This is a genomic window from Chryseobacterium sp. UYP7 (assembly GCF_056279225.1).
On the sequence record NZ_JBWBQW010000011.1, the window covers coordinates 1 to 56,960 of the forward strand.

Here is a 56,960-nt window from a genome sequence, read left to right on the forward strand (position 1 = left end):
TCGTTTTTACCACAAAAAAGAGGTGGTCAATTTAAACCGAATTTACATGGTCACTTTAAACCGAATCTAGGTGGTCAATTAAACCGAACTTTGCACCATCAATAGTTTTCTGTTTCACTCCGTTTTTTAGAACATCAAAAGCGTTTTCATCTCTCTTATTTTTGACCATTTTGTATCCGCTTCTCTCGAGTAAAGTTTCCAGTTGGTTAAGAGAACTGATCTTGTATTTCAATAATTTGTTTAATTTTTCATCCTCATTGAGTCCGTATATTTTTTCCATCACTTGAGCCAACGCTTTTTGTGATTTTAGCTTTTCATAGCTATCATTAATCTTCTTCCCGGTTGTTTTGTCTACTCTTGTAGTAACCAGATGCACATGGTTATTATCGGTATCATTATGAAAAACTACTGTAAATGGCTGTTTTCCGTAACCTATTTCATCCATGAAATTCTCTGCAATCTTCACCAACTCCTCTTTCGAATGTTCCTCAAACTTTGTCGAGATCATCGCATGAAACTGAGGTTTTAATACTTTTTTATTTCCAACTGAAATCGCTCTCAAATAATCTCTGACTTACTCTTTCTTACTGGACTCATTAATGAATGATGGGAAATTTTTCATCAGCATTAATTCTCCTTTTCCTTTATCAATTTTCTTATCGTTGTAATTGACTCCGGGAAAACTCGAACCCGCCGCAGCCATAACCTTAACAATCATTTTGCAAGCAAAGAGTAAATTTTTTCAAACATTTCATTTTGCTGTTTTTTAAGAATTGCTATTTCTTATAACTTTTCTGAAAATTTCTTTAATTCTATTTCACTTATAAATTTTTGTCCATTCACGATTTTTGCAACCTGATTAATGTTGATTTCAATTTTTGCAAATAGGTTATCCTGCTTTTCAATGAACACTATTATTTTTCTTCTTTCGTCGTCCAGAATTCTACCTTCTACTGAATTGATGATTAAGCTCGTCAGAGAAATATTTCTTTTCGCACAGTGTTTTTGCCAATCTTCTTTTTTAGAATTCTGAATTCGTAGAATTATCAGTTTTTCTTTCACCATCTTATTTTTAAATATTCCCGAATATTCTTCTGAATAATAAGACCAATAATATTTTTAATTTAAGGTAAATAGGGTTTGGTCCAATTGGAGTACCCTTGAATTTCTCCGTAGGTATAGTAGGTCTTAGATATTGCTTCTAAAGAACTTTTCGGAATTTGTATCGCAAAATTTTCAAGTAGTGCGGGAAAAAATTGGGTAGTTGAAGAACAAGATTTTTTCGATAGCCTATCACCCGTGATTCGTGGTGGAATAATTTCATCATAATCATTCTCATCATGCGGTTTTCCTACCACGTCTAATGTAGCCTCTGGAGTTTGGGTATTGATACCAACTTGTCCCTCAACGGATATTGCTATTAGCAATACTAAAAAATAAATCAATTTTCTCATCTGTATTTTGATTAAAAACTTCGAGACAAAATTGAGGGTTAAAACCGTCTAAAACAATAGCAACCAAAGCGTTTGGGCTAATTAAGAACAATCTGGATTCATCTGGATTTTGAAAAGATTAAAAAGGAATACATTGGGTTAATTTGGAATATTGCTTTAAAAACTCTAATAAAATAGAAAAACGAGTCCCGAAGTTTTTTCCCCTTTTTGCAAAAAAAGCAAGATCGTCTTTGGATATAAAACTTGCGAAAGTTTGTATATACAAAGACACATCTTGCTATCAAAACCACCCCATTTTAGGAGAGTTCTAAAAATAGATGTTTATTACTGTAAAGTGTTTGATTATCAATAAATAAAGAGCAATTGATTATGAAAAGAGAAAAGAATTTCTGCTGGTATTATTTTACGCAGGTGGATGCTTTATCTCTATTCAATTTACGCAGGTGTTATATGTATTTTACCCAGGTTTCGGAAATGACCTGTAATTATTTTGCGCCGGTTGCTGAATCTTTTTTACGCAGGGGCCTGAAAAATCTGTTATTATTTTATGCAGGTTTTCGAAGTTACATTGTAATATTCTAAGCAGGCCAATGTTTTATAATTATACAGATTTTAGTAGAGCCTTGAATAAATTTGGATAGGTAATTTAAATTCGCTTTACAACTTTCTAATCAGATCCCCTAGCAAAAATGTGATGATCATTTAATAATCTGCATCAAAATTTTGCGAAAAACTATAAATCAAAGCTATCCAATACATCTTTCGATTTTTCACAATAATTGTTGCAACTACAAAATATTTTTTTCTAAATCACTAAGCCGGATTACTTCTCATATTGGGAAATTTTCTGAACATAAATTTGTATCAAATAGAAACAATGAGATCAAAAACTGAAAATTATTCTATCGATGAATTTTACATTTATCCTGAAAAGCAGATGAAACAATTAACTTTTAGAATAAATTAGCAAAATTTCTTTAACCAGAAAAATAAATTATTTCAGATCTAGCGAATTACTACATCAGGTTTTTTCTTTTTATTCTTCTATGTAGTTAATTCCAAGACACTTTTAGATCCCTAAATTCTATATTTGATTTGATACTTTCAAATAAGTTCCTTTCAGGTTGAGATTTTGTTTGAAATCTTAAGAGCTTTATAAATAAAGGCTCATTTTGTATGTCTTTAAATGAGAAATTAAGTTTAATAGGAACATTTAATACTAAATCTGGATATGGTCTACTAGACTTAAAATAATCCATATTGTACTCGTTTCCCTCAATATCAATAACAGAGATATCTTCAATTGTCATTTTTTTATTTTCATCCTTTTCTTCGACAAGAAAAGAAATTGTTAAGCTCTTATCACTTTTATTACCAACGACTTTAGTTATTTTGAATGAGGAATTTTCTTTTTCTATTTCCAGAATTGGTTTATTTATATCCAATACTTTTCTTAAATATTCATTTTCAGAAGTCAAAGCTTTATTCGAAGACTGAAGAGTTTCATTTTCTTTTTTGAGAGGTTCACAGTTGGATTGTCCGTATCCCAATGTGACAATTAAGATTAGAATTAATAGAAGTGATTTTTTCATTCGTTTGCTTAAAAATTATTTGCATATTTTTTCAATGTTCAATACCTAATGATTATTAAACGTAAAAATAATAAAAAATTTAAGATTTGGTTTGCATGGAAGATCCAACATTCATTTAGTATTTTACAAAATATTTAATTATTAGAAATCAATTTCTCTGCTATGGTCTGTAATTGAATTTGATTTTGTTGTATATAATTTAAACCTGCCTGAATCAATGCCTTAATATTTTTTTCAGAAGCATCATCCATGTCAGAAGACGCTGACATTAAGCCAAGATTAATTCTATAATAATGGCTTCTATTTCTGGTTCCTAAGGTATTAAACATTTGTTGACATTGATAATCAACAGTTTCAACGTTTGCTGATAATAAAATATCTATTAGGGGTGTGATCCATCCGATTTTTCCTGCATTTTTCATCTTTGCAAAAGAATAGGGTTTAATAACATCACCAGTTCCAACTGAGACAATAATCATTTCGTTGGCAGAAGGGTAATCTGGTTTACTATCGTCATTCAATATTTTTGAAAAATTAATTTTCCGTGCCTCCGCATATGCACATAAAGCCGGATTATTTGCATAAACGCCGCCATCAATCAAATCATATTCGTTACCATAAAAAGATTTGATTTTAGCCGGTTCAAAAATAAGTAGGTGCAGCTGCTGTTGCTCTGCAGATGTCTCGCACAAGAAAATTTCCAATTGGTTCGTTCCCATCTAACGTGTTAAATAATTTTGCCCGGCGATTATAAATATCGTAAGATGTGATTAAACTTGGTTTAATAAGTTCTTTAAGTTCAAGATCTCCGAAAAAATCTAATAATTGCTTTTCAAAAGAATCAATGGATATTTCCTCATTTAATAATCCGAAAGGATTTATTAGCTTTTTCCAAGTTGAAACTTTAAAAATATCACCTCCCTTTTCTGCGTAAAGTTTTAATGCGGTATCAATTGAATATTTCGCTTTTTTAGAATTTTTTTTATCGGGAACTAATAGTACACAAGCAATTAATCCACCTGTGCTGGTACCCGATACTAAATCAAAATAATCACCTAATTTAGCGTCTGGATGTTTTTGTTGTATTAACTCTTCAATATATTTTAAAATAACGCAGGTAATAATACCTCGAATACCACCACCATCAAGACTTAATATTCTTATTTTTTTTTGATTTTTTCTTTTTTCCTCCATGCTAACTAAAAATGTAAATAAAATCGTTAATTCATAAAGATATTTATTTTCTAATCGTAATTAATTTTTGATTCGAATAAATTTAACAATTTATATTTTTCAAAAACAAAGAGTGTGTCGTCAATATAGTAATAATAATCACTTTCATAATTTTGATTTAAATAAAGGTCATTCATTTTTTCTTTGTATTCTTCGCTTTCGTCTTGTAAACCTTCTAAAGCTTTATCGTTTTCTAATACTGACACTATTACATCTGCTTAAATTACAACTTGCAAAATATTGTAATCATCTTCATTTAATTCATTTGTTGCTCTACAACTATTAAGTATGGAAAAAACAAAGAAGCTAATTATTAAAAATTTTATTATTTTAAATTTCATTTTCTCTTAAAATTTTTTAATCGTTCTATTAGTGGTTTTAATTCGCTGTCTTCAAATGGTTTTGGATCAAAGTCTGGTGGAGCAGCAAAAGTGCTCCATAAAGTCATTAAATTTTCGCCATCTTTGAAAGCCGAAAAATTTCCTTTTGTAATTTGTGTTGCTAATCCTTTGAGATCTTTTGTTCCATATATAAAAGAAAGATAATTATAACCTTGCAAAAATTTTATGCATGCATCACTGCTTTCCAATGCTCTTTTTATAGGCGGACTGCTTATGAAATTTGCCGAAATTGGTGCAAATAGGGCAATCCCGCCTTCTACAATTTTATACCATTTTGCTCCTATTTGTACTAACTCTATCAATTTTATATATGGGACAATAATGCCTATAATTTCTACAAATTTATTAATGACATCCAAAATTGTAATCTCATCGGAGATTCCTTTATGAAATGCTTTTAAAGCAAAGGCGGGCATCGGTATTATCCTGCCTTGCGCCAATCCTAATTCTTCGTTCTCGAACCAAATATAAACTTTCAACATTTCATCATAAGGATATTCTTTAAAAAGACCCAAAACACTAAAAGGATTGGGGTTAGAATCTGTAAAATTTAATATAGTTCCATCTCCAACCTCAAAATGGATATCTTTCAGAAACATTGTAGTATCTTTCAATTCAAATAGAATTTGGTCCCATATACTGAACCGAATGTACTACGCTTTCATTTCCCTTATAGGAATAGTATGTGATTCCGGTATTGTAATAAGATAATCTTCTAATCGTTTTTCTCCTCGTTCTCTTAGTTTTTATTTTATCTCATCTTAATTAGAAGCAATACAAATTTGAGATTTCCTTGATTATGAAACTTTCCATCTATTTTTTTAAAAAGTTTTAAAATTACAAATCAATTTCTGCTTCCCCAATTTTAAAGGGAATTAAGTAGCTATTATATAGCATCCAGCCATCCCCATCTTTTTTATAAAAACGAATCACACGATCAAGACCATTTAATATAATAATTATAGCAGCCTTATTTCCATCATAAATTATCCTCGATAACTTTGCTTCCCCTAAATATCTCTCTGATTTTCTTAATGGTGAATTTTCGTCAATACGGATTAAATGCTTTTTTGTTTTGATTTTTGAAAAATCAATTTTAAGAGGAATACTATTTTTTGTATTTCCATCAAAATCATTTTCGTTAAATAATTTTTCTAAATAAAAATTATTTTTAAAAACAAAAAGAGAATCTTCTAAACAATAATAATAATCACTCTCATAGTTTTGATTGTTATACAAATCACTTAATTTCTGTTGGTATTGGCGCGTACCAGAATTTAAATTTTGCATTGCCAAATCTTTTTCTAATAAAGAAGAATCATCTACCAAAATTATTTTTTGAATAATTAATTCCATTATTTTATAATCATTTTCAGTTAAAAAATTTTTATTTGATCTGCAACCCAATAAAAAAAAAATGGAAATATAGATTACTATGTGTGTTGAATTTTTCATATTATATTATTTTACTCTATTGATTTCTTGTTGAAGCTTTTGCATCCTTTTAGATATTATTTCTGATTCTGTGCTATTAATTGCATCATATATTGCTTTATTCACCTCATAATAATCATCCCATAATGTCATTAGATTTTCGCCATCTGATAATGCCAATTTATTCCCATTTTTTATATTAGATATAAGTTCTGGAATACCTTTGTTTATTATATCTTTATTGCTATACATAAAACTGATATAATTATACGCCCGAAGAAATATAGCACCTGTTGGAGTAGCTTTCAATTTTTCGTCTAAAAATGAACTTATATATTGCCCAGTGAAAGCATTTCCTAAACTAATAGAAGTTCCTGCCACTTCACCAAACAAATAAACTCCCTCAGATAAAAGATATGTTAATTTTAAAAAAGGTAATATAATGCCCATAGTTTCAGTAAATTTTTTGATAACATCTGTTATTGTAACATCTTCTGATATACCTTCGCTAAATCCTTTTAAAGCAAATGCTGGAATTGGAATTATTCTGCCATCCGCTAGACCAAAATCTTTATGTTCATTTACTATAAATATGTTAATCATTTCCTCATAAGGAAAATCTTTATATAAATATGAAAAAGGGCTTTCTCCTTGAATAATATACAATCCTGCCCAATAATCAATAGTCGTTATATGTATATGGTCGTTCAATAATTCCACAATTGGTTGTGGTCCATATTGATAAATTCCATCTTTTTTTATTTTTCTTATAGGAATTGTATAATGTGCAGGAATTACAGTAATATAATCTTCTAATCCTGTCTGCCCTTCCGTTAATAACACGTAATTATATCTTATTCTCATTAAAATTATAACAAATCTGAGATTTCCCTGATTGTCGAATTTTTCATCTAACCTCCTGAAAAGATCTGCATTGTTTCCAAAAACATCATTATAAAACAAAGAAGCATCATCATCAGATATATTCTCTAATAGTTTTAATATAAAATCCTGTTCACTAAGCCCATCAAAATCTAATATTCCCCAATATTCTTGATATGCAATCTTTTTTATTAATGCTTTTCTATTTGTATAGGATAATGCGTGTACAAAAATTTCAGGATGATATTTTTGTAAAAAATCAAAAGTCCCGCCACTTCCCAATGCTACACTTACTGCTGATTGAAATTTGTTATTCCATCCATCTAAGCTTAATGTCAGAAAATTATCAAAATCTGTAAAGTCTATTCCTGTTCCGCTTTCATCTTTAATCATAATTAACAATGAATAGGGATAAAATGCATAGGAATGGTTACTTTCAAAAAAATCCTTGGTTCCATATTTTGCAGATATTTTAGTTTTGAAGCCAGCATCCAGTTTTCTATAGTATTCCGAATAAAATATACAGCATTTTCTTTCTATTCCAAGGTGATCATATTTAAAAATTAAATCAGGAAGTAGAGCTCCATAAGTTCCTATTTTTAGATTGAATTCCAAGCTGGGCGTTTTACTTAGATCCGTAAGTGTTACTTCACCTGAATTGGAAAAATTATACATCTCATAGCAAAATTGTAATTTTTCCACAAAAAAATTAAAATGTTCGGGACTCATTATTTTTTCATCCACAATTCTCAAATCCCTTGGAATAGGTCCTGAAAATTTCATTGTAAAATATTGTTTCCTGTTTGTATCTTCGGATTCTGGGTTATAATAAGAAGAAAAGAATTTTATAAATTCTAAAAGAGCTATACTATTGTTGTCCATCTTTTTTCATTTTCTAAAGTTATTGGATACTCATATTCAACAAAACCCGAAGAGGCTAACAAAAAAATCCCTTCGCCGTAGACAAAAACTTTTTCATTCGGAAACAAAATTTGCAGTGTTCCATTTTCGTCCTCATAATTAATTCCCAATGAATATTTAAAATAATATCTGTGCGTTTCATCATCCAGCAAAGGGTTCTGCTCTTCTTCATCCAAATATAATTTTACATTGGATGCACCTGCTGGAATAATCTCCATCAATTTCTCATACTCTTCTTTCAAGATTCCTACGGAAAAATAGGTGGTATCAGTTTCTTCGTTGAGTTTTAGCTTTAATAGTTTAATTGTCTTTGAATTATCTTTTATTTCGTTGTAATAATAACGGTAACTTCTGTCTCCATATAATTTCAACATTAAAAAATTGGCTTCATCATTCGTCGGAACATTAGTAATCATGGAACTTCTTGTCCCGAAAATCAAATCCCTATTATTAGTGAGGTTACTATCTATCGTATCTTCTTTTTTGGCAAGGAATAAAACTTTTTCTTTATACAAGAAATCATCTTCTTCTTGTTTTTTCCCTTTATAAAAAAAGATACTGTTATTAATCACCGACATTGATTGTAATTCAGAAAAAGAATTTAAATTGATAAAGGATTTTTTATTAAAAGAAATACTGGCGAGATTTCCCTCCAAATCCAAAAAAGATTTAACATTAATTAAAGGATAAAGTTCCCTTACAACATTGTGGTGCTTATCTAGAAAATAAGGTTCGGTTGTCAAATAAGGTTCATCTATATTCTCCCCAATGTACAACAGTTTGATAATACCTGATGTTTTATTTATTTTGAAATTTACAGCCTCTAAATAATCTCTTTCTTTATCCGAAATATTTTTCAGCTCTTTTAAAAATAATACATCTTTATTTTCTTCCTGTGGATTTCCAATATCTATATAGAATATTTTATCAAAATAATTTTTATTATGGATCAAACTGACCAGAAGTGTCTCTGAAGTTGAAATATTATATAAAACTTCTACAGGCCAACCTTCTGTCCCAAATTGTTTTTCAACAATATTATCTTCATCAGTTCCGATTTTTATATTATTAAGATTAGAATCTGAAAACTTATAATTTCCATAGAAATTATAGGATCTTTGTCTATTACTTTTTATGTAGAGATAAATGGTATTGGCGGTTTTAAAATTTTTAATGAGATTGTAAATTTCATCGGCAGTTTTCAACGGATCATGTTGGGAACTTACATATACCTTCCCATTTCCATGCGTGTGAAGCCCGTAAAAAGAGGCAATATCTATAAATCGAGTGGCAGATTCTCTGATTAATTTCTTTTCAAAATCAGAATCTATAAGGGTAGGATCGAGCATATATTCCGCAGACCGTACAAATTCCAGATTTAATTTAAAGGGATTAGGATCATTCTCTATTGTAAAATCACCTTCATTCAAAATTATGTCTATGCCTAAAGTTTCCTCTGCGTTACCGAGCAAAGTTCCGGCAGGTACAATGGGCAAATCAAAAGGCTTACTTTCAGTTTCATCATTTTCATCAATAAATTTTGCGATCTTAAAGAAATATTCATCAATAAGATCTTGAGTATTTTGTGGATTAATTTCCGTTGGAAACCCCACAAATCCTGCTTTGAAATCGGGAACAGGTTGCTGGATGAGATTATAAAAATCTTTGAATTCTCTTTGAATATGATTAATGTAGCCTGTCGCATTTTCCGATTCTGGCTTCATAAATTCACCATTGAAAAAATCACTCTTTTTTAATCCCCGATAAATGATATATTTAATTGCAAGTCCGTTGATTGGTTGCCTAAAGGGTTTTAAAACCAAATTAATTTTTTCTACACTCGAAGTATTGGGCTGCAAGAGAATTTGACCAGTACAGATTGAGAAGACCTTTGTATTCCCCGAAAAAGAAATTTTTGAAGTCGTTCGAAAAACAGAATTTTCGCCCGTTCCCACGACACCAAATTTATTTTCAAGAGCTTGGGAAAAAACTTTATCTTTCTCCAAAAAAAAATAAGAATCTGCGTATAATTCAGGTCGAATATTTCTTCCTATGCTGTCGGAGGTTGTTCCTATAGGGTTGGTGGTTGTAACGGGCATATCGATACTTTTTTTAGTTAGCGTGTTTTATTCTTTGCTCAATCATACAATTAATTTTAAAAATCCAAATAATTGTTTTTCACCCATTTTGCATCAATACTTATTTTTGACCAGTCGTTTTCCTGATTGTAAACAAAAACTTCCATTCCTTTAGTGAGATTGCTTAATTTTGGGAATCGGATTCCCGCACCGGATCTTACATTCAGAATATCTGCATTGACCAACGCTCTTTTTACTTCTTTGGTGTACATTGCAGAAACCCATTGTTCAGAATCTGAAGAGATTTTGTACCAATTATTTCTTTCTGCATACACCCTCAACACTGCACCAAATAGCGCAGGTTCACGGTCTTTTACTTTCGACTTAGACGAAGTAGGTCCAGTTCTTATATTTAGTGTATCGGCCGTTACAAAAACATATTTTTTAAGCGTTACTTGTTGAGTGTTATACGATTTAATTTTTTCAATCACTAAAGAAATAAAATTCTTTTTACAGTCTTCTACTTTATTTCCTCCGAAGAAATTGCTTCCAGGACAGGATTTGTTGTTTCCGTTTCCGTTATTTCTTACCCCAGTTGAAAGGTTAAACCAATGGTGATAAACAATTTTATTGGTGTCAGGAATAAGATTGAATTTTTTGCAAAGTGCAGCAGTTACTTCTATAATGGCATTTTTTTGTTCGCTCGTCATTGTATCGGCTCCTTTGTCGAAGTTTCCAATATTTTCTATACAAAAAGCATTGGCATTATTTCCATAGATACATGCTGGAGACTTTTCGAAGCTTCGTCCTGTGACTATCGAACCATCTGGAAAAATGGAAATATGTTGCCCAATATCTGCCCATCCATTCTGGTTGATATGGGTGTTTTTCATTCCTTTCTGTAATTCAAAATGGTTATTCCCAATGAAATGAATATAAGATGGAATATAAGTGTGGTGCTGCTGAATTGTTAGCACCGTACGAGCAATTTTTAAATTTGAAAGATAGGTTTCAAATTCTTTTAAAGTCATTTTTTTAAAGCCATATTTTGTTTCCATAATTTGTAAACTAACAATTTATTTTATATAACTCCCCCTATAATAAAATTTTGCTATTTAATTGAACTAATTTTTGAGAAAAATTCATTCCTAATGTTTTGTTGCGCCGCAGACCTCAATTATCATTTCTTTTAATATTGGTATAAATACATTTTTATTTAATTATGGAATAATCTCACCTGAATCTGCAGGTAAAATGAAGTTCTCCTCCATCTCATCATAGACTCGAATCTCTATCGGTAGATTGTAAAAGAGAGGAGTATCTGATACTGGAACGGGAACGGTTGTTCCATCACCATAATCTAATTTCATATTAAAAATTAAATCAATGTATATATCATTAGTATCATCAGATTCAATAATACTATCAAAGTTGTAATCTGCTCTTAAATTACCAACCGATAAAAATCTCCGTTCAAAAGGAAATAAACCTTCAATGGTTAAATCATTCTCTATTCTGATTTTTTTATCACGTGTAAAATTAATATTAAGATCACCTATAGTATTTGGCTCCAGCAAACTATAATTTACAACATAATCTGGATTATTAAAGTCTACTCCAATATTATCTACTCGTAACAATGCTGAAAAAACCTTATACGTTTTATTCGGAACCTCAGGAATCTCTGAAACAAGAGCCATATTGTCTATAAGATTTGCAAAATTGGATTGTGTTGGGCGTTTCCCTGTTTGAAAATAACTTTTGAGTGTGTCTCTTATTGCCATAATTGTAATTTTTATTTAATGATAAATGTTTTTTCTATAATCATTCCGTTGCTAGTTCCATTGGAAGATATTCCTTGTAAATTATCCCAAACTTCATCGGTGAACAAAGTGAGAATATTTTCCTTTGTACTGAACATATTGGAAGTATTTTCTGCAATTGCTTTGAAATGGTAATATTTCCTATTCCCATCTTCATCGAAAAGCAAAAATTGGTTATATGCGGAGTTAAGGAAAGTTGCAGGAACGGAGATTTTATTTTCAATAATGTCCAGTATTTCTTTATTTTCCCAAACATTGCCATCCGCAGCAATTCCATTATATACTTGAAGTTGCACTTTATCATTATTTTGATTCACGATAAATCTTGCAATCTCGTTCCACTTGCCTTGATAAGTCATATGGTATAAATGATAAATGCCTCGGTAACAATTTCTGTCCCATGCGAATTTTACATTAGTCACAAAATCTTCATCTACTTGTCTTGCACCAGAGCCTTCAAGAACGGGAGCATCTGGATTAGTATTTTCTGTGAGCATCAGCACCAATATTTTTGAAGCTTGCGATGGGACATAATCTGCAACAATAATGGATGTACCATCACTATTAATAAGAGGATCTGCGTACTGAATTTCTTGTTCTACAGTAACTCGGTAAAACAAGGTATCACCAAATGGAATCTGAATAAAATCTTCCAAACTATCATTAATGGTCCATGTACCCCTTTCAGAAATTTCAATATCGGAAATTTCTAATTGCTGAACCTGTTTCATTGAAAGAATAGATTCAGCATCTAACCTATTTTCTGCTCGATAAAGATTAATTTTCTTTACGCTGGCAATTTCAGGATATGACTGAACTTCGATTTTAATCTTGGGCTGAATTCCTAAAACTTTATTTTCCAAAACTGGCAGTCCACTTAAAATTTTAGGTGCTTCAGCAGGATTAGAATCAACTAATTTCACGGGACCAAGAATAGGACTTAAGTCACTCATAGTCATTTGTGATCCTATTTCTCGGGAAGCATAAAAGTAAAGATTGTTTGTCGTACCATTCAATGTGAAATCACTGAAAAGCGTTAAGTTCTCAGCTTTATCCATAATAGTCATCATTGGAGCCATATCAAAAACAGAATCTTGGTTTGGATCTAAACCAGGTTTTAGTAGATAACCTGCTTCGTCGCGAACCCTTTGTTTCTTATTTAGTGGCAAATAGGAAAGATTCTGTTGTGGATGTTGGTACGTTTTAACATGTTGATATATTATAGGAATTTCTGTTAGAGGAACAAAAGTATATTCAACAACTTCCCTAACAAAATCGATAAGTAGAGTTTCATCTCCATCCACTTGTGCGATGATTGATGTATTCAGTTTCATTGTTCCGAGAGGGGTTTCCTCAAAATCTATCAAATCATCATCTGTTCCAAAGGCATCATTGTGAGATTTTATAAATTTGTTAATTCCCTCAAAAAATTCTTTTTTGTCAGGAAGAGGAAATGCATAAGGGAGAATCGGAGATGGGTTATCCTCATCCGAAACTACTTCAGGATAAGGTTTAAATAATCCAGGCATAGAACCATCTTCATGATTAAATGCTCCCAAATATTTATAATCAAAGAAATTATTCCAACGATTGTTAAGAAACTCATCATTATTTCCGCCAAAAGCTGCTAGCTGTTTATAGATCTCTATGACGGTTTCCGTATCATACAAAGCATGAAGTAAGGCATTATTATCCGTTCTACAAAATTGCACACTATACGGTTTATGACTGAACTTTGTTTTAAAACTATAAGTAGCTTTACCATAAAAATCCGGTCGTGTGGCGTATAAACTTCCAATTGGTTGCTCTGGCGGTTGAGGATCAATAATTTTTTGACCTAGAATAATACTTGGAGCAGAAAATTTAGATTTATAGGGAATGCCGTTCGTGTCCGTATTATTTTCATCCACAGAACGAAAACCAAATATAGACTGTTTGACAAGATGATCACCAGTAGGTAATACTGAATCCTTTGTTAAATCATGCAATTCATTTTTATACAGGTAAAGAAAATAGGACGGATAATAATTTATACTTATACCACTTCCTGTTTGGATTTGCTCATTTGGTAAATTATTTACAGGATTACCATTCTCATCAAACTTAAATTCGCTATCATAAACATATAATATATAGGACCTTTTTCCCAAGCGTTGTGTTCCTATTACTTTAAAAACATCTCGCGATTTTATAAAAGTATTTCCAAAAACATTTTTATTTCTGAAAGCTCTTACATAACCATTATTCAATTCGTAAAATCCTTGATCTGTAATGCCTAAAGACTCTCCAAATCCAAAATTCCTAATTATAATTTCATACATTCCCATATGAACGCCGCTTTCGGGATATTGTCTAATTTCAGCTTCCGTCCAAAAACCTCTGGATTTTTCCAGATACTTTTGCACACTTCCATTTTCCGAAGTTGAAGTAATAATTTCTCTATTAATGATCGGAAAATTCAAAGGAACGGTAAATAAATTTGGATATTTATTGCCCCAAACTATAGTTGACTGCATGTTTTCCATCACTACAAACAGATCATTTCCTGAAGTTGTGGGCATTGTTAATGAAGTGAAATTTACTGGAATGGTTCCACCTGATAGAATTGCTTGGCTTACTTCTTCTTTGTACACCGTAAACTTTAATCCAGTAGTGTCATATTCTACATTTTTGATTACATAGGTTTTATTATTTACTAAATAAATTGAGCCAATAAAATTTTCGAATGTCGTACCCAGAGGAAGGATAGAAAGAAGATCTTCATTCGTGCTTGCCAAATGATACTTCATGGTTTTGAAAACTGCACATAGTTTGTCCTTAGGGTCTGCTTTTACATCAAATAATCGTGCATAAATACTCTTGGGAGTTTCTTTCCTATAATACGTTTCAATATAATCTGCAAACAAGTCATATTTATCAAGGAAATATGTTTCTGTATCCCTAATATAATCCGCATCTTCAATTCCAGAATCCGAAGGAATTGAATGTGTCACCAAATCCTGATAAGCATTATAATCGAAGTTGATTCTCACAAAGGTTTTGTCATCCCCTTCAATTTCTGCATATTTTCCTTGTTCAAATTCAGAAGTAAACATTAAAGGTTTTTCTGGTAAAATAAGCCAAGTTTTTATTTCTGAAGGCGGAAGCAATGTATTTTTAGGCTTTATTGTGGTGCTAATATTACTGCTGAAATTACTAGACCTTGCTCTTGAGAATATATTAATACTATAAGTCGAATAATAATAATCCCCAGTCATTGTTTGCCGATGCACGTACAAAGGATCCCCAAAATTTTCAGGTAGCATAATCGGTACAGTTTCAAAATTAGATAGTTGTCCGTCTGCTCTAACATTTTTATAAGCTATATCGTGTGAAAGTTCAGGTTTTTTCCAAGTGAGCAAACTATTACCAACACTTCCTATTTTATATTCTAAACCTGCGTATATAGGAAGCGAATAAAGTGATGCATCCCAAGAACTCGCACTTGAAAAAAACGAAGGATTTATTTCTGCTGACGGTAGAGCTTTACTGATGATACTAATCATCCTATTTTTACCGTCAAAAGTATACCCTTCATCATCATAAAACACCGGAATATCTTCATTAGGTTTATTAGGAATACCTTTATAAAGTTCGGCTATTTCTATAGGTATTGGTAAACGCTCTGTATCGCAAGATGTTGGCAATGACATCGAAAGAAGTTGAGATGGTTTTGGTTGGTTTTCGTTTAAAGGATCTTTTAAAGTTTTATATTCAGTTAAATAAATAAAATCATCTGCAGAATTTACCTCTTCAATAATATCCAAAATACCCAAACCAAGTAATCTCGCAATGTGATAATCCAATGCAGCTATCTGAAGTAAATCCAAATAAGAAATCTTGGTGGTACCATTTTCCTCATTCGGATCTGTAGTTTCTGTAATTATTTCACCATTAGGAGCCGAAAAATTTATATCCAAATAATCTTCAGCTCTTGGATTATCTGCAAAAGTACTTAAAGAAAGATATTTTTCAATCAGTTCCCGTATTCCTCTTTTGGGATCACTCACACTACGAGAAGTATAATTCCACTTATCAACATAGTTTTGCTTTCTAACAAATTCTCCCTCATTATAGCGAAGCCATTTTCCGTTAATATTGCCTAAAATAAGATTAAGTGTCTTAATGTTAGTTGTTGTTGTAAGCGCATAATTCCCATAATCCTGCCATGCATTCCAATACGAAGCAGATGCTATAAAATCACTATAAAATTCAAAATCAAATTGATAAATTTTAGTTCCCTGTTTTTTAAATCGAATACTTCTTCCATTTTCTACCAAAATTTTTGCTCCCCGAACTTCCGCAGGAGTCATTTTTTTTCGGTACGATAAAAATTTAGAAACAATAGGTTTGTTTTCTTCCACAGAAAGAACCTCTAAATATAAATCACCAGTAAATAATTTATTGGTAAGAGGAGAAACCCTAAAAAACAAGTCATTTTTACTTTCGATTTCAATAATATTTTCACCATAAGCTTCTATAAATCCAAAAGGATCTCTAAAAGGGTCTATCGTTGCTGTTACATCATTGTATCTAAATTTATTTCTGAAATACACATAAATATTTTTTTCATTTACTACAAACTTCGCCGAAGTATCATCATTGTTTGAAATAGGAACATCTAATTTGTATAGCCAATAATAACCAGAATTATTTACCAAATGGGGCTTTTCAGTTAAATCTAAGTGCAATCTTACTCTTACGTTATCTGTATACGGAACTCTGTAAGCATTTACATAATCATTAGGTTTATTAAAATTATATTCGTTTGTAGCCATATCACCTTTCGGTAAATGTTTGTTTCCTAAATTACCGCCAAACAACCAGCGTAATTGAATTCCTTTTGGACTGTCTATCCCTTTTGAGCCAACCGCTTGTAAAGAAAAACTTGGAGATTGCAATGAAGTATTATCATTTACATCTACTTGAACGCCATTATTAAATACTTCAAAATCTAAAAGGAAAGGAACTGTGTTTTTTACATCAGCTATATTAATGTAATGGTAAAAATGACCAAAATCCGTAGGTACCGAAGATAAAGGGTTTAATTCAATTTCAATTGTTTCACTCATTCCTGGCTCAATGGAAATGTCATTTACCGTCTGAAAAATAAGTCCAGCAATATTATCCACATCATTGTGAATTATTGTATGTGCCTCTAATATAAATGGTTTGACTAAGCTGTTGTTTTGAATGGTAATCACACCCCTAATCCTGTCACTTACCAAAGTGTCTTTGATGAAGCGAGGGAATCGAAACTCTGAATTGGTAAGTTCGACATCTAGCACATCTTCAATCACCGTAAAAGGAATATTGTAAGTATTTGGTGTAATTTCAGGTGTTAGATCGATTGGGCATGTAAAATTTCCTACAGCTTCGGCGGCTTTAGTTACAACTATTTCAACTTCTTTTTCTTCACCAGGTTTTAGTGTAATGGAAGGTCTAGTTTTAAATTGTAATCCATCAATATCAGGATCTAAAATTGTACTGTCAAGAGTAAATTCCAGTGTTTGTGTGAAATTTTTTATTTTCATTTTCCCTATTGACCGCGGAAATTGGCGAGGGTAATTATATCCTAGAATGAAAATAAGGGGTTGTAGCATACCAAGTTCTGTGATACGGATATCAACTGGTTCGTTTATTACATGAAAAACTATTTCATAATTATTGGGATTAATGATATTATATTGCTGATTTGACAGAGCGATTTTATGTTTGAAATCGCCAACTTCTTGAGGAATAATAAAAGAAACGCTAACCGCGACAATTGAGTTTCCACTTGCCGGGATACTTACTGATGCAGATGTTCTAAATTCAAATTTGTTACTTATCTCTTGATAAAGAATAGTTCCGGCGGGAATTATTAATTCTCGAAGTGAATCATTATTTTTAACAGTGAAACTACCATAAGAATCAGGATTTGGAGTAGCAGGTAATCCTTTGATATAAGTTTTTTCGAATAATGATGAGGATATAATTTCTCCATTAATAGTATCTTCATTGACCACGAAAGGAATCCTTATACTATTTAATAAGTTATCAACAAAAGGAGATGATATTTCTACTAGAGGTGAAAAAAAACCTGATTCGATTGGCGTTCCTGATATGAATATTTTAATTATCGCAGAACCATTTGCTGGAATTTCCGTATTAACATTCTCGGTTTTGAAAGTAACACCTTTTTCTGTGGCAATCACAGTTTTTGCGAATAATGTAGCCTCAGAAGTACCAGAATTCGAGATTATTATATCTCTTACATATGCTTCAGAAATAGGACGATTACGGATTAATGGATTAACGTAAATAGTAGAGGATTCTAATTTGAGGTTGTAATTATAAGTTGGAGGGCAAGCGTCTGTTTGAAAAGTATTTAAGATATTAATTATTGCAGGAGATGATGCAGAATAATTAGGTGTATTATTATTAATTGTAGCAATTAAATTTTCATTATTTATTGAAAAGCTTGACAAATAAAAATTATAATTACTACCTTCAATTGTTTTGCAGTTAATAAAATTATGATCATTTTTTATAAAATAATTATTCAACTGAAAACTGTTACCTGAATAATTAATCCTTTCTTGAAAACTAACATAAATTGTCGAATCACTAATTAAATATGAAGTAAAAGATTCCATCAATAATTCTCTGCTTACAACAGAAAAATCAACTTTTTTAAGTTTGAAGTAAATACCGCTGACAAAAAAGAATAAATAATTGACATCCTGATAAATCCTTGAAAAATGCTGGGTGCGCCCAACTATATCTATATTAGACTTGTAAAATTTTAATATCTGATTCCTGAAAAAGTCATATTCGAGAATACAAATTTGAAAATTTTGAGTTCCTGTTCCAAAATATATTATTATATAACCCTTATCGTCAATTATATTACTTACACTTACAATACTGGAGTGTATAATGGGAGGGTCATTCGAAATACTATATTTTATATGATGAGTATTATTGAAATTTTCATCAAACCTCAAGATCGATGAGAATAAGTTGTTGTCACCTGTCTTAAAGATTATAATTGAATTTAGATATGATACAATCGCTAATGGAGAAATATTTTGAGTATCAGTTTTTTTTGTATGTAGAACGTCTCCATTTATATAATCAATTTTATAAAAGTTTAAAAAATATTTCTGGCGATATTGTGCATTATTAATAACATATCTATTACATTCATTTATTGTCAAAATTATATTGCTATTTTCTAATTCATTTATATAACAACTACTGGCCAAACTTTGATTATATATTTCGTTTGGTATAAAGTAAGTTGAATCATAATATTTTCTTTCCCAAATTTTTTCGCCCGACTTTGTAATATTTATCAGCCACACTTGATTTACACTTATTGTCACTAATAAAATTGACTTATTTCTTAAGACAAGAACGTCAGAAAAAGATGAATCAATAATAAAATCAAACGCTTTCTCCCATAAAATATTCCCGCTAGTATCTCTGCAACATATATATGGCGTAGCTTTTGAACCAACTGTAATCGATCCCACAGCATATGTTTTGGAATCTATCTCGACTACCTTATGAATAAATGGTATACTAGAGGTTGGGTTATTATATCTTTTTACAAAATTTGACATTTGTATTAATTTTTATTTATTAATAATTATTGGTTCAGTAAACACGGTATTTAATCTCTCATCTTCATTGGGAATTCCCGTTTCGTCTTTCACTACGTATTCTCGTTTATTTCCATCCCAAGTCTTATAAACGAATTGGAATTGGAGTTCTTTCGCAGTGATATTTTTTGTTTCATGCATAACAATAGCTTGTGAATAATCTTTGTTCCAAAGCACTTTATATTTTGCCCCGGCTCCTTTTGCACCAAGAACTATCAAGGTATTGGCAATGTCTTGTAAAAGAATTCGCGGATCATTGAAAGGCTCTGGATTTCTTACCAGTATTGCCACAACATTATTGTTGGTGCTATTTACAACTTTCACAAAATCTGTATTTATTGGTGGGTCTAGTGGACTTATTTTTAAAATTCCTTCCATCGCTCTGTCAAATTCATGAATGTATTTTTCTCTCAATAGGTCGGTTTCATTATTTGGAGTTTTACCGACCAAAGCATATAAATTATTAACCTGACTGGTGGTTAAATCTAATCTCACCTCGTATACTGCCTGCTTGCTCTGAATAAAGTTTCCGTTTTCATCCCTTTCGTTCAACTGGTAACTCCAGACCTGTTTTCTGAAGTTTTCGTATCGTGATGTTCTGAAAGCAAATTCATGAACCTTCTGGCTTTCTTCATAAATAATTTTTTCACCGACTATCTGGTTTCTAATTTCGCCATTGCCATTAGCATCATAAGAACTGTAAACAATTGCCGTATATAGTTTTTCAGGTTTTAGATTAGTAAGAGCGACTGTTCTCATTTTTACTGATGGAGAAATTGGAAATCCAAGTTCTACCGTACATTCAACGGTGCCTTGGCTTTCCTGCGCCTCCTGAAGAAAATCTAAATAAGTCTGCACGCTAATAGGAAGTTTTGGAGGTGCTTCGTCTTCCCAATTATAATCGGCACCCGGAACGTCTTCTTCATTCCATTCTATTGGAATTGGAAAGGGTATTATTGCTTCAGAAACCGGGTCTTTAATGATTATAGGCATTTCCATTTTTATGGCACTACGTCCTTTGTAATCAATCCAATCGCTGAACATATGGGAAACATAAGCTTTATCAAAGAACATGTCGATTTTACACTGTTCATCGCCAAAAAACAGCGGTTTTGACCCCAAAATATTGCCGTCAGGATTAGGATATGATCGTTGATAGTCTATATAAGAACGCAATGAGGTTAAAGCAGATTCATCGTCCTTTCTAGTTTTGGTCTCATACGTTCCCGTATTTTCATTGTATTCTTTATACTTTAAATATTCGTCATTCTGTTTATGAAAATGACCAACAGGTCCCATCGTTTTAAATCCGTAGAAATAATCAAAAACTTTGGAATCAGTACTTCCTCCATCTACTTCATCTTTTAATCTGAAATGCAACATGAATGTTGTGTCGGGTCTCCAAATTGGCTGAACAGTTTTATTCATAGCTTTAATGGTTTCTTCCATGTCTTCAGTTACTGCCGGCTGACCTGGAATGGTTTGTTCATATTCAAATTCTGTCATTGTCCTCCAACTGACCTCCTGAACAGAAGTGGTGCAAATAGAAGTAAAAGGTTCAGAACCGTCATTACATCCGCAATCTGCATACGTTTCTTCTATTGGCTTCACCTGCATTTTTTCCACTTGAATAATGGAGTATTTATATTTTCCTAAGTTTCCATTAGCATCTGATTTTCCGGTTTCTCCCGGATCTCCTGGACCATGACCACCGCCATCTCTACTTTCTTCAAACTCACTCAAACACAAATAATCTCCTTTATCTACAATTTTTTTAATACCATTTGTTACAAAGCCATAATCCGCAATATCTAATGACAGATTTAAAATGAGAACACTATTTTTATTGAAATCAACATTAATGTTATTGGAATATCCAATTGTAGTAAGAACATTTAATAGAGTATTTTCATCATTGATAAAAGATTCTGGTTCCTGAAATACAACATCTACATAATGATTTGCCAAAATACTAAAAACAATACTTTTACAATTAACTTCGGAACAAGCAGCACTTCTTAAGAGTGCTAACTCGTCATTTAGCGTATCTATTTGAGAAGATTGGGAGGGATTAAGGATAACCATATTACCTTCTCCTGCATTTGCTTCAGCTTCCAACCAAATCGCAGCAATTTCTTGATGAATAGCACTAATTCTATCCTTGTCATTGGTAGCCGGGATAATTTCTATTCTTGAAAAGATTTGTGGTGTCACACCATTCTCAAGATCACGTTCAGGATTTCCTATTTCTATCTGATGAGCTAATTGTTGTTGTGTAAAAGGAATTTCATCTACTTGAATATATTTTGGCTTGATGGCATAGCCTTTTACCCTCTCATACACTTTGATAATAATGCCTCTGGCATAGGTTGTTAAATTCATTTTCACTTGAGCCGAATCTTCTGGAAAAGTAATGATAAGATTATCTCCATTACTGAACTCTAATGAATGATCATAATTAAATGGATTAGAAGAATTTTTTACAACCATCTTTGCATCAGATGTAATCTGAATAGTATTACCTTCTTCATCTACTTCAATAGTTTGGGCGTAAGTTCCTTCAATATTGTAATAAGCACCACAAATATGATATGAATTGTAACCTGCTGGTGGAGTATATTCTGTTCCTAAAGGAATATTTAAGAAATTAGAAATATGCCATTGCGTTATAAGATGGGTACAGAACAATGATGAAGGCGTAATGCCATATTGCTCAGGAATCACCCAGCCAGGTTCTCCAGGATCCATGTAAGAAAACGGAGATGTTGCCAGAAGGCGAATGGAATCATATCGATCTGTATTTTTTTGCCAGTGTCCAATTTTAAGAGCAGTTACATCACTATTTTCTCCCAAAGGAAACAATGCTTCATAAGGATGATAATCAACCCAAGAATCGTCTGTTCGCATTTTAACATTGATGCTTTCTATAGAATATTTATGTTTAACTTGTTGCAAGGTAAGATTTCCTTTTACGATCTTTTTTGGAGGAATAAATTCCATACAATTATTTGCGACACTAATATGACTGCCAATAATAGCATCAACTAATGCAGAAGGAACTAATCCCTTTTCCATTTTAATGTCAATAAAAGTATCCATTGGAATGATTGCATCAATAGTTGCTGTAATACGAGGATAAATCGGAGCAGCCCCTATTTCATTTTGAGATACGTTCATCAAGGTAAGATCAAAAGATTCATTGGTTAACATATGAACTCCTTTCACTGAATCACTTGTACGAACTTGTTTTGCATAATCGGGATTAGACACCGCTTGGTAAGTTAAAGCGGCAATTGCTGTACGATCAATTGCACCTGGTTTTTGCCACTTGAAAGTAAGAGTAACCTTCAACTTAAAAGTAAACAACCAAGTCACTTTAACCCTGATATCAATTCTCAGTTGTGCAAATATTAAAAATGGTTTTACCATTTCCACACTGAAAAAAATACTTACAGCAAAACTGGCTTGCAGAAACCAGAAATTAAGTGCAAAACCACCTTCTATATAAAGATATCCACCAACTTGAGATTTTTCAAAACTTATTTGAGTGCCTACCTCTATCATCACCCAAGCTCTGGCAATATACAAGTCAAAATCGAAACCAACTCTTGCTCCGGCTTCAATTCCGGCAGCCGAAATCATTAAGAATCCTTGAGCCTTAATATTCAATATATCTTTGAACATTAGTACCGTAATCGGTTTTTCTTTTGTTCCGAAATTAATATACCAAGGTCTTTGATTTTTAAAAAAGAAGCCCGCCTGCATTTCTCCTTTAATGTCAATAAACCATCCTGAAGATTTATTAATTTGATAATTTGCCCCTACGCCGAATTCTAAAGAATCATCTCCGATAATTAAAAAAGCATAAAATGGAGGCACTCGCTTATCACTTTCTATGAGACCTAAACGGTCACTGAGAATGGCTAATCCCGCATCAATAGCAAACATATTTGGAATGGAAAGAAGCATCATTGTTCTCAGTGAAACTATTTTTCCACTGTCCGCAATCGTTGCCATAGAAGCTCCTAAACCTACAGAAAAAGGATTGGTATAACCTTCAGTCTCTAAAGGGTTTCTTAATTTTTCTTCATTGATACCAGCTCTTGGAGCAACATAATAATCGTACCATGTATTATTTTCTGTAAGACCAGGAACTGCTTTTTTATCTGCTACATATTTTTTCCCAATAAGACCTTTAAAACCATAAATCCCAATAGGACCCAATGGAATGGGAGTTCCTAATTCCACCGCAGCGCTTACCAAAAATGATTTATTTTTAGGATTAAGCTTCATATAAGCTTGTCCTGCGATTTTGGCTTTTGGAATCTTTATTGATACACTACCTCCAAATTCAGAACTATCACCTGGAACAGGAATTGTCAAAGAACCTTTAATAATAGCAATAGCCTGCTCTTCTGAAGCATTTCCTGGAATAATCAAATCTATTGATAATGTTGAAATATGAAGAAAACGATCCCCTGTTGGATTTCCTTCAGTATCTAAATACTCCTCATCATCGACAGTATAAAAGTATTTGATTCCATTACCCATTATGTCTAACCCGATAGGATCTACACTTAATGCTCCGTCAAAACCGATATAGTTATAGTTCCTTATTTTTCCATCAAATTCTCTCTGTATAGAACCCAAATGTATTCCGGTAACCGACATTTCTACTGGTCCTAAAGGTAAAGTGAAATTGGTAGGTATAAAACCAATTCCACCAGTGATTTCAAATCTTCCGTTACTGTAAATTCTTATCGCCGGAAGATCAATCTCTTTTCCTTTGAAGATTCTGCCAATGGCAGTATCGTCATTCGGAAATTTTAATTTGGTATCTGCTCCGATAAAGAAATCCCCACCTTCTCTGCCTAATTCGGCACTTTGTAATGTTAGTGTAATGGACTCAAACAAAGACATTTTTAATCCATTGGGAAGAAAACGTGCGGAAAGTTTGAAATTTTCGGTGCTTTCCCATTCTCCAAATAATTCTATATAAAGAGTTTCTATGGAAGTCGACCCATTATCATTTACTTGTTTGAACTTCGGAATTTCTATTGAGGCATGAAGGAAAGACTGAACCACTTGTCCGTGATAGAAATCTATATCAAAGCTCTGAAATCCAATTTTCCATATTTTTCTAGTATTTGTTTCATTTTGTTTTCCCAAATCAAACCATAAGAAGGTTTTAGGATCAAATACATCAATGATCGGACTTAGATTTTTTAAGAATTGAAAATATTCGGTTTCTGTTCCAAAATTTTTAATTTCATCTTCAGGTTTGGTTGTGAGACTTAAAGGAAACTCAAATTTCAACATTGAGGGCGAATCCAATTCAATGTTGATAAAATGCAAAAGTTGGGAATGATCTGTAATTTCAGCTTCCTTTCCTTTAACTTTAATCGGATACTGTAATGAAAAATAGTCTGTAAAATAGTTAATAACAATTTTTTTATCGTTCTCTATTTTTGTCGGGTAAGTAGCACGAACCGAGATATTTCCGGAAATTTCTCCCGTTCCTACCAATAAGTTGTTGGCAGAAATACCAATTGTTTGTCCTGAACTTTTCTTAAACCATTTTTTAGGAAGAAAAACTTCGGTGTAATCCATGTACACTCCCATGAATTCTTTTGGTCTACCATCTGCATCCGCTTCAGCAATATTCTCTGTGGTACTAAGATCTATTTTAAGATTATTAATATCGATAACCAAACCTGTTTTGCCAATACCTGCTGGACAATTAAGATCCAAAACCAAATCCATGTTGTATCCAAATCCTTTCTCTGTATCCGCATAGAACAATGCTTCTCCAAACCGAAGCATAACCTTATTGGGATAATTTTCTTGATTTTCTGGAATGGGCTCTAAAGAAACATCATCATCACCAATCTTTGTACCCTCTGGATAAACGGGCACTAGAATATTTCTTGGAAACTCTATTCCCGCTGATAAAAGCAATGTTGCTCTAAATTTAGGTATGATAACATCTTTTATAAATGCGTCTATATCCTGCGGAATTAATGACCGGAAATAAACTTTAACATTTGCTGACGTTTCTTGTAAATCACTAGTCCCTAAATAAGCGCTGAATGCTATCAAAGAAGCATATTTACCACCTGATTTATTGAACATTTCTGCAACAAGATCCTGCAGCGTTGTTGCATCTGTAGGTAATGTTAGTGGGCTATCTAAAAGCTCTGCTTCATTAATGTGTTTAACGAACTGTTGCAAAGATGAAATATCCTGATCCTCTGGATCTACGAAGGTGTTGACAAAGTGCGCGATCGCCTGCTCTTCAGTAATATTGAGAACCCGAAGTGCTACCTCAAAAATCTGATGAGGGTCAAAAGAAAAATTACCCACACTGAAAAAACGAAGATAAGCCAGAATTTTCCATTGATATTCTATCGTAATCGGAAAAGCCGAGATATTGTTATCGTTTCCTTGAAAGTCAGGATTCAACACAAGAAAGATACCGGTGCCGGGAATTTCTATATCTATTCGTTTTGACACGATGGATAAGCTATAGAACGCAGCATCTCCTTTAGGACTTTTATTATATTGCAAATCCTTAAAATAGATTTTATCAAGTAAATTGATTATTCCTGTTCTAATAAATCCTAAAATATCCGGAATGTCCTTTTCTGATACTACAGATGATAACCTCGGATAATATCGATTTGGTATTGGTGACTTGTTAGACATATTTTAATTCGTGTTATTTGATGTTTTCTTGTATTCTTTAATAAGTCTGTTTAATTATTTTAGTAAAATAGTATTCGGGAATCCATTCAAAATACACTCCAGCATATCCAAGAAATGATTAGTGGAAACGGAATCAATGATGACTCTCAACTTTGAGCAATAGCTTGATCTTGAACGATTTTAGAAGGATTTTAGAAGGATTTTAGAAGGATTTATATCGAAATAAGACTCGGCTAATAATTCTGCGCGAATATTTGTGCCATTTTCGGAAGTGTTTAATACAGATGGAGAGGATTTCCTTGTTGGCATTCTAATATAATTTTAAAAGTGATGGATGATGCTCTTAGCAAAACAAGAAATTTTTTTTATCAAAAATCAGCGTATCTCGAAAGATTTTGCTATATAATTCTAAAAAAAAATCAGAAACTTCTACATTGATACAATCTTCAATCATCATTCTGTGTGTTTTCAAATATAGTAAAGAATCCCATCAAAACAAAATAAATTTACATCAAATAGAGACATTTAACTTCAAATCAATACAGAATAGATTAAACTGCATTACAATCACATTTTTATAAAACCAAAAAAATTGTCATCTTATAAATTTGTACAATGCGCCACTTTCAATCTTTCATTATCTCATCGTTATATGAGTAATAGTGTTTTGCTTTCGTTTTCCGCAATTAAACTTTCATCATAGAGCCAAAAATAGATTTTTTTAAGATCGCCCTAGTAATTTTTATACTTCTGGTAAAACAAATTGTTCGTCTGGTAAATCTTTTCAGATGAGTTATTACAATTTGATTTTTCTACCTGTAATTTCTAAGGCATCTTTATGGTGAAAGTCATTTCCTAACCATTTTAAACCTTTTTGCTTCACTTTTCCATTAAAAATATCAATATTCATCTCATCTTCATTCCTCATCATACTTGTATTTTCCAAGAGCCAGAAATTTTTTCTAAATATTTTCATTTAATATTTTTTTTTCCAATGATCAACAAACTCAGCATTATTAACATTCATTTTTGTTCAATAATCTGTGATGTCAAGAGCATAATATTCAACAAAATATTGATACTTTTCCTGTCTTGTAAAATAACTTGCAGAATTATATTTTGTTAAAGAATCTTATAAAAAAAAAGTATTGAAAATCAACACCTTTTTTATTGCAAATAATTATATTACGATATAAAAGCCAACCATTCTTCCAATAGCTCTTTCATATCAGTCATTGGAATCAGCAAAATATCATAAATATCTACATTGGGGTATTGATATTTTATGTCCATTAATTCTGCATTATAAGGAATAAAGCCTTCATCTATATAATTGCCCTGCGTATTAATACATCGTTGCATATCATCTATAAATGATTCTGTTTCACTTTTGTCTAGGCCACTTATAAATGTTAATATAGGATGACCTACCTTAGGAGTTACTGAGAAAATATTACCCCCACTCTTTACTGTAAATTTTTTCTAATACTAATCCGTATTGATCTTTTTTGCTAATAATTTTTTTAAGAAATATAAGCCAGCCATTCTTATAATTCTTTCATATCGGTCATTGGAACCAGCAAAACATCATCAATATTTAAATTGGGATATTGATATTTTATATTGGTATTCTCTACGCTTTGGGAGTAAAAACCATCATCATAATTATTATTATTTATTATAGAAAAATTCAATTCTTTAATGAAATTTTTAACTTCATTATCTTCTAATCTTCCTACAAATACCAAAGGAGCATATATTTCTCCCATATTTTTTTCTTTGGCAAATTTTATTTCTCTTCCATTTACAGTTACTGTGGAGAAGATTAATTTATATTGTTCTCTCTTACTCATAATGCTATGGCATTTTTGTCCCATTTAAAGGTGGCGTGAGCAAAAAATCTCTCCAACCAATCACAATTTCCTTAAAATCTTGCAACGGGATACTATTAACATAACCTTCATAACCATAGAAATCAACAACATTTTCAGACATCACAAAATCTACAGGTGGAGAATTGCTATCGATCTCAATACTAGGATTTGCTAATGCTTCTTCTATGTCTGGCAATAATGAATTATTTATTTGCGAAACTGAACTCCAACAAATTAAAAATATTCCTAAATATTCATTATTAATATCAAGTGTTTTACTTAATTCCTTTCCTGAAATCTCCCAGTCTTGAACTTTATTTATAAAGCTTATTTTATATTTGTTAATAACAATTTGGTTCATTGTACTATATTTTTATTTTTTAAAATTTGGATATGCTGAAGTAATTATACCATTATCAATGTGAAATCTCGCTTTTACTCCATTAGACATTTCTCCATCGTAAGCATTAAATTTATCAAATTTTTTATTTTTAAATGCAATTGCCAATTCTTCCTGTATTCTTTGTGGTGACCAATTATCCGGAAAAAAAGTGCTTAAATCCTTTTTCACCCTCCAATTTTCTATTTCATCAATCCACACTCTTACTTTTGCTTCATAAAATCCCTTTCCTAAATAGTTTTCTGTTCCCATTATGTCACCTAAAGAATTAGGATAATTATTCCTTAGTGCAGTATTATGATGAACTCCTTTTCCATCATATTTATAATAATGAGGATCAGATGGATTGTTTATTTTTTTGTTTCGCATTTTTTTAGGCACACCTAAAAACATCTCTTTATTCATCTCATCGGCATTCCTAATCATACTTGTATTCTCCAAGAACCAGAAATTTTTTCTAAATGATTTCATTTCTACATTCTTCCATATATCAACAAATTCCGCATTACTAATATTCATTTTTGTCCAATAGTTATTAACATCAAGACCATAATATTCAACAAAAATTGATACTTTTCCTGTCTTGTAAAATAACTTGCAGAATTATATTTTGTAAGAATATTATTGGTTGCGCCAGATAAATCCAAACCAACAATTTTATTAGACATCAAAGTAATTTTCTGGTCAATATTACCAACAGCTACGATAACATCTATTACATTTTGGGGAAGTTTATGCTGGACAGGCGGGTTCAGATTGTTCAATCGTGACATTTCCGCCAATACTTCATCTGCTTCTTTCTCGATTTTTACTCTGAAATTTTTCGCTACAAAAATAAACGAGAGCAGGTTTTAACCTACTCTCGTTTACTTTTGTAAGTTTTGTACAGTTTTGTTATGCGTAGACAGAATTTCTAAAAGCAATCCATTCTTCTAAGATAGCTTTTAGATCTGTAAGAGGAATTTTAGGAAGTTCACTCCAACCGTAATCTTCCTGCCCTAAGTAAGCAAATCCATCATTGAGGTCTAAACGTATTGCTTCATTAGTTTCTGTAATAAACTTATTATCTCCTTCTTCTTCAACACCATCCCAAGTACCAGCCAGTATATTATTTGTTTCTTCTAATATGGTGTCTACCAAGCCCTCTCCTTTGCTACTGCTTCTGTCAATAATTGATCTTAACTCAAATTGTAAATTATTATAAACATTATTACTAACATTTGGTCTTCGACCTAAAATTGGAGTATTAGAAATACTAAATGTTAAACCATATTGTGTATGAACGCTCATATTATTTTTTTATTTTAATTTTTAAAATCCTTCAATTTCGATGTAGTAATGATTGTCAATTACTATATTTCCTTGCTTTTCATAATTTTTCCATATAATTCTTATTGGAGTACCATCAGAAAAACTACTTTCAAATATCTTTTCTACTTGCGGATAGTTTTTTCCGTGTAAAAGACCATTTTTGTTAGTTGACTTTAGTTTCTTATTATGAAGAGAAAAAATATTTTCTTGTATTTTTCTCTCATCACTCCAAATTGGATTAATGATTGTTTTTTCTGTTTGTACTTTTTTTACCAATTTTCCATTCAACACATAACTCTGTGGACGAACACCTTCAAGAGAAGGGTAACGATAAAATAATTCTCCTCTTTTATATTGTATATGTCCTTTTGGATGTGTTATAAAATCACTTACTGAATTTATATTTTGATTAGTTCCCGTTGTGGGAAGATGATCTATCGCAATCCATTTGCCATTAAAACTTCCTGATGAAACTTCTGATCCAGATGATTTTATAAGATTTTTAGACGTATGACCACCAATATATCTGGTTCCATCCGTAAAAATCAGATCATTTATATGAACCCAGTTCGCACCATTATAATTATATCTAAATATTGGAAATTCGTTCAGGTAGTTTAAATTTGCCCTTAAGGTTTTCCCAAAAGCATCGTCCGTAACATTTCTCCAAATAATTAATCTCAATCCTGATTGTCCATCCTCATTTTTATTTATAGTTTTCCAAAATAAAAGGTCGGTTTGTCCCCAATTTACAGGACTTTGGTTTGAATCTCCAACATAATTTTTGAAATGCATCCAAAAGTTACTCTTTTCAATGTTACGAAGATTTTCATAAAAATTATAAATATGGTTGGACTCTCCTAGATCATTTACAGCTAAACTGCTTATCCTGTTTTGGAAAAATATTTTACTTACTGTTGAGATGTTTCTTACGGTATATAATACACTTAAAATATCATCTGGTAAATCGTGTGAGATACCAAAATTTGTTAATCGATTGACCTCCGCCAACACTTCATCTGCTGCTTTCACAGTTTTTACTCTTGAATATACTGCTCCTCCTGCCGTTCCCAAAGTTAAACCCAAAAAGAACATACTTAGTTTTTTATAAAGATCTTTCAGTCTTGGGTCATTATTTATCGTGGCTTCATAATCAAAATAAGCCGTAAGCACGCCAGATGTTACTGCCACTGTTTCTGCAGCTGCATCTATGCCACGCCAAACCAACACGGCATCCGTTGCTACCATTCCTTTCCTAAAGTTATAAATATATTTGAGATAGGAAAGATGTTTTAAAGTAGAAACGCCGCCGGTAAAATAAAATAAGGCAATATCTACGGTTACCTGTATTGTAAATTTATTGCCGCATCAAAGTCTTTCAGATCATCATAATCTGCTGCATAATAAAACAGAAAAGCAGGTATTGGTGTCAGATTTGGGACTTCCAGATCCAGATCTGCCTGATAACCTAATAGAGAAATAGGTTGGTAAAGATGATAATCGCCATATTTTTTAGTAGTGCTGTTTGGAACAGGCATTTGTCCGCCTGGTGTTGTAACTACTGTAGTTGTAGATTCTATTACATCAACTGTAATAACCTCTCTGTTTAGTTCTTTTCTTGGAACATAAGATATTTTGTCATTAAGCACCTGAACATAATAATTCCCATTGTCTTCTACTTTTGAAACTGAAAATGCCAGTACAGGATTGCTCCCGCTTTTAAGATTTCCCTGTGCATCAAATTTGGGATAATATTTTTTTCCTGCGTTGAGGAAATATGAATTTGGATTTACACCGTCATCATTTGCTGTTTGTCTTGAGGATATTTTCCAATAAAAAAGTGTCGAAAAAATCAACACTTTTTTGGAACATTTATGATATTTTTTAATACTGATAATTAATATCCATATTATAATTGGTAGAATCCCAAGTTCCTTGTAACATTTTTATGAGTGCATCTATTATTTTAATTAATTCTGATGTGGGGAAAGGTTTTCTGCTATATAATATTTTAAAATCTTCATCTTCTGTTGGAATTGATTGTAGCTCTGCTATAGAAATATAAGTTCCTTTGTTTTGTAGAGTTGTTTTTACGGTTTGTAAAATTTGAATCATTGTTTCTTCCTCAGCAGTATTCGAAATAATTCTATTCCAACCCAATGTTAAATAACTGCTTTGATAACCATTAATAATAAATTGATGAGACATTATAAATGTCTCTTTATTATCAAAATGATATTGTGATTTTTTAAGTTCTTCATTTACGTAGTAAAACATTAATTGCATAAAATCCTCTGCAATATTAAATCCTTTATCATTTTTATATTGAATAAATGCTGTTGCCATAATTATTAGTAATTTAATTTTATTAGTTTATTAACTTGTCCGTTATGATTCTGAATAATATATTGGTCTATTTTATTTTTTAAATAATTTGCTGGCTGGTCAATAGCCAATGAAATTTCATCAAAATATTTGTAATCAATTACAACATAATCCAAAGGTGGTATTTTACTTATTTTTTCAAAATGAGTTGTAATAGATATTTTAAACTCATCAAACCAATAATTAACAGAATCAATTCCATTACTTGTCCAAGGATTTATTACATTATGAGGAATTCCCATAGTGTCATAACTTAAACCAGTAATATCATCTATTAAATCTCCTGCTTCATTCTCTAATGATGCTCGTAGTTTTTTACTAACTTTTAATTCTAATTCAATATAGTTATCCACCTCGTGAAGCCTAATCATATTCTTTGTCTTACCATCTATAAAATTCGGTGGCAACATTTCTGCTCTTCTTGTATTAAAATACTCTATATTATGGGTTGGTTCTGGGTATTTCAGCAAACGGTCTATATGCAGCTTTGCGTTAGATTTTATCATATTAAAACCTTCTTCTGATGTATTTCCGTATCGTTTTAACAAAGATAATAATTGTGTTTCTGACAAGGAAGTAAATTTCTCAACGAGATTAGGTTCAAACCTATACCTTACCCAGCCTTTCAGTAAGTCATTATCATTTTTGATTTCGTTGCGCAAATTACTGCTAATCTCATTTATAGCAGTCCACCGCTTGGTAAAACTTAAAGGTTCCAAAGTATTTCTTAGAGAACTTATGCTATAATATTCTACTATTGCACTTACATCCGCATCACTTTTAATAATACTTGGAGAAGCCCTGTCCACTATATTTTTTGCATAGAGGCTTTTCCAGTTGGAAAGTGCATTCTCCGCCTCATTCAAGCTATCCCAAACTTTTAGGTCTGTAATACTGCCATATTCTTTGGAAAAAGCCACTTTCAAACTATCGTCAAAAGAATTGTCAAAGATAACACGCAGATTGGGTCTGTCCTTTATAAACTTCGTTCGGAAGTCCGCCATTTCTGCCACGGATATTCCTTTTGCCCTCACAATCATATTATAGATCTCGGGATGCTGTGTTCTGAGCTGGTTGTATAGTGGATCTATGATAATCTCATCCAGTAAAGTATTTATCTTGGATCTCGCAACTCCGGATATGTACGCTCCCATAAGTGTGGATGAAAGCAGATACATACTTACTTTGGCATAGTATGCTTTTTCTTCTGGGGTTCTTGCTGATTCAGAAAGAAAATTCATAAACGACCCCATAACCGAAGCACTGAGCGTGTATAACTCTGATGCATTATAAAGACCTTTATAAAACAATATGGCTTCTGCGCCTGTAGCTTCTCCAATAAAAACCCTGTACACGTTGGTAGTATATTTCAGATATTCTAAACTTTTGATGACCGTAGCTCCACCAAATGCGAAAAAAAGACCAACTTCTATCCCCAACTGTATCGCAAATGAGAGACCTGCATCAAACAGTTTCAGCCTTTCAAAATCCTTTGCATAATAAAATAAGAATGCAGGAATAGGTGTATGATCAGGGACAGATATTTCATAAGTTCCTTTATATCCCAGTAAAGTAATGGACTGATAAAGATGGTATTTCCCAAATGAAAAATTTGTCGTAGTCTCAGACATCCCATCACCGTGAGTATCGTATATATTATAATTTACAGTTGTTACAATCTGATCGATCTCAACTATTTCTCTTTGCAATTCTTTTTTAGGACTATAAGTATTAGCGGTAAAAGATCCATCGTCTCCTAATTTTGTTATTGAGAAATTCAAAATAGGAATACTTCCACTCTTTAAGTTATTTTGTGTATCATATTGAGGATAGTATTTTTTGCCAGCATTTAAAAAATAACAATCTAAATTGATACCTCTATACATATTGCTGCTTGGGGAATAGAAGCTATATTTTGAAAATTTCCAAACGTTATAGATTGTGAATATAAAAAACATTCTATTAGTTGCCTGATCTACAAACCAGCTAATTACAGGATATCTTTCCAATCTTCCATCATCTAACTTATTGTAAACAACCTCAAAATTGGTCTGTGCTCCATTGGATTCCAGCAAATAATCCAATAAACTGTCTGCTTCATCTTTATTTACAAATGTATTGAGAAGTTTGATAAAGTTGTTCTGGGTAGCGGTATTAGCATTCTGTTGTTCCAATTTTACTTGACTTACAAGATCTTTCAACCAAGCCATTCTCTGCTCAAAATCAAATATTCCCAATCCTTCGGTTGTTAGAAATTTGAAAAGATACGCAACTCGCCTTTCACTGTCTTTTTTATCTTTCTCTTCTTGTGAAACGTGTATTACATTGCCGTCCTCATCTAACTCTCCATCGTGAGTGAGGTTTATTCCCTGAAAATTTTTAGGGTTGCCATGATTATCATATTTAAAATATACTTTTTCATCGGCTTCCAGTAATGTGACATAGAAACTTGAGATTGAATTATAATAATTCCTAATAAAATCAATCGATTTGCCATCAAACATAAATGAAGCCTCCACTCCATCAACGTAACCCCAATCTTTTAATAATTCTCCAATAACCTGATCAATTTTAGGCAGTTGGTTATATAATGTATTGTTATTATCTACATATTTTTTCCGCACAGCCAGTTTGATGGTTTCATAATTTTTATCAAGATTGTTATTATCACGCATCGTGAAAATAAGAAGGATTTTATTAACAATATAATCCGTTCTGAAGCATATAAAAGTCAACAACTTCGTGAATTCTATTTTATATGCAGCTTCTATTCCGCTTAGAGCCACAATGTTTTTTGTATAAAACTTGCCTGAGTAAGATTGCAAAAGATTTATTTCTGTTGTAGTAACAGTAGCATTGGGATATGTTGATGGATCAGTAAAATCAATATCCTGGTTATAAACAATATTAAATATATAATTCTTTTGTACATAAAACTTGGAGGGAATAGAAAAATCAAGCCTCTCTATCTGGATAGTATCACCAGCTTTTGCAACCTCAAAATTGCTGTCAAACCAAAAAGTATCAAAAAATAATTCAGCCAACCCAATCTTATAATTTTTATAATCATTATAATGTGTTAATAAACAGAACCCATCGTTAATCTTAACCTCTGTTTGATTTTTATCTCTGTCTAATAAATGTGAATAATTAATAAAAATGTAGAATTCGTAGATATTTTTTGTCTTTGAAAAAACTTTAAATTGTATAATTTTCCCTTCATCGGAAGTCATTAGATATTTTGTTGAGTTGTCTTCAGTCGGCAACATTTCATAATTTTCGTTACGATTATTAACCCCCTTTTCTCTAACAACAATACCAGTCGCTAAAAACAATGCAGTATTACTCATATATTTTAATGTCAAATGGGTTAATAGTTTTTACAATGTCATTTACTTTAGGCATCCACTTCGCGTATTCTTCACTTGCATAAATACATTTATCCACGCTTGTTACAAAGATTTTATCCTCAGGTTCACGGAATTTTAGCTCGCCGTTTTGGTTCTCACCAATCACACATAGACTGTATTTCCTATAAGCTGTTCCTTCAGAAGAAGTAAAATAACTTTCCTCATCTTCCAATTCATTTTTAAAAAAGAATTTAGGATTGTTCAAAGTTTTCGTTTCTATAAGCTCTTTGAAGATGGTGTTTTCTGGTTCCGTAATGCCCAAAAGTTTTTTACTGGGTAAACTGCCGTCTTCCAAATGCAGAGATAAGCCTGTAATGGTATTGCCGTCACCTCCCGTAAAAACTTCGGTTTGCAGATTGTAAGGTTTCTCCGGACGATAAAAATTGTTAAGACTTTGGCTATAACTTATCGTACCACTATTGCTGTTATCCTTATAGGCAGAACGGCTTTCAAAGAAAGAGCCACCATTTTGGCGGATGCTGTTAAGTAACGTTTCGTAGGTAATGCGTTTGAGATTATCAGTACCGTCTTTCACTACCAAATCTTCTGTTCTTTTGGTTGTGACCGTGGCAATATCCTGCCCTCCTGCTTTATTATTGAAGTTGATTAATAATAGATTTTGATCTACAATATAATGTAACTCGTTTGCAGATTTGGACTGAATATGCGGCTCGGCATTAATCAACCCAAAAACATCATCAATGTCTTTCATATAATAGACCGCAGATTCTTCTGGTGTATATTGGGTCGCCGAAATCTGTTTGCCTTCGTAGATCATTTGTATGATTGTAGAAACAGCTTTTGTTTCAACTTTATTGGTCATAAAACCAATGGCTTTGGTAAAACCAACATCTTCGTTATCAGGATCATTATTATCATTCAACAGATTATTATTTCGGATAAAATAATCTTCATGCTGCGTGACCAAAGTATCAATAACACCTTGTTTAATGTACAACCCAGCTCCACTATTATAGTCCGTCGTCAACTTTAAAGAAAGCTGTGAGACATTCTGAAATGCTTTTACAGACCAGCTTTCTCCAAATTTTTCTTCGCCATATTGACCACCATTTAATGCGATCCGAATATCGTTGCTGTTGGAATCAGATATCTTATAATTTCCGTAGAAATTATAACTCCGCCGGCGGTTGCTTTGGACATACAGATAGATGGTGTTTTTCGTGACAAACTTATTCAGTAAAGCATATATCGTTTCCGAAGAGTCTAATATTTCAGTTTTCGACAGGTAAACCTTGCCGTTGCCATAGGTATGAAGGCCATAAAATGCTGCAATATCCATAAACTGCATCGCAGATTCCTGAATGAGTTTCTTTTGGATGCCCATATATCCCGCAGTCTCCAATTGATATTCTCCGACTCTGGCAAATGCTAAATCTAATTTAAAAGGATTAGGATCATTTTCTACCGTATAATCCCCTTCGTTGAGGACAATGTCTATTCCTACTGTTTCTTCAGCATTGCCAAGATAAATCCCTTCAGGAATCATGGGGAGTTCGTATGCAAATTTCTTTTCCTCAGTAGGAGTTTCATCAACTTCTACTATTTTTGAAATCTTGAAGAAATAATCATCGATTAAATCTCCTGATTGTTGTTCGCTCCCAGTTTCTGGAGGATAACCAATAAATTCCTGCGGAAAATTAGTTTGTCCCGGATTAAAATGTAAAAAATCTTTCCATATTTCCTGTACAAAATCGGTAGCTGTTTCGCTGCTCGCAACCACCTTACCTGCAGCGAAAAAATCAGACTTTTTTAAACCTCTATAAATTATATATTTGATAGCCAATCCTTTAATCGGTTGAGAAAAGGGTTTCAGTATCAAATTCACTTTATTTACATCTGTGCTGTTAGGTTGTACCCAGATCTGCCCTTTGCAAATGTTGAAAATCTTCCCCGTATAATTAATAACAGACGTCGTTCGGAATATATTTTCATCAACGACTCCAAACTTTTGAGCAGCAGTTTGATTTTGAGTGACTTTAGAAGGATCTAAATAGAAATAGGACTCGGCATACAATTCTGCACGAATATTTCGGCCATTGTCGGAAGTTGTAGAAGCTGATTGTGATGGTGTCGTGGTTGGCATTCTAAAAATACATGTTAAAAGTGATAAGTTAATCTCTTAACGTAATATGATATACATCCTTTCAAATGTTACCGAATCAAAAAAATTCTGCGGACATGTTAAAAAAGAATCATTAATTCCACATTTTAGAATCTTCAATCGCTATTATGTTAGTTTTCAAATATAGCAAAGATTTTTATAAATACTATATTAGTATACAGCAAAATCATTTATTTAATCTCAAATTAATAATCAAAAACAAAGACTCATAACCAATTAGCTTCTTTTCAAATTTCTGTCTCATTTGTAATTTATTATACTTTGTTTATTTTATTGGGTGGATTCAATATTTTCAAAAATTGGAATTATTAATTTAGCGTCCAGTAAAAATTAAGCTAAAAACTTAATTGTATAGTCATTCGAAGTTTTTAAATTTGTTAATCTTCTTTGCTCAATAAAATTAGTGTTTTTTTCAAACCTTATATCATCCAACAAAACCATTCATTCAAATCATTAAAAGCACTGTATAACAAGGAACAATCTTCCACATTTTGATATTTATTCTGGATAATTTCTTTTGCGGATTTCCCATTTTCATCATTGTCGAAAAAAAGTAAAATTCTTTCGTAATTTTTCAATAATTCGTCAGTTTTAAATAGCATTGCCGTAGAATTTAATATCAAGCAATCCGTTGTTAAATTTTTTGATTTCTCAATATTTTTTAATGTTAAGTAATCAAAAAATCCTTCGAAAACACAAATTTCATTGTTCTGATGATCTGGGTTTTTAATCATGGTAATATCTTTTTTACCCAGACAGATTTTAGAATATTTATTTCGGATTTCCACTCCTCCAGAATTGTTGTAAAACCCAATTCCGAAATAGTTCTTACCATTCAGTTTATAATGAATTTCTTTTACTAAATCCTTTTGTTCATAGACTTTTCGTAATTCTAAATATTGGATCAATGCAGGATGTACAATTTGATTCATTTTTAGAATTTGATAACTATTATTTTTATTAATTACCACGTTATGATTAAGATGCTGAATGGAAACATCAAATTTTTCAAGGTATTTCAAAGCTTCTGAAACTGAACATTTTTTCATCTGCTGAACAATTGAAATAATATCATAACTTTTTCCTGTTCCGAAATCAAATCCCGTATTTTTAACAAAATCAATTGAAAAACTGGGGAATACCTCAACTCTGTCCAATGCAAAATAAAATGCAGTTTTATTGTTTTCTTTCACAGGAAAAAGATTGAATGATTCTAAAACCATTCTTATGCTCACTTTCTCTTTTATTTTTTCGCAATTCATTTTTTTTCTTTTTTAAAGCAAATTTCTTATCCCCATTTTCCTTTTTAATAAAAAAGACTTTTTAATTACTTTTTGATATACTTTTAGTAATGGCTGATACTCTTTATGCAAAGTGGTTTTGTAGCAATTTAGAATGAGTGCAATTCCGAATTATAGATGAGTGCAAATCCGTAATTGAAATGAGTACAAATCCGACAACCCGCCTTTTTTGGAATGAGTACAATTCCGAATACAAATATTTTTTTTTCTGCAATAATTGTGGTTAGTCGTAATTTCACTTCGTTATCCAGAGTTAGAATGATTTTAAAATTTTGAAACGAGTGCAATTCCGAAAACCAGATCCTGTTTCCATTTATTTTAACACTACCTCAACTTCAGCGAGTGCAATTCCGAATTCTGAATGAGTACAATTCCGAAATGAAATGAGTGCGAATCCGAATTCAAATAATAATTGGATAACCATTCGGAATCAACGCTCCCATTTTCGTATTTCTGTACTTTTCTATTATTCTTTCCTGAATTTCATTCAAAAACATTTTTCCCTGAAAATTTGTAGATTTAATTCCTGTTCGTCGATTTATTCTGATAAACTCTTTGAAAGATTGGTCGATTAACACTCTAGTTTGTGGAATGTTGCGGTATTGATGAGAAAACTGAAGCATTTCATTTTCCTGTAAACCATACCTTTTTCTGAAATAAATTAATCTTCGGGTAATTTCCAATCGATCTTGTGTATCTATGGATAAAGTATCATCCAGAATCGTTTTGGTATGATAAGGAATGATGAAAATATGATCCCTTTCATATTTATAATTAAAAGATAAATTATTGAATTTATCAAGACTGATTCTCACAGATTTTAAAAATTTAAAGCAAAAATCATTGGCTGTTTTATAATTCAACTTGAATTTCTTATTCAACGTAGAAAGCTTTAAAACCGTTCCATTTTCAGGTAATTTAGAAAGCCATATTACAAAAATGATATGTTTATTATTTTTGATGTTATACACCAGATTGTAAAGGATGTAATTGTATTCAGGAATGACCATAAGTTTTTTCAACCAATAACTGCTTATCAAAAATGAAGTATAACCTCTGTGGTCGTAACTTGGCGTAGAAATAAGTCCACCAAAAGTTTTAATTTCTCTACCTTTCGAATTAAGCGATTTGTACCAACTCATTTTGAATTTAGCCAAAAACTCATACGCATCTATGACTTGTTTTGTAGAACCACTTGGCGATATTTTACTGTTCCTAATTTTTATAGAAGCAAAAGTGTTGTTTTCTGTTTCAAATTCTTCATCGAATAAAGTCAGTTGTTTCGGACGGTCTTCCGGTCGAAACTGCTCATTACTAATAATTGAAACGATATTGAAAATTACTCGAAGTGCATTGATCGGAATATCTGCCGCCTCACTATTTTCAAAAATGAAATCGTCCACGAAATTATTTCCCAGTCTTATTCTGTCAGGAAATCTCCCCTCTTTTTTTTCAAATTCCTTGCGGATTAATTTCAAATCCTTTTCTGGAATGTTCATATTCGTTTTTTAGGTTTTATTTTGCAGTTTATTACCTGTTTTATTTTCTTACTTATCAATTGAAAACTTAGTGCGCTTTATATTAGGAATTGATGGTATTGTATTTTTCGCGATGTTTTTCATAAAAGGCAAAGTGCTTTTCAATGAAGACTTCCAATTGGCAATAGGTCTGTCTGAACTATTTTTCCAGTTATTATTTACCCAATTTTCATATTTTTCTTTAATGCTGAAATCTAATTGGGAATCATAACCTGCTAATGTTTGAGCATAATCAATGAATTCTTCAATTGTGGGAATATTTATATCATCGACAGCTGTTCTTAATACTTTTGAATACTGAGGTTTGATGCTTTGAGTGACAATTTTGGGAATGTCTTCACTAACATCTTGAATCGGTAAAACAATCTGCAATGGAATTTCTAATCGTTCAGATTTTTGAGAAATAATCTCACTTATCATTCGTTGCTTTTCCGAAACTTCAGAGTGAGTAATCAATAAAGGATATTCTAAAATTAATATGTAATATCCAGGTAAACCATTTTTAGTTTGATAATGAATTAAACCAAATCTCCTTAGTTTCTCTTTTGTATATTTTACCGTTTTCCTTGTCAATCCTAAATGCTTACTAATTTCCACATCCGAAACCTTAAAATCGTATCGATTGTTGTCATTACTAATTTTCAAAAGGTAGAGATACATTGAAATCGTTGTCGACCCTATTTGATTTTCTTTGTTAAAATTCCAAAACCGTTCTATCAACTCAAGGTAATACATGCTTATTTTTTTCCAAAAAGTTCTAATGCCATTTCTATATCGATAATAATGATATTTCCATTTTGTATGATGGCATCATTTAAAATACCCGAAGATTTAACTTCCGAAGCCTTCGACACGGAGCATCCAAGAATCTTCGCTAATCCTTTCAAACCATACTCATATTTTTTATAAGTTTTGAGGTTTTTAGAAATTTCTAAGAATTCTTCCACGGTTAACTGCCAAATGGGTGTTTTAGGATCTATGCTTTTCACTCTGATGCTGCTCTTTTAAATTAGTAATTCATCTGATTATCATGAATGTTCTTGTTTCGAACTTTTTCGGCTTTAGAAATCCAAATCCTCGCGGCAGCTTGCCAGCATTTCATGGGTTTATTATTACTCAACATCCAATTGGAAGATTGATATAAAGAATAAAATTGATCCCCTTCCGCAGCTTGCAGATCACGTTCTGTAAAATATAATTCAACTTCATCAATCAGCGGTACAGAAAAAGGAACATCTACTTTTTTTAATAATTTCCGATTTTGTAAAAATTTATTTCTATCTGCCTTTTCACTTTCGAAATCAGTAATTTCGATCAAGCTTCCTTTGTAGGAGTTGTAACTAGGCAAATAAATAATAAGTCCCGCATCACAAAGTTCTCTAATGCACTTATGGTAAGTAGCGATCGATTTGATTTTACCTAACTTCATTACTTCTCCTCGGCAAATACGAAAAGGATTTTGAAACCTGTTTAAACTCCATAATTGGAACAGAGAAACGTACATACTGATATGAGAGGGATTTAAACGGTCATCCTCAATGACCCGTTCAAAAAAACTGATGATACTTTTAGATTGCTTCATGATTACTGATTAACAATTAATGTTTAAAATCCATCAATAGTTTCTGGATATCTTTATAATTGTAATACAGCGTCCCCCCTATCTTACTATAAGACAAGGTTCCGTTAATTCTTAGGTTTTGTAAGGTTCCTGAAGATATAGTAAGAAGCTCTTTAACCTCAGAGGTTCGAAGCCATAATTTTTCCTCTGTCTTCTTTCCTTGAAGTAAGTTTTCGATACTTTCCAGAAGTTCAATTTTAAATTGCTGAAGGTCTTCTGTGGTGATAATAGATACTGCCATAATTTCAAAATAATTTTATTCAGCAAATTTTCAAAATCACACATAATTTCCTTCGGTAGTTTTTCGGTACTACCGAACGATTATTCTAAAAAGCTTATAAATAAATTATTTTAAAAATTAAAGTTTGTCCATGTTATAACTAGGTTATAGAAATATAAAACCTCTTTGAATTTTTATTGCCAAAAAAAGGAGTTTATTTAATTATTGCCAGTGTTTTTCAATTGACTAGACTCTTTTATTTAATTCTACAATTAATCTTTAGAAATAAACTGGCTTCTTAGACGCAGACTGACTCTGTACAAATTAATCCCACGAAATATCTTTTGGTAGCTTTTCTATATTAACGAAAGATTTCAAATAAATGATTAGTATTAAACGTTAAACATACTTCAAAAACTTCGACAACAATGATTTAAAAACTATACATCTAAATCATCCAGATATTGACTGAAATTTTGCTGAAGCAGCGACAAAAATTTAGTCCTTCCGGTTTTTCTTAATCGTATTTCGCCTAAGGTTTTATGAAAATTACCCAAATCGATATTTAATGATTTCTCTGCCCATCTAAAAACTTCGGCTAAATCTGCCTGACCGCCATTGAAGCATCTTGTTTGATAGAGTGCATAAAGCAATTCAGTCAGTGCCGTTTTGGGTGCCGTCCATTCAATGTTATTATTCTCTACCAAAGAATTTCCGACAGTTTCTTTTGAATCGATCTTCTGTGACAAATACTGATCCAGCATATCATTAGCCAAAATTTGCGAGACAATATGATCGTGCGAAGTCGAAAACTCTTCATCATAGCTATACATCTCAGCACTTAGTTTTAATTTAAAATCAAATTTAAAACGAACAAAATATTTTTTATCTAAATAGGTCGAATTCCTTCTAAAATAACTAATAAATTCCCGCTGTTCATTATAAAAAAATAAGAGGTTTGCTCTTTCTTTTCCGTAATAATCCTTAATAATCTGAGGATCTGAATAAGGTTTGGATGATTCGATCGCTAAAATATTTGAATAATAGATATAAATAGCTACAAATTTTGGCTTGGTATTTTTGAAGAAACTGATCTCTTCACTCCAGTCAGAAAATTTGTACTGTTGTAAAATAGTTTTTAGATTCCTGATGGCGATATCGGTCTCCATTAAAATTTCCTCGCATCGAAGAACAATTTCTGTGTCGTTTCTATTAATTTGATCTATCGCCAATGTTAAGATCTTCCAAATCTCATCAACTTTTTTTCTAAAAGTTATTCCTGTCATAATGCTAATTTTAGCAGTAAAAATCGAATAAAAAAATCACTTTTGCGAAGACTTTTCCAGTTCCTCCCTTCTTTTTCTGATAAAATCCATAGGACGAATGCCGTTAATGTCCAGAAAATGGATAGCAAAAAGCTGTCTGTTCAAAATTCCACATTCTTTCGCTAAAGTGTCCATTTTATAATTCAGATACTTTTTATCTTCCATTAATTGTTTTGTAATATATTGAATTCGAAGGCTTTTAAGATAGCTTGGAAAGCTGATCTGCATTTGCTCATTAAGAACGTAAGACAAATGGGTCCTATTAGTACCGATCATTTTAGCGACTATTGGAATGGTCAAATTCGGTTTAAGAAAAAGTTTCTTTTTCTCGAACATTTTTAGGTTAAGCTTAATTTTATCTGTAACCTCCTCGCTATAAAGATTTTTCTCCGGACTTTTTTGTACTTCTAACTGATCAATTTCATCTGCGTTCATGGAGGTTCGGTATTTTTCCAAAATGGCTTGATACTTACCAGAAAGTTTTTTTTCTCTTTTACTGGATCTGTAAATTAAAAGAAATAGAATTAATACAGAGATGCCAATAGCAAAATATAAAATTTTTACATTAAAGTTCAGTTCACTTATTAATTTATTTTTATCATTGAGCAAGGTTTCCTTGTCATACTGACGGTACATTTTTCCGGATAACATTGCAAAATCCGCATTAATTATGGAGTCCGTTTTTAAGAGCTGATTCGTGTAGTAAAGTTGTTTTTCGGTCTTGTCATGAGCTTTCGCGTCATTAATTAGATACTCATAATTAGACCGGATTTCCGGAGTGACAAACCAAAATTTATTAACAAAAGCATCAACCTTGTTAAAATAGAACAAGGCTTCAGTTCTTTTATTTTTCATGATAAAGAGTTTACCCATATAAAAGTAAACGATAGTGAGTGAGGCATAATCCTGTTCATGATCCAAAATTTCCTCCGCAGCGGTAAAATAAGATAAAGCTTCTTCACTCCTGCCCTTTCTGAGAAGTTGAACACCTTTCCCTTTCTGAAAATATCCATATGCTAAAGGATGCATATTTGTATTTTGAAGTCTATTAAGTCCCATACTTATTAAAGAGTCTTCTTTATTAGAAAGATTAAGATTTTTATAACAGGAACTTAAGCGATAAATGCTGTTGTAATATCCTGATTCATTATCTATAATTTGATTGGGATGCAATTTACTTAGCGTATTCGCCTCAAAAAAGTCAGCGGTTTGTTCAAAATGCGCTGCAGCCTCCTCATAATAGCCCAAATAACTTTTCACCATTCCCAAATGATAAACTATTTTATTTTTCAGGTAACCATCTTTAGAATTTTTTGAGAATTTAAAAGCCGTCAAATAGAGATCAAGTGCTTGTTTATATTGTCGGCGGTTGTAATAGTAAATAATTCCCTTTCCCATATAGGACCGTGATATCTGATCTTCTATTTTTGAATGAATCGCAGTAGCGATGGCACTATCAGCGTAGATTAATTTACGTTCAACATCACCCGTAGAATAGATTGCATGCTCATATCCTTTTATTAATCTCTTAAGATCATTTTCTCTTTTGGCTTTGGAAATATACATTTTGACATACCCGATTGCTCTTTCGTCATTTTCCTCATACGAATTAATAAAACCCAAAATTTTCTTATAGGAATCGTATTGTAACGCCTGACTCTTAAAAAAAGTCAAAAACAGGATGAAGAAAATCATTAAAATACGACTATGATGAGGCATAATATTACGTTATGGTCAAATTTAACTAAAAAAGCTCAATTCCCTGTACGACTAGTAATAATGGGCTATTTTTAAATTTTAAGCAGTTGATTAACAAGATAGTAAATACTAAAAACAACGGGATGGATGTACCAATTTTTACCCATTTTGGGTCCATTCACCCATCAAAAGCTTTTTTCCGATTCGTAATCCTCCTAATTTCGATTTCAGAATTCTACTCATAACCGGCCGGTATAACTTTTTTAAAAACCATTAATTAAAAATTATGAAAAAGTATATATCACTTTTAACTATTGCGACAGCATTTATGATGTTGTCATGTGAAAGATCTGAAATAGAAAAAGATCGAAATCTGCAAAATTCAGAAAAAATGAAACGTGAAATTCAAAGTAAATCAGATTCGATTCATCAGGCAGATCCTGTATATGATGAAGGTTATCCTGCCAATGTCGAACCAGGAGGTGATGACGAGCCTGAAAGAGACAAACAACACTGGCGGATGCTCATTAAATCTTAATTATTACTGGTGAAAATTCATGACAAGACATACACGAGAATGGATAACCAAAAAATATTTTTGCACACAGGGAGGAAATGTTCGCATAGTGGCGAATGGGAAACAGAGGGTCGTCTCAGCACTATAGTTTACGTATCAAAAGGGGAATTAATGCCTGCATATTGTGGAAAAAAAGTGAAGTGGATCTTACTAAAAAAAGGATAAATAAAAACAGCAGAATGGAAACGACTAAAAGCAGATTTGCAGATTACATAAGCTACTTCTTCATCTTACTATTTTGTTATGCAGGATTAAGTAAAGTAATGGATTTTGAAAACTTTCAGGTTCAATTGGCACAGTCGCCACTTTTAAGCGCATATGCCGGAATTATATCCTACGGAGTAATCGTTACCGAAGTATTGATTTGTATTTTCCTGGCGATCCCCAAAACTAGAATTTTCGGCATTGCATCTTCTTTCGCTATCATGTGGGCATTTACAGTCTACATCATACTGGTCCTGAAATTCAGTGACTTCATTCCATGCTCATGTGGAGGAATCCTGGAAAAAATGGGCTGGACAGAGCACCTCATATTTAATTTTATTTGCGTGCTCGCAGCAGGTTTTGCAACTTTCTTATCATTAAGAAGATCAGGGAGCTGGAAAAAATCGTTAAGATATATTACTTATCTGACAATTATACCTGTCTTTGGAATGATTGGATTATTTCTCTCATCAGAGCATATCATGAAGAAGGAAAATAATTTTACAAGACGTTTTCCTCATCATCCCATTACCGAAGATAAATCCTACGATTTAAAAGTCAATTCATTTTATTTTGTAGGGACTGAAAGCGGGAATGTATACTTAGGAAATCCAAGCAGTCCGTTCAGAATTTACAAGCTTGATTCTCAGTTTAAGAAAATGGATACCATTAACCTGAATGCAGAATCGGGGGTGATTTTTAAAAATCTCCGTTATGTTCTCCAGTTAAAGATACTTTTCGCGTATGACGGTTCGGTTCCAGTTATTTACACTGTTGAATTAGATTCGATATCAAAACCCTTGAAAGCTGTGAGCAGGAATGACATCTATTTTGATGAACTCGCCCCGGTTAACAAATCTCAGTACTATGTGCGAATTGAAGATTTTGCGTCCAAAAGGTTGGGACTTGCATACCTCTCGCCCAAAGAAAATCAAAAGATCAAAATCAGTAATTCTGTACTAACAAAAAAGGCAGATGGTGGTTTTGATGCGGACGGTAAATTACTATTTGATCAAGGTCTGGGTGACGCATATTATCTCTTCTTTTACAGGAACCAGATTTTAAAAATCAACCAAGATTTGAAGGTTACCAAACAAATGAAAACCATAGATCCTTTTACTGAAGCTAATCTTGATATAATCACGCTCAAAGACGGTCGGACAAAAATGAACAAACCTTCACAATTGGTAAACAGGAATATGATTGTACATCGAGGTTTGATCTTCAATGAGGCCAACCTGATGGGACGTCATGAGCCAAAAGACTTATGGAAAAAAAATGCAGTTGTTGATGTCTACAACACCAGCACCGCAGAATACTGGGGCAGCTTTTATGTTCCGCATCGCGGAGCAAATAAAATGTTTCAGATGATGATGACCGATGATTATTTTTATATACTGTCGGGTAATGAGATTGTACGTTATCGTTGTGCGCAGACGCTGACTGAGAATTTCATTCAAGGGAGAAGCCGAAAACCCTTTAAAGAGTAGGCAGCACATCAAATATATTTATCATGAACAATTTTAAAAAGTTCTTATTGCCGGCTGTAATGGTCTTGGCTGGAACAGGAAGTGCTTTTGCTACACATGCTGCAAAAGACGATTCAAAAGCACCGCGCCCTGGATATGCTTTCCACGCGGGAGAAAATCCCCAATGTATTGCATCCAATAAACTGTGCGATACACAGGGATTTATTACCTGCACAGGTAATGTTGGAATGGGCACAGAACCACTCTATGAACTGAATGGATCAAGTTGTCCTACTGTTCTGAAAGAAAGAGTTGTAAAATAACTTAAAAAAAAGGGATGCCGATTGGCATCCTTTTTTTATTCGTTCATTTTTTCGATCCAATTTTTCTTCTCCCCTTTGAGGTGATAATCAAACCAGTCAGAAATCTTAACATATAAATCCTCCCGATTCCGTTCTTTGATCATATTATGTCCCTCGTCTTCATAAAAAAGGGCAATCACTTTTTTGCTATTTCTTCTCAGACTGAGATAAAACTCCATGGTCTGCTCCCATTCAATATTTTCATCTTTTGTTCCGGTCCAAAGCAATATGGGACTGCTGACTTTTTCAGCATGGTAAACGGGACTATTGTCAATATATAAATTCTTCGCTTCAGCAAATGATTTGTAAATCCTGTACTGTTGTTCTTCAAACTGCCAAAAGAATGGTATTGAATAGTCATAATTAAAAGAATGGTATGAACGCACTAAGTCAGCATTGCCGGCACCCCCAACATAAGCTGCAAATCTCTTGCTTTGAGTCGCAATAAAATTCGTTTGATAACCGCCGTGTGAATGCCCCAAAAGTCCAAGCTTTTCAAAATTAATTCCAATTTTTCCTTCAAGGGCTTTGAGCGACGATTCTACCGCATCTAAGGCAGATCTTCCGGGTCCTCGTTCATCATATTCAATATCAGGTAGAAAGACAAAATATCCACGATCAAGATAATATCTGATATTCATCCCCTCTGTTTGTAATCCTTTAAAACCATCCAGTAGATAGCGGTTATAGTGATGACTCATAATTTCATAAATTCCCACGATCATGGGGTACTTTATATCGTTTTCATATTTACGAGGATAATAAAGCAGCCCTGTAAGTGGTACCCCTTTAGAATTGGCATAGGAAATTTTTTCCATCCTATATTCACCAATGCGGTGATCGTTCACATTAGTTTGATATACATTTTGTTCTTTTCCTTTCCTGTTGATCAATAAAGAGGGCGGTATATTATAATGTTCCTTCAGGTAGAAAAAAGATTTTCCGTCCGGCAGCAAGATAGGCTGCGTCAAACGAAATGTGGAACTTTTGGTGATCGGCTTCAATTTAGAATCCTGATAAATACTGTAAGATTCAATCAATGTTTTATCATCTCTAATTTTAAGAAGAAGTGGTTTTTTATCATCATAGTATCTCCGGCTGTAATAACCATCAAATCCCGCCATCTCACTTTTACCATTCACAATTATAGATTCATTATTAAGACCGACAGGGAGGCTCTTCAACTTTGATTCAGCAATATTATATTCAACTAAAAAATCCTTTCCCGGAAACAAAATTCGGTCTCCCGATTTGCTGAAGTACGCGTGATATGAACTTTCTAAGGGAATTACTTTTTGTTCCTTTGTTTCAATATTAAAAAGCACCCAATTTTTATTATTCGGGGACAAAACATATTTGCCCTGATAATCAAAAATTTTATTACGCCCTGCACTGCCTAAAAAATCATAGTTCCCCGATAATGTATCGTAACGGTACATTTCATACTCGATTTCTTGCTTAAAGTAATTTTGATGTAGAAAATTGTTGACAGCAACTAAGTAGCGACCGTTTCCTGGATCAGTTTGTTTATCGAATCTTTGATGATCCAATATTTGCATTTCGCTGTTTTCAGGGTTCCAGATGATGTAGTGAAGGGCTTCTTTAGGAAAGAATTTCTTCTCCAGGTTGTTATCATTGCCGTACCAAATGTCCACATCAGATTTTTTTTTAACAACCGGTTCATTAATGTTAAGTGTTAGTAAATATCTCCCGTCGTTCAGTTTAGAAACAGCTGCTATATTTTGAAGTGCTTTTAACGCAGCATTTTCCACTTTTATTTTTTTCTGAATAGATGAATCGACAAAGAAAATATCAGAATTGTTCTGCCCTTCTTTTGAGATTCTAATAAAAGAAATATGATCTTTGAGATAAGAGATATGATATGATACATCATGTTCCGAGAATACTTCCTTTTGAGCGCTGGGCGTCCATTCCATCAGTACATTATTGTTACCACTTTTCTGGGTGTAAAAAATCCGTTGGTCTTTTTGTTCTAATTTGAGGATATCCCCTATTTCCTGTTCCAAAATACCATCTTCATTATAGATTTTAAAAGTTCCTTCTTTTAAAATTGCAATCTTATTATAGCCCTCCATAAAAAAAGCAGTTTTAATTCCATTCCAGACCAGCGGAGTAAGATCAGGAAGTTTAAGCAATTTTGCTGAAGAAGAACCGCTCATGAAAACATGCCCTTTTTTAGAGAACTTTACGGAAATAGGATACACATTAGGAGTTTGAAAAAGAATTCGCCCCGGCTGTTTGGGAGACACCAAAGCCAAAGTGTCAGATGAAGGACCATAATCTTTCTGAAAGGTGAGGTATTTCATATCAGGCGACACTACGGTCCAAAGCACTTCGTAGGTATGGCTTTCAAATGGGCTGTTTGCTGACAGACCACTTTTCTGCGCAGATGTTGAAACATAAAGAAAAAAGGTAGACAGTAATGTAAAAATGTAGTTCAATTTTATAACCATTATTTTGGGGGTTTAGGTTTGCATTCAATAATAATTCAGTTCTCGGAATCGGCCACACCAGGTGGTAGTCTTTCCAGTTTGGCTTGGATGGCAACAAGTCATTCAACCTTCCTGCTCTCTTCAGGCTTAAAAATCGGATACCCCGTTCTGTAAAAAACTCCTTTCTGTTTTCATCTATAAGAGCTTTCACCAATTGCTCTTTGGAGGAACCAGCTGGAGAGAGCTCAATTCCTGCTTTTTCTTTAACTGCATTCAGATACGGAAGCGCTTCACCCAGTTTATTTTGGTTTACCAAAGCCTCAGCAAGAAGCAGGTACGCTTCCTCTAATCGAAATACAATGGAGTATTCATCACTATTTCCAATGGTATTCACATATTTGTCGGATCGGTAATAAGTAGCCTGGTCGATAGTAAGCGCTTTAATCCACTGTGTTCTTCTCAGATCGTTGGAAGCAAATGAATTATAAAGCGTATTGGAAAGCGTGTAAGTATATGGAAGGGCATCCTCAAAATAGTAGAGCACCGCCTCGTTTGTTGCATCGCCTGCATTCAGCGGTTTAAGTTGCCACATGATATGTTTTCCATTTTTCTTAAACGTTTTAGAAAGATCCCCTTCCCAGACATACATGGAGTTCTGAACAATTTCTTTCAGAAGCGGTTCCGCTTCAGCATCTTTTTTTTGCGTCATCAATACCGTGGCTAAAAAAAGCTGAGCTGTTTTCCGGTTTGGATAAATACGCTCCGGATTGGTGTACTGATCATTTAATAGAGATACTGCTTCCTTCAGGTCATCCTTAAGCACCGCTAAAATCTGAGATTCCGGCATTTTCGGAAGACTTTGATTGATGACAAAATCAGTCGATGTCGGGTAAGGAATGTCACCAAAAGCCTGAGTTAAATAATAGAAAACAAGGGAGCGCACAAAGAGCGCTTCCCCCCTGATTCTTTTTTTATCATTTTCAGGTATCGCAGTGCTGCCTTCTACACCTTCCAGAATACTGTTGGCCAGATAAACTTCTTTATATGCATTGCTCCAAAAAGTCTTAATGCTCGTGTTCGATGCCTGTTGCACATTATTATAAAGATCACGATCCGCATCGTTGTTATATTCGTCATAACTGATCAGTTCATCGGTATACGTTCCCAAAAGAGCACCCGCACTCCCCGATCCGCCATTAAGCAATGAATAATACTGCAACTCTGCATATAAATTACTCAGGGCAGCATCAGCCGTGCTCGTTGATTCAAACACCTGTGCCGAGTTGATCTGGTCGATGGGTGACCGGACATCAAGAAGATTATCGCAGGAACTTAAAAGGCCCGACATCATAATAGCACTGCCAGCAAGGCATATATAAAAAAAAGGTAATTTCATGATTCTATATTTAAAAAGTTAATTGTACCCCTACGGAAAGGGTTTTTAAAGGTGGAAGAAATCCAGAGGTTACGAACTCAGGATCGAGCCCAAAATATTTAGTCCAGGTCCAGAGGTTTTGACCCTGTACATAAACCTGTGCCTTGCTCACCAGCGAATTCTTCAAAGGGATTTCGTAGTTCACCTGGACATTTTTCAAACGGACGAAGGAGGCATCTCCGACGGCAGCCGTACTGTTTTTCAGATGCTCCGTCAATATGTTGGTGACATCATCCCCACCTGTTGTATAAGGCATGACAATACCGTTTGGATTATCTGCTGACCAAACATTAAGAAATTCCACGGGCTGGTTCAACATTAAGCCCGGCGCATTCATGGTTCGGAAGTAATTGTAACCGTCCTGTTTCACAAACTGAAAAAGAACAGACAAGTTGAATTGCCCGTAGCGAAGCGTATTCTGCCAACCTCCAAAATAGACAGGTCCCAAAGTCCGTATGGCTTTAGCATCCTCTGTGGTGGTAATTTTACCGTCATTATTAAAATCAGTAAACTGGTATTCACCGGTTTGCTGATCGATTCCCTCATACTGAAAAACTTTAACCGCATTGATGGACTCCCCGATTACATATCGATTAGCATAAGTAGATGTTTCCAGCCCCGGAAAAGCGATCAGCTCATTTTTCGGAAGGCTGATATTAAAGGCACTCGTCCACTCCCAGTTCTTTGATTTAAGCGGACTTCCACTCAGTTCCAGTTCGAAGCCCCAATTTTCAACCGTGGCTCCCAGATTTCCAAGAAAAGACGAAAATCCTGTCATCGACGGCAAAGGAATTCCGACCAACTGATTGGAAGAACGGTTGCGGTACCAGGCACTGGTCAACTGGATGCGGTTATCAAGAAATGCAAGTTCCAGGGCAGCTTCCAATTTTTTGGTCTTTTCCCAGGAAAAGTCTGGGTTATAGAGCCTAGATGGATACAATCCCGGAATCCCGTTGTAAGAATAATATCCAGCGGTATAGGTATCCGTAAATTCAAAATCCCCTATGGCATCACTTCCCGTTAAGCCGTAACTACCGCGTAACTTTGCAAAAGATAACCAAGACCTGTCCTTCAGGAAATTTTCCTTTGATAAGATCCACGCTGCACCAATTGCACCGAAATTTGCAAAGCGGTTATTGGGACCAAAGCGGCTCGATCCGTCACGGCGTGCCGTCAAATTAAGAATGTATTTACTATCAAACTGATAATTGGCTCTTGCAAACGCAGCGGCATAGCGGTACTGTATTTCCGAAAAAGGAGAAGTGGTCACCGTTGTTGCAGAAGCAATATTATAAAGGAGCGAATTACTGGTGAAGCCCTGTCCCGAAATAGAAGAAGACTTCGTAACACTTTCCTGAAAAGTGAACCCGGCTAAAACGTTGAATTCAGATCTTCCTTTCTTTTTCAGCCAGTTCACCTGCGGTTCGACGAGATAGGAGAAAACTGAACTTTCTGTTCGGTAAGCATTGGAATAAGCCGGGCTGCTTCCCACCGGAAAAGCAGGATTATAAATGGTATTGGGTAAAAGCGAATACTCTTCCAGATCCTGAACGTTGAGTCCGGCATTGAGCTTTAAGGTAAAATCTCCTCCTATCCGATAACTTGTGTTCAGATTTTGACTCATCTGCCTCGTCTTGTTGGAATAGGTCGCGTTCAACTGAGCAAGCGGATTATTAAAAGTGTTGCTCTGCCAGTTCAGGTTTCCTGTGGCATCATAGAGCGCAGGCGCATTTGGCGCTAAGTTCAGAGCCCTGTTCGTATAGTCCGTATTCAGAGTATTATTGCTGATTGTTGAAAACAAATTAGAAAGCGCTAAGGAAAAGCGCTGATCCGCAGAACGGTGGGAATAGTTGCCTGAAAAAGTATTCATTTTGTAATGATGATCACCCGGAAATACAGACGTTTGATCCTGATGGGAAGTACTGACGGAGAAACTGTTTCGCTCAGAACCTCCTGATACAGAAAGCTGAATATTTGAGTTTTCTGCGGTGCCCCCGATAAGTTCATCTTGCCAGTTCGTGTAGCGGTTCTGATCCCATTTACCATTTAGATCGTAGGCATTGGCGGGCAAATTGGTGATCCCCATATTAGCGAAAGCCTCCTTCCGCATACCAATGTACTGAGCGGTATTCATCATTTCGAGTTGACTAGCCACCTGACTGAAGCTTTGGCTTGTGTTCAGGTTAAAACGAACAGGGGTTGCTTTTCCTTTCTTGGTGGTGACAAGCACTACCCCGTTTCCACCGCGTGATCCATAAATTGCGGTTGCATCCGCATCTTTGAGGATTTCGATGGTTTCGATATCATTAGGATTGATCGCATTAAGGGGATTGATATTATTAAGAGGTAATATGCCGGTAGAATACTGAGAACCCAATTGTCCTGCCTGTGGCACTCCGTCAAACACATACAGTGGTTGATTACCATCAGTAAGGCTATTTAGAGGATTTCGCAAACTGTTCCTTCCCCGAATCTGAATATCAAAACCACCACCAGCATTTCCGCTGTTCTGTGTAATATTCACCCCTGCCATTCTGCCTTGAAGCGCAGACAACACATTATTCACCGGCTGGTTTTCGATTTCTTTGGAAGAGACTTTGGAAATGCTTCCTGTATTTTCCTTAGCAATGACTTTATAATAGCCTGCGTTGAGAATAACTTCTTCGATTCGCTGAACTTTTGGTTCCAGATTAATATTGATGACAGACTGGTTGCTGACCGTAATTCTTTTTTCAGCATATTCCGGGTGTCTGAATATGAGGATGGGATTTTCTGCGGTAACCTCCAATCTGTAGGTTCCTTTTTCGTTGGTAGTGGTAACCTGATCACTGCCTTCCTGAGAGATCATCACTCCTGAAAGCGGTTTATCGGATGAGGATATGGTACCGGAAATGGTGCGGGTCTGCGCCTTTATATTGATGCTGGAAGCACTTAACATAAGGCCGAAGAAAATACCTCCTATATGGTAATAGGATTTTTTCATAGTTTTGTAAAGGTTTTTAATTTTAAATTAATTACTAAATTCTGCTCTTTCCCTAGGTCGTCAAACTGGATGGGAAGGGGCTTTTTCTTTGTGATTTTTTGTAATTATTGTGATGGATTCATTGATGTATAAAACTTTCCTGTTGCCCTTTGGTATGAAAAAGACTGGTGAGGTCCTGTAATCAGTAACCGCAAGGCACCGGAAAGAATTTGATATGAATGAAATTTGTGTCCCGTGTAAGCTTAAAAGCCGCAATGAGTTGTACACCCCATTGTATCGTGCAGTCTATTATTATACCTTTAGAAAGCAGCTTAGGGTGTAGAGAGAATATCGAACAGCATTGGAAATAAAACAGCGTGGAACTCTACTTACCGCATCAGAGGTACTGGCATACCTTTACCACGAATAAGAGAGCCCACGCCTAGTGCGTGAGCCTTCTACTTATCCTCTCGTGGTAAATAAAAAACGCCAGTTTTCTGATACGAGATTCTAAGCGAATAGCTTCTATAATTTTTTGAAGTATCGCAAAGTTACATTACTGTAACTTATTTTACAAATATAGTAAAAAATATACAAAAGACACTTATAAGTATCCCAAAATTTAATTCTAAACCAAGAATTTTACAAATAATGAAAGATTTAACTTTTACTGATGCGAAGAAAGCTCTTGGTTATAGGATTTTTGAGTTAAGACAAAAAATTATAAATCCCGATACTGGAAAACCTATATCTCAGGAAGAATTAGGATTAAGAACTGGTCTTGTAAAAAAGACAATTGGTGAATTGGAACGCGCAAACACCAATCCAGAATTTGAGACATTATTAGTAATTATAAGAGAGCTAAATGTGACTCTGCAGGAATTCTTTAATTTTGATATTGCGGAATATGCAGAGCTTGCAGAATTAAAAAAATAATTATAAGTTATCTAAATAGCACTAGAACATTACAAGATTAATCCTGACGAGAGTTTGGATTTTTTTGTTTTTACGGAAATCCATAAAGTTGTACAAAAAATGTATTATACATTTGAGAGAAATACAAAATTTAAAAAAAACTACAACTATGAAGTTACTTGAATCAGATGATTGGAAAATCGTTAAGCAAATTAATATCATCTCAAAAAATTCTCATGGAGTTGATATTGCAATTGGACAGATATTGTATGAGAGAGAAATAAACAATTCTTACAAGTATAATGATGACTCAAATGAACACAGAATAACGCAGTTAATAAACTATCCAAAACAAAATTGTTTTCCCACAGATAAAATTGATGAAATAATATTAGGCTCAATTAAAGATAAATATCCTGATTCTTTTGTTACAAGTTATCAAATAATTTTTGATTCTGATTCAGAAAGAATTTTGCATTTTATTGATAGACCAAAAGAAGAAGCATATTTAGAAGTTAAACCAGATTTTTCACAAATAGACTTAAATAAACTTTATGGACAGGAGATTCAAATATTTAGAAAGAAAATAAATATTTTTCAAGATTTTACTTTAGATTGTATTAAAAATCAGTACTTTATTGGCTATTGCGATTATGCTCGACATAAAGATATATTTAGTAGACTTGATGCAATTAAATTTTACTGAGAATGTTTAACTTAATAATGTGTTTGCGGGAAAAATGAGAGCCGCAACAAAAAATTGAAGGTCCTGATGAAAGTTGGGATTTTTCTGTTTTTATGAATGTCGTATTTCAAAATAAAAGTTTATTTATGTATATTTGGAATGATAGCTTAAAACTCCACCCTCTTCAGGCTCAGCTTCTTTTCAAAATTGTCATTTTTACAAGAAAATAACAAAAGTTAAATTATCAAAATGCTAAAAACTATATTTATTCCTGCGTATTTCAAACCAATTATTCAAGATGTTTTTGAAAATATTCCCACCGGAGAAACGAAAAAGAATTGGTTGGGCAGTGAAAAACCAGTTACTTGCAAAGTTCGGTTTAATTGACCACCTAGATTCGGTTTAAAGTGACCATGTAAATTCGGTTTAAATTGACCACCTCTTTTTTGTGGTAAAAACGA

At 33.1% G+C, this 56,960-nt stretch carries 44 protein-coding genes; 5 read left to right on the top strand and 39 right to left on the bottom strand.

Annotation, left to right across the window (positions count from 1 at the left end):
- Positions 1-55: 55 nt before the first annotated feature.
- The 36 genes from ACZ9HT_RS16445 to ACZ9HT_RS16620 all read right to left on the bottom strand — a co-directional run bounded on the left by ACZ9HT_RS16445 (position 56) and on the right by ACZ9HT_RS16620 (position 45,362).
- A complete protein-coding gene (locus ACZ9HT_RS16445; protein WP_476041589.1) occupies positions 56-562 on the bottom strand; it encodes a relaxase/mobilization nuclease domain-containing protein in 507 nt (168 codons plus the stop codon).
- 12 nt (positions 563-574) lie between these two features.
- The gene (locus ACZ9HT_RS16450; RefSeq protein ID WP_476041590.1) at positions 575-718 is read right to left on the bottom strand and encodes a hypothetical protein; all 144 of its coding nucleotides are present in this window, start codon (positions 716-718) and stop codon (positions 575-577) included.
- A 65-nt stretch (positions 719-783) separates the two neighbouring features.
- Entirely contained in the window at positions 784-1,065 is a 282-nt protein-coding gene (locus tag ACZ9HT_RS16455) for a hypothetical protein (RefSeq protein ID WP_476041591.1), read from the bottom strand.
- Between the two features lie 59 nt (positions 1,066-1,124).
- Positions 1,125-1,427 carry a hypothetical protein gene (locus ACZ9HT_RS16460; RefSeq protein WP_476041592.1) on the bottom strand — a complete coding sequence of 101 codons (303 nt, stop codon included), beginning with the start codon at positions 1,425-1,427 and terminating at the stop codon, positions 1,125-1,127.
- Positions 1,428-2,506: 1,079 nt separating this feature from the next.
- Complete coding sequence (locus ACZ9HT_RS16465; protein WP_476041593.1) at positions 2,507-3,046, bottom strand: transposase; 540 nt, start codon at positions 3,044-3,046, stop codon at positions 2,507-2,509.
- 134 nt (positions 3,047-3,180) lie between these two features.
- Positions 3,181-3,765 carry a patatin-like phospholipase domain-containing protein gene (locus tag ACZ9HT_RS16470; protein WP_476041594.1) on the bottom strand — a complete coding sequence of 195 codons (585 nt, stop codon included), beginning with the start codon at positions 3,763-3,765 and terminating at the stop codon, positions 3,181-3,183.
- Complete coding sequence (locus ACZ9HT_RS16475) at positions 3,689-4,240, bottom strand: patatin-like phospholipase family protein (RefSeq protein ID WP_476041595.1); 552 nt, start codon at positions 4,238-4,240, stop codon at positions 3,689-3,691. Before ACZ9HT_RS16475 ends, ACZ9HT_RS16470 begins: the two co-directional genes overlap by 77 nt.
- Before the next feature lie 50 nt (positions 4,241-4,290).
- Positions 4,291-4,485, bottom strand: coding sequence for a hypothetical protein (locus ACZ9HT_RS16480; RefSeq protein ID WP_476041596.1), 195 nt, complete (start codon positions 4,483-4,485; stop codon positions 4,291-4,293).
- Positions 4,486-4,616: 131 nt separating this feature from the next.
- Positions 4,617-5,294, bottom strand: coding sequence for a hypothetical protein (locus tag ACZ9HT_RS16485; RefSeq protein WP_476041597.1), 678 nt, complete (start codon positions 5,292-5,294; stop codon positions 4,617-4,619).
- Positions 5,295-5,517: 223 nt separating this feature from the next.
- A complete protein-coding gene (locus tag ACZ9HT_RS16490; protein ID WP_476041598.1) occupies positions 5,518-6,135 on the bottom strand; it encodes a hypothetical protein in 618 nt (205 codons plus the stop codon).
- 6 nt (positions 6,136-6,141) lie between these two features.
- Positions 6,142-7,878 carry a hypothetical protein gene (locus ACZ9HT_RS16495; RefSeq protein WP_476041599.1) on the bottom strand — a complete coding sequence of 579 codons (1,737 nt, stop codon included), beginning with the start codon at positions 7,876-7,878 and terminating at the stop codon, positions 6,142-6,144.
- Positions 7,860-10,016 (bottom strand): hypothetical protein, encoded by a 2,157-nt coding sequence (locus ACZ9HT_RS16500; protein ID WP_476041600.1) that lies wholly within the window; start codon positions 10,014-10,016, stop codon positions 7,860-7,862. Before ACZ9HT_RS16500 ends, ACZ9HT_RS16495 begins: the two co-directional genes overlap by 19 nt.
- A gap of 56 nt (positions 10,017-10,072) precedes the next feature.
- Positions 10,073-11,053, bottom strand: a complete 981-nt coding sequence (locus ACZ9HT_RS16505) for an SH3 domain-containing protein (RefSeq protein ID WP_476041601.1) — start codon at positions 11,051-11,053, stop codon at positions 10,073-10,075.
- 162 nt (positions 11,054-11,215) lie between these two features.
- Positions 11,216-11,779, bottom strand: coding sequence for a hypothetical protein (locus ACZ9HT_RS16510; RefSeq protein WP_476041602.1), 564 nt, complete (start codon positions 11,777-11,779; stop codon positions 11,216-11,218).
- A gap of 11 nt (positions 11,780-11,790) precedes the next feature.
- Positions 11,791-19,467, bottom strand: a complete 7,677-nt coding sequence (locus tag ACZ9HT_RS16515; protein ID WP_476041603.1) for a COG1470 family protein — start codon at positions 19,465-19,467, stop codon at positions 11,791-11,793.
- Positions 19,468-19,479: 12 nt separating this feature from the next.
- Complete coding sequence (locus ACZ9HT_RS16520) at positions 19,480-26,211, bottom strand: hypothetical protein (protein WP_476041604.1); 6,732 nt, start codon at positions 26,209-26,211, stop codon at positions 19,480-19,482.
- Positions 26,212-27,007: 796 nt separating this feature from the next.
- Positions 27,008-27,187 carry a hypothetical protein gene (locus tag ACZ9HT_RS16525; RefSeq protein ID WP_476041605.1) on the bottom strand — a complete coding sequence of 60 codons (180 nt, stop codon included), beginning with the start codon at positions 27,185-27,187 and terminating at the stop codon, positions 27,008-27,010.
- Between the two features lie 209 nt (positions 27,188-27,396).
- Positions 27,397-27,573 (bottom strand): hypothetical protein, encoded by a 177-nt coding sequence (locus ACZ9HT_RS16530; RefSeq protein ID WP_476041606.1) that lies wholly within the window; start codon positions 27,571-27,573, stop codon positions 27,397-27,399.
- Between the two features lie 185 nt (positions 27,574-27,758).
- Positions 27,759-28,064 (bottom strand): hypothetical protein, encoded by a 306-nt coding sequence (locus ACZ9HT_RS16535; protein ID WP_476041607.1) that lies wholly within the window; start codon positions 28,062-28,064, stop codon positions 27,759-27,761.
- Positions 28,065-28,068: 4 nt separating this feature from the next.
- Positions 28,069-28,446, bottom strand: a complete 378-nt coding sequence (locus ACZ9HT_RS16540) for a hypothetical protein (protein ID WP_476041608.1) — start codon at positions 28,444-28,446, stop codon at positions 28,069-28,071.
- 12 nt (positions 28,447-28,458) lie between these two features.
- Positions 28,459-29,004: an EndoU domain-containing protein gene (locus tag ACZ9HT_RS16545; RefSeq protein WP_476041609.1), complete on the bottom strand. Its 546-nt coding sequence runs from the start codon at positions 29,002-29,004 to the stop codon at positions 28,459-28,461.
- Entirely contained in the window at positions 29,001-29,249 is a 249-nt protein-coding gene (locus ACZ9HT_RS16550; protein ID WP_476041610.1) for a hypothetical protein, read from the bottom strand. Before ACZ9HT_RS16550 ends, ACZ9HT_RS16545 begins: the two co-directional genes overlap by 4 nt.
- A 130-nt stretch (positions 29,250-29,379) precedes the next feature.
- Positions 29,380-29,775, bottom strand: coding sequence for a hypothetical protein (locus ACZ9HT_RS16555; protein WP_476041611.1), 396 nt, complete (start codon positions 29,773-29,775; stop codon positions 29,380-29,382).
- Between the two features lie 21 nt (positions 29,776-29,796).
- Positions 29,797-31,044 (bottom strand): hypothetical protein, encoded by a 1,248-nt coding sequence (locus ACZ9HT_RS16560; protein WP_476041612.1) that lies wholly within the window; start codon positions 31,042-31,044, stop codon positions 29,797-29,799.
- Positions 31,045-31,136: 92 nt separating this feature from the next.
- Positions 31,137-31,655: a hypothetical protein gene (locus ACZ9HT_RS16565; RefSeq protein WP_476041613.1), complete on the bottom strand. Its 519-nt coding sequence runs from the start codon at positions 31,653-31,655 to the stop codon at positions 31,137-31,139.
- Positions 31,656-31,680: 25 nt separating this feature from the next.
- Positions 31,681-32,142 (bottom strand): hypothetical protein, encoded by a 462-nt coding sequence (locus tag ACZ9HT_RS16570; RefSeq protein WP_476041614.1) that lies wholly within the window; start codon positions 32,140-32,142, stop codon positions 31,681-31,683.
- A gap of 5 nt (positions 32,143-32,147) precedes the next feature.
- Positions 32,148-35,531: a hypothetical protein gene (locus tag ACZ9HT_RS16575; protein ID WP_476041615.1), complete on the bottom strand. Its 3,384-nt coding sequence runs from the start codon at positions 35,529-35,531 to the stop codon at positions 32,148-32,150.
- Positions 35,524-37,695, bottom strand: coding sequence for a hypothetical protein (locus tag ACZ9HT_RS16580; protein ID WP_476041616.1), 2,172 nt, complete (start codon positions 37,693-37,695; stop codon positions 35,524-35,526). Before ACZ9HT_RS16580 ends, ACZ9HT_RS16575 begins: the two co-directional genes overlap by 8 nt.
- Positions 37,696-38,153: 458 nt before the next feature.
- Positions 38,154-38,996: a toprim domain-containing protein gene (locus ACZ9HT_RS16585; protein ID WP_476041617.1), complete on the bottom strand. Its 843-nt coding sequence runs from the start codon at positions 38,994-38,996 to the stop codon at positions 38,154-38,156.
- Positions 38,997-39,436: 440 nt separating this feature from the next.
- Positions 39,437-40,534, bottom strand: coding sequence for a hypothetical protein (locus ACZ9HT_RS16590; RefSeq protein ID WP_476041618.1), 1,098 nt, complete (start codon positions 40,532-40,534; stop codon positions 39,437-39,439).
- A gap of 48 nt (positions 40,535-40,582) precedes the next feature.
- The gene (locus ACZ9HT_RS16595; protein WP_476041619.1) at positions 40,583-41,308 is read right to left on the bottom strand and encodes a hypothetical protein; all 726 of its coding nucleotides are present in this window, start codon (positions 41,306-41,308) and stop codon (positions 40,583-40,585) included.
- Between the two features lie 2 nt (positions 41,309-41,310).
- Complete coding sequence (locus tag ACZ9HT_RS16600; protein WP_476041620.1) at positions 41,311-41,562, bottom strand: DUF3853 family protein; 252 nt, start codon at positions 41,560-41,562, stop codon at positions 41,311-41,313.
- 20 nt (positions 41,563-41,582) lie between these two features.
- Positions 41,583-42,155, bottom strand: coding sequence for a hypothetical protein (locus tag ACZ9HT_RS16605; protein ID WP_476041621.1), 573 nt, complete (start codon positions 42,153-42,155; stop codon positions 41,583-41,585).
- A gap of 16 nt (positions 42,156-42,171) precedes the next feature.
- Complete coding sequence (locus tag ACZ9HT_RS16610) at positions 42,172-42,435, bottom strand: helix-turn-helix domain-containing protein (protein ID WP_476041622.1); 264 nt, start codon at positions 42,433-42,435, stop codon at positions 42,172-42,174.
- A 419-nt stretch (positions 42,436-42,854) separates the two neighbouring features.
- Positions 42,855-43,700, bottom strand: coding sequence for an RteC domain-containing protein (locus ACZ9HT_RS16615; protein ID WP_476041623.1), 846 nt, complete (start codon positions 43,698-43,700; stop codon positions 42,855-42,857).
- A 36-nt stretch (positions 43,701-43,736) separates the two neighbouring features.
- Positions 43,737-45,362, bottom strand: a complete 1,626-nt coding sequence (locus tag ACZ9HT_RS16620; protein WP_476041624.1) for a hypothetical protein — start codon at positions 45,360-45,362, stop codon at positions 43,737-43,739.
- Between the two features lie 361 nt (positions 45,363-45,723).
- Here ACZ9HT_RS16620 and ACZ9HT_RS16625 point away from each other — a divergent pair, with 361 nt between their 5' ends.
- The 3 genes from ACZ9HT_RS16625 to ACZ9HT_RS16635 all read left to right on the top strand — a co-directional run bounded on the left by ACZ9HT_RS16625 (position 45,724) and on the right by ACZ9HT_RS16635 (position 48,010).
- Positions 45,724-45,975, top strand: coding sequence for a hypothetical protein (locus ACZ9HT_RS16625; protein WP_476041625.1), 252 nt, complete (start codon positions 45,724-45,726; stop codon positions 45,973-45,975).
- A gap of 218 nt (positions 45,976-46,193) precedes the next feature.
- Positions 46,194-47,708 carry a MauE/DoxX family redox-associated membrane protein gene (locus ACZ9HT_RS16630; RefSeq protein WP_476041626.1) on the top strand — a complete coding sequence of 505 codons (1,515 nt, stop codon included), beginning with the start codon at positions 46,194-46,196 and terminating at the stop codon, positions 47,706-47,708.
- A 23-nt stretch (positions 47,709-47,731) separates the two neighbouring features.
- Positions 47,732-48,010 (top strand): DUF6520 family protein, encoded by a 279-nt coding sequence (locus tag ACZ9HT_RS16635; protein ID WP_476041627.1) that lies wholly within the window; start codon positions 47,732-47,734, stop codon positions 48,008-48,010.
- 35 nt (positions 48,011-48,045) lie between these two features.
- Here ACZ9HT_RS16635 and ACZ9HT_RS16640 read toward each other — a convergent pair whose 3' ends face one another.
- From ACZ9HT_RS16640 to ACZ9HT_RS16650, 3 genes are read right to left on the bottom strand one after another with little or no spacing between them, the layout of a single operon-like run.
- Positions 48,046-50,511, bottom strand: coding sequence for an alpha/beta hydrolase family protein (locus ACZ9HT_RS16640; RefSeq protein WP_476041628.1), 2,466 nt, complete (start codon positions 50,509-50,511; stop codon positions 48,046-48,048).
- Positions 50,420-51,898 (bottom strand): RagB/SusD family nutrient uptake outer membrane protein, encoded by a 1,479-nt coding sequence (locus ACZ9HT_RS16645; RefSeq protein ID WP_476041629.1) that lies wholly within the window; start codon positions 51,896-51,898, stop codon positions 50,420-50,422. The genes ACZ9HT_RS16640 and ACZ9HT_RS16645 overlap by 92 nt, the downstream gene beginning before the upstream one ends.
- 10 nt (positions 51,899-51,908) lie before the next feature.
- Positions 51,909-54,920 (bottom strand): SusC/RagA family TonB-linked outer membrane protein, encoded by a 3,012-nt coding sequence (locus ACZ9HT_RS16650; RefSeq protein WP_476041630.1) that lies wholly within the window; start codon positions 54,918-54,920, stop codon positions 51,909-51,911.
- A 630-nt stretch (positions 54,921-55,550) separates the two neighbouring features.
- Here ACZ9HT_RS16650 and ACZ9HT_RS16655 point away from each other — a divergent pair.
- Entirely contained in the window at positions 55,551-55,835 is a 285-nt protein-coding gene (locus ACZ9HT_RS16655; protein ID WP_476041631.1) for a helix-turn-helix transcriptional regulator, read from the top strand.
- Between the two features lie 148 nt (positions 55,836-55,983).
- Positions 55,984-56,520 (top strand): hypothetical protein, encoded by a 537-nt coding sequence (locus ACZ9HT_RS16660; protein WP_476041632.1) that lies wholly within the window; start codon positions 55,984-55,986, stop codon positions 56,518-56,520.
- Positions 56,521-56,960: the final 440 nt, after the last annotated feature.

Coding starts and splice junctions, on each gene's coding strand:
- ACZ9HT_RS16535 (WP_476041607.1), bottom strand. CDS start 28,064: ATGAGTAAGAGAGAACAATATAAATTAATCTTCTCCACAGTAACTGTA.
- ACZ9HT_RS16545 (WP_476041609.1), bottom strand. CDS start 29,004: ATGAATATTAGTAATGCGGAATTTGTTGATATATGGAAGAATGTAGAA.
- ACZ9HT_RS16510 (WP_476041602.1), bottom strand. CDS start 11,779: ATGGCAATAAGAGACACACTCAAAAGTTATTTTCAAACAGGGAAACGC.
- ACZ9HT_RS16580 (WP_476041616.1), bottom strand. CDS start 37,695: ATGCCAACCACGACACCATCACAATCAGCTTCTACAACTTCCGACAAT.
- ACZ9HT_RS16495 (WP_476041599.1), bottom strand. CDS start 7,878: ATGGACAACAATAGTATAGCTCTTTTAGAATTTATAAAATTCTTTTCT.
- ACZ9HT_RS16585 (WP_476041617.1), bottom strand. CDS start 38,996: ATGAATTGCGAAAAAATAAAAGAGAAAGTGAGCATAAGAATGGTTTTA.
- ACZ9HT_RS16455 (WP_476041591.1), bottom strand. CDS start 1,065: ATGGTGAAAGAAAAACTGATAATTCTACGAATTCAGAATTCTAAAAAA.
- ACZ9HT_RS16505 (WP_476041601.1), bottom strand. CDS start 11,053: ATGGAAACAAAATATGGCTTTAAAAAAATGACTTTAAAAGAATTTGAA.
- ACZ9HT_RS16530 (WP_476041606.1), bottom strand. CDS start 27,573: ATGCAACGATGTATTAATACGCAGGGCAATTATATAGATGAAGGCTTT.
- ACZ9HT_RS16555 (WP_476041611.1), bottom strand. CDS start 29,775: ATGAGCGTTCATACACAATATGGTTTAACATTTAGTATTTCTAATACT.
- ACZ9HT_RS16595 (WP_476041619.1), bottom strand. CDS start 41,308: ATGTATTACCTTGAGTTGATAGAACGGTTTTGGAATTTTAACAAAGAA.
- ACZ9HT_RS16525 (WP_476041605.1), bottom strand. CDS start 27,187: ATGAAAATATTTAGAAAAAATTTCTGGCTCTTGGAAAATACAAGTATG.
- ACZ9HT_RS16625 (WP_476041625.1), top strand. CDS start 45,724: ATGAAAAAGTATATATCACTTTTAACTATTGCGACAGCATTTATGATG.
- ACZ9HT_RS16490 (WP_476041598.1), bottom strand. CDS start 6,135: ATGAAAAATTCAACACACATAGTAATCTATATTTCCATTTTTTTTTTA.
- ACZ9HT_RS16615 (WP_476041623.1), bottom strand. CDS start 43,700: ATGACAGGAATAACTTTTAGAAAAAAAGTTGATGAGATTTGGAAGATC.
- ACZ9HT_RS16635 (WP_476041627.1), top strand. CDS start 47,732: ATGAACAATTTTAAAAAGTTCTTATTGCCGGCTGTAATGGTCTTGGCT.
- ACZ9HT_RS16450 (WP_476041590.1), bottom strand. CDS start 718: ATGATTGTTAAGGTTATGGCTGCGGCGGGTTCGAGTTTTCCCGGAGTC.
- ACZ9HT_RS16605 (WP_476041621.1), bottom strand. CDS start 42,155: ATGAAGCAATCTAAAAGTATCATCAGTTTTTTTGAACGGGTCATTGAG.
- ACZ9HT_RS16515 (WP_476041603.1), bottom strand. CDS start 19,467: ATGTCAAATTTTGTAAAAAGATATAATAACCCAACCTCTAGTATACCA.
- ACZ9HT_RS16465 (WP_476041593.1), bottom strand. CDS start 3,046: ATGAAAAAATCACTTCTATTAATTCTAATCTTAATTGTCACATTGGGA.
- ACZ9HT_RS16540 (WP_476041608.1), bottom strand. CDS start 28,446: ATGAACCAAATTGTTATTAACAAATATAAAATAAGCTTTATAAATAAA.
- ACZ9HT_RS16645 (WP_476041629.1), bottom strand. CDS start 51,898: ATGAAATTACCTTTTTTTTATATATGCCTTGCTGGCAGTGCTATTATG.
- ACZ9HT_RS16500 (WP_476041600.1), bottom strand. CDS start 10,016: ATGCCCGTTACAACCACCAACCCTATAGGAACAACCTCCGACAGCATA.
- ACZ9HT_RS16590 (WP_476041618.1), bottom strand. CDS start 40,534: ATGAACATTCCAGAAAAGGATTTGAAATTAATCCGCAAGGAATTTGAA.
- ACZ9HT_RS16575 (WP_476041615.1), bottom strand. CDS start 35,531: ATGAGTAATACTGCATTGTTTTTAGCGACTGGTATTGTTGTTAGAGAA.
- ACZ9HT_RS16520 (WP_476041604.1), bottom strand. CDS start 26,211: ATGTCTAACAAGTCACCAATACCAAATCGATATTATCCGAGGTTATCA.
- ACZ9HT_RS16610 (WP_476041622.1), bottom strand. CDS start 42,435: ATGGCAGTATCTATTATCACCACAGAAGACCTTCAGCAATTTAAAATT.
- ACZ9HT_RS16650 (WP_476041630.1), bottom strand. CDS start 54,920: ATGAAAAAATCCTATTACCATATAGGAGGTATTTTCTTCGGCCTTATG.
- ACZ9HT_RS16560 (WP_476041612.1), bottom strand. CDS start 31,044: ATGGTAGCAACGGATGCCGTGTTGGTTTGGCGTGGCATAGATGCAGCT.
- ACZ9HT_RS16655 (WP_476041631.1), top strand. CDS start 55,551: ATGAAAGATTTAACTTTTACTGATGCGAAGAAAGCTCTTGGTTATAGG.
- ACZ9HT_RS16470 (WP_476041594.1), bottom strand. CDS start 3,765: ATGGGAACGAACCAATTGGAAATTTTCTTGTGCGAGACATCTGCAGAG.
- ACZ9HT_RS16630 (WP_476041626.1), top strand. CDS start 46,194: ATGGAAACGACTAAAAGCAGATTTGCAGATTACATAAGCTACTTCTTC.
- ACZ9HT_RS16660 (WP_476041632.1), top strand. CDS start 55,984: ATGAAGTTACTTGAATCAGATGATTGGAAAATCGTTAAGCAAATTAAT.
- ACZ9HT_RS16475 (WP_476041595.1), bottom strand. CDS start 4,240: ATGGAGGAAAAAAGAAAAAATCAAAAAAAAATAAGAATATTAAGTCTT.
- ACZ9HT_RS16570 (WP_476041614.1), bottom strand. CDS start 32,142: ATGGCAACAGCATTTATTCAATATAAAAATGATAAAGGATTTAATATT.